The 44588-nt window shown below is 59.1% G+C and carries 33 protein-coding genes; 14 read left to right on the top strand and 19 right to left on the bottom strand.

Translation table 11 applies throughout. The annotated features are described in order from the left end of the window. The 6 genes from ACILSL_RS20400 to ACILSL_RS20375 form a co-directional block, all read left to right on the top strand. Positions 1-279: transcription termination/antitermination protein NusG (locus ACILSL_RS20400; RefSeq protein ID WP_395733909.1), on the top strand; the 279-nt coding region annotated here is incomplete at its 5' end. A gap of 274 nt (positions 280-553) precedes the next feature. Then, entirely contained in the window at positions 554-835 is a 282-nt protein-coding gene (locus ACILSL_RS20395) for a glycine zipper domain-containing protein (RefSeq protein WP_395733908.1), read from the top strand. An 882-nt stretch (positions 836-1717) separates the two neighbouring features. Further along, positions 1718-4966: a COR domain-containing protein gene (locus ACILSL_RS20390; RefSeq protein WP_395733907.1), complete on the top strand. Its 3249-nt coding sequence runs from the start codon at positions 1718-1720 to the stop codon at positions 4964-4966. An 89-nt stretch (positions 4967-5055) separates the two neighbouring features. Then, positions 5056-5388, top strand: coding sequence for a transposase family protein (locus ACILSL_RS20385; RefSeq protein WP_395733906.1), 333 nt, complete (start codon positions 5056-5058; stop codon positions 5386-5388). Then, complete coding sequence (locus tag ACILSL_RS20380) at positions 5286-6266, top strand: ISL3 family transposase (protein WP_395733905.1); 981 nt, start codon at positions 5286-5288, stop codon at positions 6264-6266. Before ACILSL_RS20385 ends, ACILSL_RS20380 begins: the two co-directional genes overlap by 103 nt. Before the next feature lie 90 nt (positions 6267-6356). Then, the gene (locus tag ACILSL_RS20375; RefSeq protein ID WP_395733904.1) at positions 6357-7766 is read left to right on the top strand and encodes a neutral/alkaline non-lysosomal ceramidase N-terminal domain-containing protein; all 1410 of its coding nucleotides are present in this window, start codon (positions 6357-6359) and stop codon (positions 7764-7766) included. Here ACILSL_RS20375 and ACILSL_RS20370 read toward each other — a convergent pair. Genes ACILSL_RS20370 through ACILSL_RS20360 form a run of 3 tightly spaced genes read right to left on the bottom strand, consistent with a single transcriptional unit; the run spans position 7759 to position 10249 of the window. Beyond that, the gene (locus tag ACILSL_RS20370) at positions 7759-8340 is read right to left on the bottom strand and encodes a methyltransferase domain-containing protein (protein WP_395733903.1); all 582 of its coding nucleotides are present in this window, start codon (positions 8338-8340) and stop codon (positions 7759-7761) included. The two genes, ACILSL_RS20375 and ACILSL_RS20370, sit on opposite strands and share 8 nt — an antisense overlap. Further along, positions 8340-8855 carry a hypothetical protein gene (locus tag ACILSL_RS20365; protein WP_395733902.1) on the bottom strand — a complete coding sequence of 172 codons (516 nt, stop codon included), beginning with the start codon at positions 8853-8855 and terminating at the stop codon, positions 8340-8342. The genes ACILSL_RS20370 and ACILSL_RS20365 overlap by 1 nt, the downstream gene beginning before the upstream one ends. Then, complete coding sequence (locus tag ACILSL_RS20360; protein WP_395733901.1) at positions 8852-10249, bottom strand: DUF1501 domain-containing protein; 1398 nt, start codon at positions 10247-10249, stop codon at positions 8852-8854. Before ACILSL_RS20360 ends, ACILSL_RS20365 begins: the two co-directional genes overlap by 4 nt. Before the next feature lie 87 nt (positions 10250-10336). Between ACILSL_RS20360 and ACILSL_RS20355 the strand changes: the two genes are divergently transcribed. The 3 genes from ACILSL_RS20355 (at position 10337) to ACILSL_RS20345 (ending at position 12688) form a co-directional block, all read left to right on the top strand. Further along, positions 10337-10825, top strand: coding sequence for a DUF1802 family protein (locus ACILSL_RS20355; RefSeq protein WP_395733900.1), 489 nt, complete (start codon positions 10337-10339; stop codon positions 10823-10825). Positions 10826-10930: 105 nt separating this feature from the next. Then, the gene (gene alr / locus ACILSL_RS20350; RefSeq protein WP_395733899.1) at positions 10931-12040 is read left to right on the top strand and encodes an alanine racemase; all 1110 of its coding nucleotides are present in this window, start codon (positions 10931-10933) and stop codon (positions 12038-12040) included. A 69-nt stretch (positions 12041-12109) separates the two neighbouring features. Next, positions 12110-12688, top strand: a complete 579-nt coding sequence (locus ACILSL_RS20345; RefSeq protein ID WP_395733898.1) for a PolC-type DNA polymerase III — start codon at positions 12110-12112, stop codon at positions 12686-12688. A 109-nt stretch (positions 12689-12797) separates the two neighbouring features. Here ACILSL_RS20345 and sufD read toward each other — a convergent pair whose 3' ends face one another. The 4 genes from sufD to ACILSL_RS20325 are packed head-to-tail and all read right to left on the bottom strand — an operon-like array spanning position 12798 to position 16879. Next, entirely contained in the window at positions 12798-14156 is a 1359-nt protein-coding gene (gene sufD, locus ACILSL_RS20340) for a Fe-S cluster assembly protein SufD (protein WP_395733897.1), read from the bottom strand. Between the two features lie 38 nt (positions 14157-14194). Further along, positions 14195-15613 carry a Fe-S cluster assembly protein SufB gene (gene sufB, locus ACILSL_RS20335; protein WP_395733896.1) on the bottom strand — a complete coding sequence of 473 codons (1419 nt, stop codon included), beginning with the start codon at positions 15611-15613 and terminating at the stop codon, positions 14195-14197. A 29-nt stretch (positions 15614-15642) separates the two neighbouring features. Next, positions 15643-16401 (bottom strand): Fe-S cluster assembly ATPase SufC, encoded by a 759-nt coding sequence (gene sufC, locus ACILSL_RS20330; protein ID WP_395733895.1) that lies wholly within the window; start codon positions 16399-16401, stop codon positions 15643-15645. A 22-nt stretch (positions 16402-16423) separates the two neighbouring features. Then, complete coding sequence (locus ACILSL_RS20325) at positions 16424-16879, bottom strand: Fur family transcriptional regulator (protein ID WP_395733894.1); 456 nt, start codon at positions 16877-16879, stop codon at positions 16424-16426. Between the two features lie 133 nt (positions 16880-17012). On the opposite strand from ACILSL_RS20325, the gene ACILSL_RS20320 reads away from it, so the two are divergent. Together ACILSL_RS20320 and ACILSL_RS20315 are read left to right on the top strand one after the other, a co-directional pair. Continuing rightward, a complete protein-coding gene (locus ACILSL_RS20320) occupies positions 17013-17489 on the top strand; it encodes a cupin domain-containing protein (RefSeq protein WP_395733893.1) in 477 nt (158 codons plus the stop codon). Between the two features lie 58 nt (positions 17490-17547). Next, complete coding sequence (locus tag ACILSL_RS20315; RefSeq protein ID WP_395733892.1) at positions 17548-17976, top strand: hypothetical protein; 429 nt, start codon at positions 17548-17550, stop codon at positions 17974-17976. Position 17977: 1 nt separating this feature from the next. On the opposite strand, the gene ACILSL_RS20310 is transcribed toward ACILSL_RS20315, so the two are convergent. After that, positions 17978-18712, bottom strand: a complete 735-nt coding sequence (locus ACILSL_RS20310) for a DUF1003 domain-containing protein (protein WP_395733891.1) — start codon at positions 18710-18712, stop codon at positions 17978-17980. Here ACILSL_RS20310 and hrpA point away from each other — a divergent pair. Continuing rightward, a complete protein-coding gene (gene hrpA, locus ACILSL_RS20305) occupies positions 18694-22503 on the top strand; it encodes an ATP-dependent RNA helicase HrpA (protein WP_395733890.1) in 3810 nt (1269 codons plus the stop codon). The genes ACILSL_RS20310 and hrpA overlap by 19 nt on opposite strands. A gap of 3 nt (positions 22504-22506) precedes the next feature. Here hrpA and ACILSL_RS20300 read toward each other — a convergent pair whose 3' ends face one another. After that, on the bottom strand, positions 22507-22809 hold the full coding sequence (locus ACILSL_RS20300; protein ID WP_395733889.1) for a hypothetical protein: 303 nt from the start codon (positions 22807-22809) through the stop codon (positions 22507-22509). A 126-nt stretch (positions 22810-22935) separates the two neighbouring features. Continuing rightward, positions 22936-25758 (bottom strand): AAA family ATPase, encoded by a 2823-nt coding sequence (locus ACILSL_RS20295; protein WP_395733888.1) that lies wholly within the window; start codon positions 25756-25758, stop codon positions 22936-22938. Between the two features lie 156 nt (positions 25759-25914). On the opposite strand from ACILSL_RS20295, the gene ACILSL_RS20290 reads away from it, so the two are divergent. Further along, the gene (locus ACILSL_RS20290; protein ID WP_395733887.1) at positions 25915-26232 is read left to right on the top strand and encodes a hypothetical protein; all 318 of its coding nucleotides are present in this window, start codon (positions 25915-25917) and stop codon (positions 26230-26232) included. An 18-nt stretch (positions 26233-26250) separates the two neighbouring features. Here the strand turns inward: ACILSL_RS20290 and ACILSL_RS20285 are convergent, their stop codons facing one another. The 5 genes from ACILSL_RS20285 to ACILSL_RS20265 all read right to left on the bottom strand — a co-directional run bounded on the left by ACILSL_RS20285 (position 26251) and on the right by ACILSL_RS20265 (position 35654). After that, a complete protein-coding gene (locus tag ACILSL_RS20285) occupies positions 26251-27396 on the bottom strand; it encodes an exonuclease SbcCD subunit D C-terminal domain-containing protein (protein WP_395733886.1) in 1146 nt (381 codons plus the stop codon). 94 nt (positions 27397-27490) lie between these two features. Further along, positions 27491-28084: a hypothetical protein gene (locus tag ACILSL_RS20280; protein WP_395733885.1), complete on the bottom strand. Its 594-nt coding sequence runs from the start codon at positions 28082-28084 to the stop codon at positions 27491-27493. Continuing rightward, a complete protein-coding gene (locus ACILSL_RS20275; protein WP_395733884.1) occupies positions 28081-34128 on the bottom strand; it encodes a tetratricopeptide repeat protein in 6048 nt (2015 codons plus the stop codon). The genes ACILSL_RS20280 and ACILSL_RS20275 overlap by 4 nt, the downstream gene beginning before the upstream one ends. Positions 34129-34310: 182 nt before the next feature. Beyond that, the gene (locus ACILSL_RS20270) at positions 34311-35006 is read right to left on the bottom strand and encodes a rhamnogalacturonan acetylesterase (protein WP_395733883.1); all 696 of its coding nucleotides are present in this window, start codon (positions 35004-35006) and stop codon (positions 34311-34313) included. A 9-nt stretch (positions 35007-35015) separates the two neighbouring features. Next, positions 35016-35654, bottom strand: coding sequence for a tRNA (guanine(46)-N(7))-methyltransferase TrmB (locus ACILSL_RS20265; RefSeq protein WP_395733882.1), 639 nt, complete (start codon positions 35652-35654; stop codon positions 35016-35018). A gap of 191 nt (positions 35655-35845) precedes the next feature. Here ACILSL_RS20265 and ACILSL_RS20260 point away from each other — a divergent pair, with 191 nt between their 5' ends. Beyond that, the gene (locus ACILSL_RS20260; protein WP_395733881.1) at positions 35846-36370 is read left to right on the top strand and encodes a cytochrome C; all 525 of its coding nucleotides are present in this window, start codon (positions 35846-35848) and stop codon (positions 36368-36370) included. 1048 nt (positions 36371-37418) lie between these two features. On the opposite strand, the gene ACILSL_RS20255 is transcribed toward ACILSL_RS20260, so the two are convergent. From ACILSL_RS20255 to ACILSL_RS20240, 4 genes are read right to left on the bottom strand one after another with little or no spacing between them, the layout of a single operon-like run. Continuing rightward, positions 37419-38498, bottom strand: a complete 1080-nt coding sequence (locus ACILSL_RS20255) for a putative phage abortive infection protein (protein WP_395733880.1) — start codon at positions 38496-38498, stop codon at positions 37419-37421. 20 nt (positions 38499-38518) lie between these two features. Further along, the gene (locus tag ACILSL_RS20250) at positions 38519-39997 is read right to left on the bottom strand and encodes an N-6 DNA methylase (protein ID WP_395733879.1); all 1479 of its coding nucleotides are present in this window, start codon (positions 39995-39997) and stop codon (positions 38519-38521) included. After that, positions 39994-41541: a restriction endonuclease subunit S gene (locus ACILSL_RS20245; protein WP_395733878.1), complete on the bottom strand. Its 1548-nt coding sequence runs from the start codon at positions 41539-41541 to the stop codon at positions 39994-39996. The genes ACILSL_RS20250 and ACILSL_RS20245 overlap by 4 nt, the downstream gene beginning before the upstream one ends. Beyond that, on the bottom strand, positions 41538-44327 hold the full coding sequence (locus ACILSL_RS20240; RefSeq protein ID WP_395733877.1) for a DEAD/DEAH box helicase family protein: 2790 nt from the start codon (positions 44325-44327) through the stop codon (positions 41538-41540). The genes ACILSL_RS20245 and ACILSL_RS20240 overlap by 4 nt, the downstream gene beginning before the upstream one ends. Positions 44328-44588 lie beyond the last annotated feature (261 nt).

Raw genomic sequence — 44588 nt, 5'->3', positions numbered from 1 at the left:
AACCTGACGTCGGTGCCGGATGAGTCCATCGCGGTGTTGAAGGCGGAGATGAAGGATGTGGAGATCTGCGAGGTGGAGGTGGGGGTGAAGGTGGGGGATACGGTGGAGCTGACGGAGGGGCCGATGCGCGGGATGAAGGGGATCGTGAATGCGATGCTGACGGGCGTGGAGCGGGTGAGGATTCTGCTGGAGTTTCTGGGAAGAGAAAATGCGGTGGAGGTGTCGCTGTCGAAGATTCTGACGGAGCATAAGCCGAGGGATGTGGTGGCGGCGCGGTGATGGAGTTTGCTGTGGTTGGCGGTGGTTTGGTCGGAGTTGCGAGGAAGGATATGGCTGGGTGACTGTGGCGATTTGGGATGAGGCGGAGTGGTGGGATCGAGGACGAGTTCGAGTAGGAGGACGAGGACGAACTGGGGAGGGAACGTCGGGGATCATCAGGGTCGCGCCCTTCGGGGGTATCATCGTTGGCGGGCATACGACCACGGTCCAAGCGGGGTGCGATTTTTGGATGAGCAGCGCTTTGGCGTTGCTGAACCCTCAAACCCTACACCTTATGAAAACATTCATTCTTAACGCGATGGCTGTGGTTTCTCTGGCTTCCTGCGCGACGGGGCCGAGTGCTCAAACCGGTGCTGTGATCGGTGGCCTGGGCGGCGCGGCTGCCGGTGGCATCATTGGCAGTCAGAGCGGCCGTGGCCTGGAAGGCGCGGCGATTGGCGCGGGCCTTGGTGCCCTGGCGGGCAACGCGATCGGCAACTCGCAGGATCAGCGGCGGTATTCCAACAGCGGCTATGGGCCGTACTACGGCCGTCCGGGCTACTATCGTGGCTACTGATTCTGAGTCGTTGCGTTCGACCTGAATCGAGGCTGACTAGGGGCGCTGATGCCGGCGTCCCTTTTCAGCCTGCATTCTAGAGTGGCGAGAGAAATCCTGACGTTGGGACGTTCGTTTTTGCCGCAGAGGGGCTGAGAGGCGGAGGGGGCAGAGATTTGAACCGCTCACCACACGCGCACCTAGGGCACTGATTAAGGCGTCCGGGAAAAGAGCGCTGCAGGCTTGGCGCGTGCTGTCAGGAATCGACTCCTGACGCTTTTCCTGCTGGCTTTTTTCCGCTGCTTGGGAAGTTGATAGGGGGAGGTTTACAGTCGTTGACGATTGTTGACGGTGGTTTGGTCGGACTGTTGAAGCGGAGGGGAATGCACCGCAAAGATCTGGAGAACGCAGAGATTCCAGATTTGAGTGCCTACGGAGCCGAGCGGAGCGAGACAGACGAACGCGGTGAGCCCGAAGGGGAGCGTAGCGAATCAACGCGCAGAATACACGGAAGACGGTCCAGAAAAGGAGGCAGGCGGAGAGATTGGGAAGACGTAAAGATGAGTTTGGGAAGCAGGCGGCCGCGAGGTTGCTTGGTTCGAGGGGGCCTGCGGAGTCAGCGGCGCAAGCGGTGGGAAAAGGTGCGGCGGGGTGCAGCCGATGCCGGGCAGTCGCGGGGTGTGCTGGGTGAAAATGACGCACTGGGTCGCCTAGGGGGGAGATCGTTGAAGAGCATTGTCTATCAGAGGCTTGCCATTGGAGTATGCTAATTTTTGCCTGACATCTTCTATCCTGCCATCCTCTGCCAAATTTATTGCGCCCACACCGTATCTATGCAAGGCATGAACCCTAAGATTCAAGCCGGGCCCTTAAGCCTGTGATCACCTCCACACGCGATTAGTCATGCAGAGCCAAGAGCCGACCTTACAAGCCCCTTCGGACCACGAACTAGTTCTATACGAAGCGGAGTCGCGTATTAACGAATACCAGCGCTCTGACAACACATCTTTGGACTTATCATCAATTGGCCTCACCAGTCTTCCGGAATCGTTAAGGCAATTGACTGGCCTGAAAACGCTCAATCTTCACAACAACAAACTTTCCACACTGCCTGAGTGGTTAGGACGGTTGACCGAACTACAAGCGTTGCTACTCGCCGGGAATTACTTAACAACGCTGCCGGAGACATTGAGCCAATTAGTAGGACTGAAGTCGCTCGACCTTAACAAAAATCAACTCAACGCGCTGCCCGAATGGCTTGCGCAATTGACTGGGCTACAAACTTTGATGCTTGGACGTAATAAGCTAACAACGCTGCCGGAGGCATTGAGTCAGTTAACGGGGCTAAAGTCACTTGATCTCAACAACAATCAACTCACCATCTTGCCTGATTGGCTGGGTCAGATGACCGGCCTCCAACTACTGATGCTCGGCGGCAATCAGTTAACAACGCTACCGGAGACGCTGAGTCAATTAGTAGGACTGAAGTCGCTCGACATCAATAAGAACCAGCTCACCGTGTTGCCTAAATGGCTGAGTCATTTGACAGGACTGAAGGCTCTTCACCTTAACAACAACCAACTCACCACACTGCCTGAGTGGATTGGCCAATTAACATCATTGGATACACTCAGGCTCAATGGCAATCAGATATCCACCCTGCCTGTGAGTCTGAGTTTTCTTCCGAAACTTAGTAAGCTTGAAGTGGGAAGTGGAATGCTCCGCGCTGACCTTGCCGCAATCTGGAAACGTGGCGGGTGGAAGGCCCTCTGTAGCCAGCTCCAACAGCTTGAAGTCGGAGAAGATGTGCTCACTGGGAAACTAATGCTGGTTGGCAACGGTAAAGTCGGCAAGAGCTGTCTCCTTGATGCTCTGCGTGGAGTCACTCCCAGACACGAGCGCGACACCACCCATGGCATGGTCCGGGAACAACTGCATTTGAGTTTATATGGATCACTGATAGAGGATGATGCAAGGCGACAACTGCCGGGCGCACGACTGGACGTCATTGATTTTCAGTGCTGGGATATGGGCGGACAGGAGGCCTACTGGACAACACATCAGATGTTTTTCACCCCGGAGGCGCTTTATGTGATGGCTTATCATGGCCGTGAGGGTATCGCACGCGGGCAAGTGCGTGAATGGCTGACACTCATACGTAACCGAGCCACAAGCCGGGCGCGCGTGCTTCTTGTCGCTACTCACTGCCGACAGGTGGACTCAGTAACAGAACCGGACTTAAGCAGTTTGGATGAGGACATGCGTGCGATGATCGTCGGCTATGTAGCTGTAGATAGCTTTGAACCCCATGGCATCGAAGAACTTCGACGTCAATTGGCTATTCAAGCTCTGGGGAACAATTACTTCAAACGGCGGATGCTGGGCGGGTGGACGATCTTTCAGATTGCGCTGGCTAGGACGATGATGCCGTTCGTAAGCCTTGAGGAAGTGGTCAAAGTGAGCCAGCAAAACGGCCTGAGCCGGGAGGTGGTCTTGCGACTTTTACAGCTCGCTCATGATGTGGGCGTTGTGCTATGGCACCACCAAAGCGACGAACCTGCACGTTACGTGGTCCTGCATCCTGACTGGCTGAGTCAGGCCGTAGCCTTTGTACTAAAGTTCGAGCCTGCGAAACAGTCCAACGGCATCATCTCGCACCACGACTTGTCGCAGTTGTGGGCAACTCCGCCTTATCCTGACAGCCAGGGTTACCCTGCGGATGTCCATTCCATGCTCGTGGCGCTGATGGAGGATACTGAGATCAGCTACCGTCTGCCTGTGCGCCGTGGTGTCACCAGCCAAGGGGAGACATCCCTCATTGCACAACTCGTGGCCCGAACTCCGCCAACCGTATGGAGAACGCGCTGGGAAGCGCCAATGGAAGGTGCACACACTGAAATGGTACGACTTTTCAGCTTCTTGCCGCCGCAGGGCCGCAAACTTCAGCGTCTGGTTGGCTTGGCCTACAGACTCATCGTCCGTCTGCATGAGTATTCGTTGGGGCACGAGGATTATACACAGGCCGTTCACTGGCAGCACGGCCTACTCTTAACCAATGATTATGGTGATCTGGCCCGCATTGAGTTCCGGGATGACGATGAGTTGGAGATCAGGGTTCGTGGCTTGATTCCCATGAGCTTTATGGACCGGCTTAGGGATACGCTGCATGAAGTGGTCAGTGACTTCTGGAAGGGTGTGAGCATCCGTGAACTGGCGCTGTGTGGAGAACACTGCCCCAGTGGAATCAGGGCCGGAGCTTTTGATGTGGAGTTATGCAAGGAAGACCTGCGTGAGGGCATAAGCCACACGCGCTGCTCAGTGGAAAACTGTCGGAAGAAAGTGCCTCTGCAAAGCCTGCTGATACCCCCTCCGATGCCAATGATGGTGAATGAACTCCGCGATCTCATGGAGGCTCGCTTTGATTCTTCCGACACGCAAGCTGCCACGATCAGCAAAAAGATTGATGCGCTGGGCGATCAGATGGCCGCATTCAAACAGTTGGTTCGGGATGACATTCGCGCCGTCCTGGCAAATATGACAGACGACGCACACGATGGGCCACGTCTGTTCAGCGTGAAATTCATGGAACCAGGTTTCTTGAACAAGCCAGGGTGGGCAGCCACGAAACTCAAAGTGACCCTATGGTGTGAGCACAGCCATTGGCCCATACCGTTCCACGATGATAATGTGACTGAGAAGGGGATGTATGAACTCGATGTGCCGAAGCAGTGGCTTGTCAAAGCTGGCAAGTGGCTGAAAATCAGCGGGAGGCTCGTGCTCTGGATCAAAACTCTCGGACTTGCCGGAGATCTCCCTGGTGTGTCCAAAGAGCTGGAAAGATCAGTGATGGATGAGGCGGATACAGCGCAGAAACTGGCTGACAAACTCAAGGCCGATGAGGAAGCCTTTAATGTCGAGGAGGCGATCGCAATATCTGGGTTGAGGCCTGAACCGGCATCGCTAGCGGAGCGCGCCTACGGAGAAGTGTTGGATAAGGATGACGAGTTTGCCCGCTGGCTGCGGGCGCAGATCAGAGCGAAGGACTCCCACTTCGCCGACATGAGGAAGGTGACGGACATCACAGGTAAGGTGCTGTGGGTGCATCCGAAGTTTCTGGAACACTACCAGAAACCTCTGCCGCGGATGTCTTAAGTCTACCCGGTGAAGCCATAGTCATGCAGAAATGGTGGTTCATCCGGGAAGTTGGTGCATACGAGGCGGGATGATGGCAGAGGGGAGCAATGAGCCAGAGTTTGCTATATCACGCCTTTGGCGTGCGCGAAGGCTACGAGTATCGCAGCACGAAGTATGTGGAGGGCCGGGTGGAGTTCCATCTGGCCGTCAAAGATGAGGACATCGAGTGCCCGCACTGCCAGGGGCGGGAGTATTGGAGGCGTGGCAAAAGACAGCGGCGGATCAACACCCTGCCAATCGGCCCCAAAGCGGTGGTGCTGGTGGTGGAGGTGCCCAAATGCGAGTGTCGTGCCTGTGGCAGAAGCTTCGAGCACTCCCCCCCTTTGCCCCCGCCTACAGCCACCACAGCCGCGCCCTGGCTCGATTCGTCTGCGAGCTGAGCCGCTGCATGAGCCTGCAGGACGTGGCGCGCTTCACCCACCTGGGCTGGGACACGGTCAAAAGCATCGTGAAGGCCGATCTGGCGCGGCGCTTTGAGAGCGTGCCGCTGCATGGGGTCAGCCGCATTGGCGTGGACGAAAACTACCTCGGCAAGAAGGCCAAATACGTCACGCTGGTGGTCGATCTGGAAAGCGGGCGCGTGCTATGGGTGGGCAAAGGGCGCGGCAAGGAGGCATTGGAGGGCTTCTGGGAGCGGCTGCGGCGCAGCGGCGCGCACATCGAGGCAGTGGCCTGTGACATGAGCGGCGCGTATTGGAGCGCCATCAACGAGCACCTGCCCGAGGCCGCGCTGGTGTTTGACCACTTCCACATCATCAAGCTGGCCAACGAGAAGATCGACGAGATCCGTCGTGGCTTGCAGCGCACGCTGGAACTCGGCGGGCAGAAGTTCATCAAAGGCACGCGCTACCTGCTGCTCTATGGCAAGGAAAACCTGCCGCCGGACAAGCGCCCTAAGCTGGAGGAGGCCCTCGCTTACAACGAGCCGCTCTCCAAAGCCTACTATCTCAAAGAGGACCTGCGCCAGTTGTGGCACCAGCCTGGAAAGGAGGCGGCGCAGAAGTATCTGCAAGACTGGATACTCAAAGCCTACGCCACAGCCATTGGACCGCTCAAAAAGCTCGCCAACACACTGCTCACCCATGCACGTCAGATCCTCAGCTACTTTGACCAGCCCATCAGCTCCGGGATCATGGAGGGCATCAACAACAAAATCGGACGGCTCACCCGCATGGCCTACGGCTACCGCGACGTGGACTTCCTCCAACTGCGCATCTACTCACTGCATGAGTCAAAAGACATACTCACTGGCACCTGAGCACCGCACCAACTTCCCGGATGAACCATTTTTTGCTACATTTGGGATTAGTCTTGTAAGCATTCGTCGCATTTGTCCATAATCGAACAAATGCGACGAATCATCCTCCCGGTATTCTTGCTCCTTCAGGCGTCCTTGCTGGCGCAAACTTCATCGTCGTGGAAGGCGGGTGCGGCGGATGTCGACATTACGCCTGATTATCCGGTGCGCCTCAGCGGTTACGGCAGCCGGACCGCGGAGACTGCCAAGGTTGCGCAACGGCTCCATGCCAACGCTCTCACCTTGCAGTGGCAGGACGACAAGCCTGCGGTCATTGTCAGCGTCGATAACTGCGGGGTCCCTGCATCTGTCCGTGCCGAAGTGCTCAAACGGCTTGCCACCGGCGGCAGGACGATTGCAGACGAGCGCTTCTCCCTGCATTCCACCCACACGCATTGTGCGCCGATGCTCAAAGGGGTGCTGCCCTTTCTTTTCGGCGAAGACCTGGCTGCGGATCAGGCGCAGCACATCGAGCGCTATACGGAGGATCTGACTGCAAACCTCGTAAGCATCATCGGGCAGGCATTGGACAAGATGGCGCCCGCCCGGCTCGAATGGAGTGTGGGCAGGGCCTATTTTGCCTTCAACCGCCGGTTGAAAACTGACGCTGGATTCCAAAATGCCCAGAATTTCAGCGGTCCGACCGACCGCGCCCTGCCAGTCCTTTGTGTCAGGTCTGCCGATGGAAAAAAGCTCATCGCCGTCCATGCCAGTTACGCCTGCCACTGCACGACGCTTGGCATTGACGAAATCCATGGCGATTGGGCGGGGCTGGCTCATGAGGAGCTCGAATTGCGCTTCCCGGACTCTGTCTGCCTCATCGCCATTGGCTGTGGTGCGGATCAGAACCCTTACCCACGGAAGGAAAACCGTTTCGCTGTGAATCACGGCGTCAGCATTGCCAAAGAAATCGTGCGTCTGATCAACAGCCCGATGCTGCCTCTGAACGGCCCTCTCAATTGTGCCCACCGGGAGGTGATGCTGCCATTCGACAAGCTGCCCACGGTGGAAGAATGGCGGGCCAAAGCCGCTGACCCCAACAAATGGACGGCCTATCACGCCAGGCAGCATCTCGCCAGGCTTGAACATGGCGAAAAAATACCCTCTGCGCTGCCTTATGATATTCAGGTCTGGAATTACGGCAATGACCTGCTCACCATCAATCTGCCTGGAGAGGTGGTTGTGGATTACAGCCTGCGCTTCAAAAACGAATACGACCCGGCCCGCACCTGGGTCAACAGCTACACCAACGACGTGCCCTGCTACATCCCCTCTCAGCGGGTCTGGGAGGAAGGCGGCTACGAAGCTGCCGGCGCCATGATTTACTATGGCCGTCCCACCCGTTTTAGCTCCGGCATTGAGAACATCATTGCAGGCACGGTGAAACAGCTCGTCCCGCAGGATTTCATCTCCCGGCGCATGCAAAACCCGGCGGGGCCTTTGTCCGGGAAGATCAAGTAGAAGCAAGCCGCTGCACGCGGAGACATTCGCGACCTTCGCGCCCCGGATAGGCCGCCATGGGCACATGACTTTCGACCACTTGAAAACGTGGAGCGAACAAGGCGGTGAGTTCTTCCGGCGAAATGCCGAATGGCGGTCCGGTTTCCCCTGGATCCATTTCAGGATTGATGAAGAACACCCCCACCAGCAGCCCGCCCGGCTTTAACAAAGAGGCCACCGCATTCAGATACTTCGTGCGCCATTCCGGAGGCAGCGCGCACAGGCAGGTGTGCTCCACGATGGCATCATACTGGCCGCGAAACTCAAACAGATCCGCGCACACAAACCGCTCCGCCAGCTCTGGGTAGCGTTCCTTGGCGCGTGCCACGGCCGCTGGCGCGATGTCGAGTCCATAGGCGTCGATTCCTCGCGCCACCAGATGCGCCACATCGTGGCCCACACCGCATCCGGGTACAAGCACCCGGCCTGAAAGCTGGTTGTTAGTCAGCCATTCCACCAGCGGTGGTGAGGGCAGACCTTTGTCCCATGGCGTAAAGTTCTCCTGATAGGCCTGATTCCAGTCGGTGATGTTCACTAAGGTTGCTTTTGTTTCTCGTGTTTGATCATGCCCTGCAGGGTGGTCTGTCCGGTGTCTCCCGTGAAGGTGACTTTGCTTTCGATGACGTCTTTGGCTTCACCAGCAAATGCTTCGGTGATGGTGATGCTGCTTTCCCCGCTGCCGGTGACGGCCTTGAGTTCAAGCGTGAGATTGACCTCCGACACATGGCCTTCAAAACGGATCGTCTGCGAGCCTTCCGCTCCTGAGAGGATGGCCTCGTAACTGTCCGCGCCTTCGTTGTAGGTGATCGTCCATTGAAACGGCTGCGTGTCGCCGTTGATCGTACGCGTCCCTTTGACCACGAAGGAGTTGTCGCCTTCCGCAGCGCCGGTCCACTCTTCTTTGATATCGAGTACGTTGTTCTCCCCCTTCAGCTCACCCGCCGCCTTCCACGTGCCGGTGTAATGTTTGAAGACAGGATTCATGCCCAGATCCTTGGCGGAAAGGCTGGTGGCAGCCAGCAGACAGAGCGTGGTGAGCAGTGTTTTCATGCGATGATTTCCTGGATGACTTTGCCGTAGCTAATGGGCACGGGGCGGTTGACCACATCGCGCACCTCCGTGTCCGGTTGAATACCCAGCAGATGATACATCGTGGCCGCCAGATCATCCGGCTTCACCGGTTTGTCTGCGGGATGCTCACCGTTTTTGTCAGACGCGCCATGCACGTAGCCGCGCTTCACGCCGCCGCCTGCCAGCAGCGCGGTGTAGCACTGCGGCCAGTGATCGCGGGAGACGTTCTTGTTGATCTTCGGCGTGCGCCCAAACTCGCCCACCCACACCACCAGCGTTTCATCCAGCAGACCGCGTTCATCGAGATCGGTCAAAAACGTCGGCAGCGTCTGCTCCGTGATCGGCAGGTGGTATTTTTCGATGATCGGAAACATGCGCGTGTCGTTAAATCCATGCGTGTCCCAGCCGCCTTCGGTGGTGCTCTGACCGCCGATGCCCTGGGAGAAATTCACGGTCACAAACTTCACGCCCGCCTCGACCAGCCGCCGGGCTAGCAGCAGGCTCTGCCCGTAGGGTGAGCGCCCGTAGCCATCCCGCACCTTGTCCGGCTCTTTAGTCAGATCAAAAGCCGCACGCAGCTTCTCGCTGTGCAGCATCGACAAAGCCTTGTCATAGTAGCTTTCGATGCCCCGTGCCTCAGCCGAGTAATCCAGCAGCCGCGTCTGGGAATCGACCAGCTTTTGCAGCTCTCGCCGCGCATTCAGCCGCTCAAAGCTCACCCCGCTGGGCAGGCTCAGCTCGGGCAGTGCAAAGCCCGGCGCACTCGGATCACGCAGCACAATGAACGGATCATGCTCCTTGCCGAGAAAGCTCGCCCGTTGTCCCGGCGTCAAAGAACCGTCGCTCACGATGTAGGGAAAGGTGGCGGCGGTCGGAATTTCACCCTTCAGCGGTGCGATCTTGTCCACCACGGACGAATAGGCCGGAAACAGATCCGGTGAATCCTTGAGCCGCTGGTCATCACTCGGCGGCGCATGGCCGCTCAGCGCGTAATAGCCCGCGCTGTTGTGATTTTTCATCGTGTGATGCACGGACCTCACCAGCGTCACCTTGTCCATCACCTTCGCCGTCTTCGGCAGCTTCTCAGAGACCCAGATGCCGTCGGCGCTGGATTTGATCGGCTTATGAAACCCGCGGATGCCCTCGGGTGCATCCGGCTTCATGTCAAAGGTCTCCAGATGGCTTGGCCCGCCCCACTGAAAGCAGAAGATCACCGACTTGGCGCGTGCCACCAGCTTGTCGATCCCCTGGTTCTCCGCGCCTTGCAGGAATCGCGGCATCGTGAGCCCAAACATCCCCAACCCACCTGCGGAGAGCAGTTGGCGGCGGCTGATGCGGGTGCAGGCACCGGTGGCATTGAAAGGGGAAGGCATCCTTGGAATCAAACGTGGCACAGCATGCCGCACTTTCTGCGCTCTGCCAGCACTTGCAGCCCCCGGAGCAGCGTTGTATCCGCTGGAATGCCCAACCTCACCACCCCCACCGGATTCAAAGAATGGTCCTTCGTCTGCGACGCCCTCGCGCAGGGCCGGCTCAGCATCATTTTGCGCAAAGGCGGCATCCACGAAGGTCGTGGCGGCTTTGAATGGAAGCACCGCGAGTTCTTCCTCTTCCCAACCTGGTTTCACAATCAGGCCGAAAAACTCAGCTGGGTGCCCGAAAACACCCAGCGCGACTTCCCTCCCGAAGAAGAACGCACCACCGTCGACATCGACGGCTGCGCCACATTGGAACAGGTCTGGAAAGTCACCGACTGGGACAAAGTGGCCGCGCTGGCTCCCCTGCACATCTGGAATGAGGACGTGGTGAAGGATCGCTTCATCTATGATGATGAAACCTGCCTGCACGTCGCTTTGGTCCGTGCCTACAAACTCCCGCAGAACTGGCACTTCCTCCCCTATGCGAAGAGCTACGGTGGCTGCCGCTCCAGGATCACCCTGCCTGAATAAGGGCTCCCCCTGGCCGCTGCGGCCACACCAGCACTGAGTGACGAAGCCTTTGCCAATGTGTCAGCGAAGTTGAAAGCGATCTTGGGCTAGCCGAGTGTGCTCCGCTTGAATCCAACCGACGCCATCCGCCCAGCCCACGTCGAGGTCAGCCTCGGTGCCATTGCGCAGAACTACGACGCCATCCGTGCGCATGTGGGCACCGCGTCCGTCATGCCCGTGGTCAAGGCGAACGCCTACGGCCACGGCATCGTCGAAGTGGCGCGGCACCTGATGCAGCATGGCGCGCCTTGTCTCGGCGTTGCTCTTCTTGAGGAGGCCATCGTGCTGCGGCAGGCCGGCATCACGCTGCCGATCCTCGTCTTTGGCGGTGTGGCCACGCGGCAGATCCCGCATTTCATCGCGCATGATTTGATCATGGCGGCTTCCTCCATCGACAAACTGCGGCAGATTGATGAAGCTGCCGCAGCGGTGAAAACCAAGGCGCGGGTGCATCTGAAAATCGACACCGGCATGGAGCGCATCGGCGTGCATTGGTACAACGCGGAAAAGCTTTTGGAGGCCAGCTTGAGCTTCACCAATGTGGAGGTCGCCGGCATCTACTCGCATTTTGCCAATTCAGACGCTGCAGACCTCGCCTCGGCCAAAGAGCAGCTCGCACGCTTTCTCGAAGTGTTGGAGTTTTATCCAAAGCGCGGACTGCAGCCGCCCCTGCGCCACATCGCCAACTCCGGCGGCATTTTGCAGCTTCCCGAAAGCCATCTCGATCTCGTCCGTCCGGGCATCATGCTCTACGGCGTGTATCCCTCGAAGGAGGTGCCGCAAACTGTCAAACTGCAGCCGGCGCTGAGCTGGAAGTCGCAGGTGGTGTATTTCAAAGTCGTGCAGCCCGGCAGCTCCATCAGCTACGGCGGCACCTGGCAGAGCGATCACCCGGTGCGCGTCGTCACCGTGCCCGTGGGCTATGGCGATGGTTATTTTCGGGCCCTGTCAAATCGTGGGCAGGTGGTCATTCGCGGCCAGCGTCACCCGATTGCCGGTCGTGTATGCATGGATCAGTTCATGGTGAACCTGGAGTGGGGCACCGCCTACAACGGCGATGTCGTGACTCTTCTGGGCGACGGCATATCCGCTCAGGATGTGGCGGATTGGGCAGGCACTATTCCGTATGAAGTGCTCACCAATATCAACTCCCGCGTCCCCCGGGTGTACGTTTAATGCCTTGCAATCAGCCTGCTATGGCCGCAACGAAGAGGTGGGATGCGACAGCGTGTTCCGCCCGCATTCATGAACCTCATCATCTTCGACCTCGAAACCACCGGCCTGTTACCTTCCCAGCATGAGATCATCCAGATCGCAGCCATGAAGGTGAAGAACGGCAGGTGGGACGAAGGCGAATATTTCGACAGCTATGTGCGGCCGGAAAATCGCATTCCGTCCTTCATCACCAAGCTGACCGGCATCACCCAGGCGCAGGTGGCGGATGCACCCCATCCCGTGGATGTGCTGATGGAGTTCTCCCGCTTCGTCGGTTATGATGCGACGCTCATCGCCCACAACGGCATTCGCTTTGACATGCGCTTCATCGCGGAAAACTGCAAGCGCCACGGCATTCCAGTGCGTGAAACGAGCGCCCTCGATTCCCGTGATTTCTCCCGCAAAATCTGGGGCGGCAAAGGCGGCCATGGACTAGACGCGGTGCTGGGTCGCGTTGGCGTGTCCAGCAAGGGCGTGAAGCGCCACGACGCCCGCGTGGACGTGCAACTGCTGGCACGCGCCGTGCAGTACATGTGGGAACGCCTTACCACCAGCGTGACCAACTGCCCGGTGGCCCTTTCAGCCGGAGTGATCCCGGCGCTGGATTGAGACGGCTCATTCTGCTTGGCCGAAAAATCGAAAAGAAGGAAAAAGAAAGAGCCGGATTTGATCCCGGCTCTTTTTGTTTTTTTAGTTCTTTCGGCCAGTCCTTCTGGACTCAGACGGCACGCTCCAGTTTTTCGTCGATGCGGGCGACGAGGGTGTCGAGGAGTTCGCCGTTGCCGAAGCGTTCGATGACACCGGCCAGGAAACCTTCGATGATGAGCTTACGGCTTTCGCTGTCGCTGATGCCACGGGCTTTGAGATAAAAGAGCTCTTCGTCGCTGATCGGTCCGCTCGTGGCCCCATGGCTGCATTTCACCTGGTCCGCGCTGATTTCGAGTCCGGGAAGGCTCGTCGCCTCGGCTTCGTTGCTGTTGAGCAGGTTGCGGCAGGTCTGGTACGCATCCGTGTAATGCGCGCCTTCATCCACGGTGATCAGTCCGCTGAAGATGCTGCGGGACTTCCCATACAGCGCGTTCTTGTACAGCAGGTCGCTGCTGGCATGCGGCGCCTTGTGGTTCTGCAGCGTGCGCTGATCCACCACCTGATCGCCGATGGGCAGGGATACGCTGAGCATGTCGCTGCGGGACCCTTCGCCGATGAGATCGCTCACGCTCTCACTGCGGCTGAAGCTGGCACCGAGCTGCACCTGGAAGCTCTTCACGGCGGAGTCACGTCCGGCCACGATGCTGGAAAGATGCAGCGCCTGCGCATCATCCGCCAGTTCCTGGCAGGCGGCGTAGGTGATCTTGCTGCCGCGACCACCAACGAGATCGGCGATGGCGATGCTGAGGCCGCCTTCGCCTTCGAGGCTGCGGTAATGATCGACCACGCTGACCTCGGCATTGTCACCGGTGACAATAAGCGTGTGCGGGAAGATGGCGGCATGATCACCGACCACCCAGTGGAAAATTTCGACCGGCTTCTCAATCGCCACGTTCTTGGGCACAATGACGACCACGCCAGCTTTCACATGCGCAAGGTGCAGCGCGGCAAACTTGGCGGAGCCCAGCGTCATCTCACGTTGCATGAAGTGCTCCTTCAGCACCTCGCTGTGATCCCGCAGGGCCTCTGCCAAGGTCACGCAAACCACACCGGCGGGCAGATTCGTGGTGTCTGAATCGACCAGAACGTCGTTCACGAACACAAAGCGTGCCGCACGTTCCTTGAGACCTTCTGTGGCCGCGAGAGCAGCAGCGGTGTTCGCAGCCGTGGGTGCGGCGGCAGGGCTGTGATCAGCGAGTTCAATTTTCTTCGAGCTGGAGTAGCGCCAGTTCTCGTCCTTGAGGCCCGGCATCGGCAGCGCCTGGAATTCAGCCCAGGCCGCTTCGGAGCGGGCCAGGAACCAGCCCGGTGCGGATTTTTCATCGCGCACAGGCACGGTGATTTCGAGGCCGGAAGGAGCGAGAGTTTCGGAGTCTTGAGACACTGGGGCGGGAGTGTGTTTGGGTGCTGGAGCGAGAGTGGCGGACATGGAGAATGACAAAGTTTGTTGGATGCCGAAGGGGCAGATCAGCCGACGCTTCCTTCCATTTCGAGGTCGATGAGGCGCTTGAGTTCCACGCTGTATTCCATCGGGAATTCCTTCACGAGGTCATTGATGAAACCGTTCACGGACAAGCTCATGGCTTCAGCTTCCGTGAGGCCGCGCTGCATGAGGTAGAAGATCTGATCCGCACTGACCTGGCTCACGCTGGCTTCATGCTGCGTGGAGTGCTGGTTACCCCGCACGCTGATCGCCGGGTAGGTGTCCGTGTGGCTGTTGCTGTTGATCAGCAGCGCATCGCACTCGGTGTTGTTCTTGCAGCCCTTGAGGTGTTTCGGGATGTGGACCAGGCCGCGGTAGGTGCTGCGTCCCTGGCCGATGGAGATGGACTTGGAAATGACGTTGCTCGTCGTGTCATCCGCCGCATGCACCATCTTGGCGCCGGTGTCCTGATGCTGGCCGCTGTTCGCCAGAGCGATGCTGATCACTTCACCACGGGCACGCTTGCCCTTCATGATCACGCCGGGGTACTTCATCGTCAGACGGCTGCCGATGTTGCAGTCGATCCAGCGTACTTCCGCGTCTTCATGCGCGATGCCGCGCTTGGTCACCAGATTGAACACATTGCTGCTCCAGTTCTGGACGGTCACATACTGGATCTTGGCACCCTTCATGGCCACCAGTTCCACCACCGCGCTGTGCAGCGTGGCGGTCTCAAACTTCGGCGCCGTGCAGCCTTCCATGTACATCACTTCCGCGCCTTCGTCGGCAATGATGAGCGTGCGCTCAAACTGGCCGAACTGCTCGCTGTTGATGCGGAAGTAGGCCTGCAGCGGGTGCTTCACCTTCACGCCCGGTGGCACGTAAATGAAGGAGCCACCGGAGAACACCGCGCTGTTCAGAGCGGAGAATTTGTTGTCGCCAGTAGGGATCACCTTGCCAAACCACTTCCTGAAAATCTCAGGATGTTTGTGCAGCCCTTCCGTGCTGTTCACGAAGATGACGCCTTGCTCCTCGACGGCAGCCTTGATGTTCGAATAAGCGGCTTCGGAGTCATACTGCGCCTCCACACCTGCCAGGAACTTGCGCTCCTGCTCAGGGATGCCGAGGCGATCAAACGTCTTCTTCACGTCTTCCGGCACATCGTCCCAGGAGCGCTTCGGCTTCTGACCGTCGCTCAGGTAGTAGCGGAACTCATCGAACTTGATGTTCTCCAGGTCCTTCGTGGCCCAATGCGTCGGCATCGGCTTGTCCTGGAAAACCTTGAGCGCCTTGTGACGGAACTCACGAATCCAGTCAGGATCGTTCTTCACATCAGCGATGAAATCGACGGTCTTCTCCGTGATGCCAAAGCCGGAGTCGTACTTGTTGCGTTCGGGGAAGGTGAAATCGCCGACGCTGTCGACCTTGATGTCGGAGATGTCGTTGTCTGGGGCGGTGACCATAAGTTTAAAGTTGGCGGGTTTCTGTTCGCTTAAGCTGCCGTAGCCAGTGACTCATCCGTCACCCAGTCATAGCCACGTTCTTCAAGTTCGAGGGAAAGCTCCTTGCCGCCCGTCTTCACAATGCGGCCGTCTTTGAGGACGTGGACGATGTCGGGCTGGATGTAGTTCAGCAGGCGCTGGTAATGGGTGATCACCAGGAAGCCGCGGTTCTCGCTGCGCATGGCGTTCACGCCACGGGACACAATTTTGAGCGCATCAATGTCCAGGCCCGAATCCGTCTCATCGAGGATGGCGTACTTGGGCTCCAACATCATGAGCTGGAGGATCTCATTGCGCTTCTTCTCGCCACCGGAGAAGCCTTCATTGACACTGCGGCTGGTGAAGCTGCGGTCCATCTCAAGCTGGTCCATGCGTGCGTAGAGCTGTTTGTAGAACCTCACGGCGTCGATGTCCTCACCCTTCGGCAGGCGGGCCTTCAGGGCGGCGCGGAGGAAGTTGGCGTTGCTGACGCCGGGGATTTCGTGCGGGTACTGGAAGGCCAGGAAGAGGCCGGCACGGCTGCGGGCATCCACCGCCATGTCGAGGATGTTTTCACCATCCAGCAGGACTTCACCGCTGGTGACTTCGTAGTCTTCGTGGCCGCAGAGGACCTTGCTCAGGGTGCTCTTGCCAGAGCCGTTCGGGCCCATGATGGCATGGACTTCACCGGGGTTGATCGTGAGGTTCAGGCCTTTGAGGATTTCGCGGCCGGGGATCTGGGCGTGGAGGGCTTTAATTTCGAGGGACATGTGGGGGAAAATGGGTGGGTGGTTATGACTTGGCCGAGCACGCGGTGCAGGTGCCGTGGATGGCCAGATCCGTGCGGGCGATCTTGGTGCCGGCGGGAAGGTTCCAGAACTTGGCGGGGTCGAAGTCGGTGGTGGGATGCGCATCGATCACCTTGCCGCAGGTCTCGCAGTGAAAATGGACGTGCTCGTGCAGGTTCGCGCAGTAGCGGGACTGGCCGCGCTCCAGGTGAACGAGCTTGATGAGTCCGGCAGTGGTCAGGTGTTCGAGGCAGTTGTAAACGGTGGCCAGGGACATGCCGGGGCTGCGGCTTTTCACCCGGTCCAGAATGTCGTAGGCCGTGGGGTGGTCCGTCGAGGATGCGAGGACTTCGAACACCTCACGCCGGTGCGGCGTCAGGCGCACGTCCGAACCCAGCACGGCAAGGCGGCAGTCCAGACCGGTAGGTTTGGCAGGAGTGCGTGAAGGGGAGGGGGGCATGACGAGTTTAGAATTAGAATGATTCTAACTGTATTGGAAACGCCCGTTTGGCAAGCAGGGATGCCGGTTTTGCCGAAAATTCTTTGCTCCAAGGCACGCCAAAGCGCCCGTCGCGTGCTACAACCAGCCCCATATGACCCGCACCCAAGCCGAAGACCTCCCCTGGACCCAGCAAAACTCCCCTCAAGGCAAGTATGGCCTCGCCCGGCGGTCGCTCTCGATCGCCGCAGGCGGGCAGAAGGACATCGGCACCTGGGCGGGTGGCCACCCCTTTGACTGCGAAATCCAACGCCTCGCACCTGGGAAGATCAATTTTCCATTCCATGAGCACACCGCGCAGTGGGAAGCCTACTACATCCTCAGTGGCAGCGGCCAGGTACGTACGCCGAAGGGCAAGGAAGCCATCAAGGCAGGGGACTACCTCGTCTTCCCACCCGGAGAGGCCCATCAGCTGATCAACAACGGCTCCGAAGACCTCACCTTTTTCGTCATTGCCGACCAGCCCCAGGCGGACGTGATCCACTACCCGGACTCTGGCAAATGGATGACCAAGCCGCACCGGAAAGCCTTCGAGATGCAGGAAGTCGAGTACTTCAAAGGCGAGGAGTAGGCCAATCCCGGTGCAAGCATTGTGGTTTGAAGATCAGGAAATGCTGGCATGCTGAGTCATGAAACGACTTCTGCTCTCAGCCTGCCTCGTTCTGCTTGCCTCCTGCACTCAGCCTGTCTGGGAAGACAAGCCTGCGGTCGTAGGCTCTGATTCTCGAAAATGGGGGCCGGCGCTCACCGTCCTCGAACATCAGTGCGTGCACTGCCACGGCGACAACCGGCTCTCGACCATGCCGCCGATCAACGACACGCATGCGCTTTCAAAGCTCATCGGCTCACACTGGATTGTTCCGGGAAAACCCGAGGCCAGCCGCTTCTTCCAGGTCGTCACGTTTCCTGACGAAATCCCCAGAGCCATGCCGCCCAGCGGCCATGCCGTCTCCAGGAAGGACATGAAAATTCTGCGCGATTGGATCAAAGCGGGGGCCAAACTGCCTGTGCAAAACGTGAAGCTCATTCCAGTGGGGCCGCTGCCACGCTCGATCTGAATCACACGTGCGGCTTGCCGCGCCCGTGCGCCAGTTCGCGCAGCAGGTCGAGCTGGATCTGCTGCACCTCCATCAGCTTGGTGGCGTGCTGATGCAGCAGGTAGTCCATCTTTTCGTGCAGATGGCGGATCTCGAGTTCGGCCTTCAGATTGATTTTGTAGTCACCTTCCGCGTGCTGCCGGTCGCGTGCCTCCTGCCGGTTCTGGCTCATCATGATCACCGGTGCCTGAAGCGAGGCCAGGAACGACAGCATGAGGTTCAGCAGGATGAACGGATAGGGGTCAAACGGCTGCTTCAGCAGCACCCCGGCATTGATCACGATCCACAGTCCTAGAAACAGACAGAACGAAATGATGAACGTCCAGCTCCCGCCGAAATCCGCGATCTTGTCCGCCAGCCGCTGGCCAAAGGTGAGTTGCTGCACCTCCTCCCTCTCCGAGAGGGGGCGCTCGCTCAGCACTTCGTGTTTGTGCAGGCTTTCCACCACCTCTTCATCCAGGCGGGTCAGGTCGCCCACCTGGGTCTCCAGCAAATCACGCATGTATTCCAGCCGTGCGGCGTTCACGGTATCCAGGCTCACCCGGGAGTCCTCGGCCAGTTCTGGATGACGGACGCGCAGGGTATGCGCAATGTTGGGGCGCAATTCCCGCAGAACGAAGAGCTTGGTGATCGGCTGTGACTTGCCGGTGACGGCGCAAACTCCTTGCTGGGCGGTTTTTGGACGGGTGGACTCCATGGCGGACAATACATCTGCGCAGCATTCGTCATTCGGAATTCGTCATCTGCCATTTTCCGCCTACTCTCCTCGCCCGTTTTTACTCCATGCCGCACATCAGTTATCCTCCAGACCTGCCCATCACGGCCCGCCATGCCGAGATCGTCGCGGCCATTCGTCAAAATCAGGTGGTGATCCTGGCGGGCGAAACCGGCTCTGGAAAGACCACGCAGCTGCCCAAGATGTGCCTCGAAGCCCTGCACGATGTGCGCGGGCAGATCGGCTGCACGCAGCCCCGCCGGGTCGCCGCCATGAGCGTGTCCAAACGCGTGGCCGAAGAGCTGAATGTGCCGTGGGGCAGGGAAGTCGGCTGTAAGATGCGCTTCAGCGACGACACCAGCCGCGACACCCGCATCAAGTTCATGACGGACGGCATCCTGCTGGCTGAGATCCAGAGCGATCCCATGCTGCGGAACTATTCCGTGCTCATTCTCGATGAAGCGCACGAGCGCTCCCTGAACATTGACTTCCTTCTCGGCTATCTCGTGGGCCTGCTGAAAAAGCGGCCCGACCTCAAGCTGCTCGTCACCTCCGCCACCATCGACACCGAGGCCTTCTCCGCTGCGTTTGGTGGCGCGCCCATCATCGAAGTCTCCGGCCGCATGTTTCCCGTGGACATCCGTTACGCACCGCTTGAGGGAGGCGAAGACGATTTTGGGTTCATCGACGGTGCCGTCGCCGCCGTCGAAAACGCCCTCATCGAAACCGACGACGGTGACGTCCTCGTCTTCATGCCCACGGAGCGCGACATCCGCGATACGCGCGATCTTCTCGATGGCCGCCTCGGCTCTGGCTTCGAAGTGCTCGCCTTGTTTGGCCGCATGGCCTCTGCGGAACAGCAGCGCATCTTCCAGCCGGGTCGCAAACGTCGCGTCGTCATCGCGACGAACGTCGCCGAAACCTCCATCACCATTCCCCGCATTCGTTACGTGGTGGACACCGGCCTCGCCCGCATCAGCCGCTACAATCCCCGCACCCGCACCAAGCGCCTGCCCGTCGAGGCCGTTTCGCAAAGCAGCGCCAATCAGCGCGCCGGACGTGCTGGCCGTGTGCAGGACGGCATCTGCATCCGCCTCTACTCGCAGGAAGATTTCGAGAAGCGGGATCGCTTCACCATGCCGGAGATTCAGCGTGCAAATCTCGCTGAGGTCATCCTGCGCATGAAGGCTTTCAAGCTTGGCGAGATCGAAGACTTTCCTTTCATCAATCCGCCCGTCAGTGCCTCCATCCGCGCGGGATACGATTTGCTGCACGAACTCGGCTCCCTCAGTGAAACGCACGAACTCACACCACTCGGCCGCGAACTCGCCCGCCTGCCGTTGGATCCCACGCTGGGCCGCATGCTGCTGCAGGCGCGCATTGAAAAAGCATTGCCCGAACTCCTCATCATCGCCGCCGGTCTCAGCATTCCCGATCCGCGTGAACGCCCCGAAGAAAAACGCGAACTCGCCAACGCCGCTCACAAAGCCTTCGCCGCACCTGAGTCTGATTTCATCACGCTTCTCAAGATCTGGAACGCCACCCCCGAAGCCTCGGGTGGCTCACGAAATGCGCTGAGAAGATTCTGCAAATCAAACTTCCTCTCCTTCACCCGTATGCAGGAATGGCGCGATGTCTGGAAGCAGCTTTGCGATTCCTTCAGCGACGATCTTCGCCAGCCGACACCACCCGCGACTGACGATGCCATCCATCGCAGCATCCTCGCCGCACAGCTTGGCCACGTCGCGATGAAGGAGGAGCGCAATCTCTACAAGGCGGCGGGCAATCGCGAAGTCTCCGTCTTTCCCGGTGCCAATCTCTACGAACGCCGCGAGAAAAACGGCAAGGGCAAGCCCGGCCAGGACAAAGGCCGCCAGCCGCCGTGGATCGTTGCCGGTGAGATCGTGCACACCTCGCAGCTCTTTGCGCGCACACTCGCCAAGGTTGACCCAAACTGGATCGCCGAACTCGGCGCGCATCTCTGCCAGTTCAAATACAGCGAGCCCCATTGGAATCTCAAAGCCGGGCGCGTCCTTGTCACGCAGCGCGTGCTTCTTCACGGTCTGGAGGTGAGGCGCCAGCACATCGATTTCCTCAAGGTCGATGCCGTCGCCGCCACGCAGATGTTCATCCGCGCCGCGCTCATCGACAGCCAGGAGGTGCCCATCACCCTGCGCTTCTACGCGCACAACAACAAGCTGCGTCAGAAGATCGAGACGATGCTCACCCGGGTGCGCAGCAATCGCGTCTACGCCATCGAAGAGCGTCTGTTCAATTTCTATGACGCGCGCATTAAAAACGTCTCGTCGATCCACGACCTCAACCGCTTCGTCAAAGAGCACATCGACGAGCAGCCAAACTTCCTCTGCGCCACCGAGCAGGAGCTCACCGCCGGCGAAGAGTTTGAGGCCGACCTGCAGATGTTCCCAGATCAGGTCGCCCTCGGCAACACCGCGCTGCCTCTAACCTACAACTACCAGCCCGGCGAAGAAACCGACGGCGTCACCGTGCGCGTGCCCGCGCAGCTCGCCGGTCATCTCACAAGCGGCCAGATTCAGTGGATGGTCCCCGGCATCCGCGAGGAACTCGCCAACGTCATGCTGCGCGCCCTGCCGAAAGTCATTCGCCGCCAGTTGATGCCCATCGATCCCAAGGCCCGCGAGATCGCCGCCAACTTCGATCCCGGTCGCGACGATTTCCTCGCAGCTCTCGCCGATTTCATCACGCGCCACTACCGCATTCAGGTGCGCGCCGAGGACTGGCCGCCGCAAAGCCTGCCCGCCCATTTGCAGCCACGCGTCGAGGTGCTTGATCCGAAAAAGAACACCGTCATCGCCTCCAGCCGCGATCTCGACACCATCCGCGGCAGCATGCAGAAGCAAGACCTGCGCTCCGATGCCTGGGACAAACTGCTGCCTCGTGTCGAACGCTTCGCCCTCAAGACATGGTCCTTCGGCGACCTGCCTGAAACCATCGTGGTCGAAGAACTCAACGGCACACCTGTCCTCGGTTACCTCGGCCTCGTTCTGCGCGATGGCGAGATCGACGTTCGCCTCTTCCGCACTTCCGCCGAAGCCTCACGCCCCACACCCGCAGCCGTTCGTCAGCTTGCGGAGAACACCTTGAGCAAAGACCTCGCCTGGCTTCCCAAAGAACTCCGCAGCATCGGCGGAGCCGCCGCCAAGCCACAGCAGCCCGCCAGCTTCCAGGCCGCCCTCACGCAGCTCAATGCTCCCGCCTCAGCACCCGCATCCAATCTTGCCCAGCAGGCCCACGAGCACATCCTCGCCTACATGCTGCGCCTGCAGCCCACCTTCCCCCTCACTCAGGAGCGCTTCTTCAAGCTCTGCGAAAACGTCCGCCGCGACCTCCCCGCCGTCACCCATCGCGTGAAGACGCTCTTCACCCAGATTCACGACCTGCGCGCCAAACTCCTCGCTTTGCCCAAACGCTACCCCGGCCTCGAACAAGATCTCGCCCGCCTCATTCCCGCCGATCTCCTCGCCACCACACCGCACGAGCAGCTTCAGCACCTCCCGCGTTATCTCAAAGCCATCCAGATCCGCAACGAACGCTGCCTCGCCAATCCCGCCAAGGACATTGAGAAATACAACCTCATCGCCGACTTCGACGGCTGGCAGTCCCATGTCCCCAAATCCCAGCACGAAACCTTCCGCTGGATGATGGAGGAGTACCGCGTCCAAGTCTTCGCCCAGGAACTCGGCACCGCCCAGCCCGTCAGCGCCAAACGCCTGCAGTCCATGTGGGTGTAGTTTTCAGCCTCCCCGCTTCTTCGCCTCCTTGCATCGGCGGTCATAAGTCCTGACCTCCCCCGCATCAGAAACAGTAAAGTTGCCACCCGACACACTGCGAACCGTGACACCAATACCACTCAGGCTGCCCAGTCGTTCACATTCCTGGTCATAAGTCCGGATCCACCCGCCTTCCACCGTGACAAAGAAGTCGGAGGTATATCCTGCCAGTTCCACCCGGCTGTTTGGCATGCGACCCACGCACTGACTGTTCTCGTCATACACCCAGATTTGGGATTCTTTGTTTTCGATGTTTGAAATGGCCATGGAATGCGTTCAAGCAAGCATGGCCAGACCGCCCAGAGAAGCGGAAACTTGTGTAACCGTAGATGCAAAAGACATGGCTGTTTTGGGAAAGCCGTCTTCTAGAGGCAATGATCCGCTGTCACAGGCTCACGCCACCACCTCGATCCTGCTCGTCCCGCCCGCACCGCGCACCACCCGCACCTGCGTCGTTAGCCGCTCCTTCAGCAGCTCCACATGCGAGATCAAACCGATCGTCTTCCCACGCGATCTCAGATTCTCCAGCGCACTCAGCGCCACCTCCAGCGTCTCGGTGTCCAAGGTTCCAAAGCCTTCGTCAATGAAGAGCGAATCAATCGGATGATGCCGGCTTGCCAGCTCGCTCAGGCCCAGCGCAAGCGCCAGGCTTGCCAGGAAGCTTTCGCCACCCGACAGGCTCTCCATCGGCCGGTCCACATTCGCCTGATACAGATCCACGATCCGCAAATCGAGTTCATCACCCTCCGCAGCCATGAGCCGGTAGCGCTCCGCCAGCACCTTCAAATGCTCGTTTGCCAGGCCAATGAGCTGCCGCAGTGTCAGTGACTGCGCGAAGCGCGAAAACTTCGCGCCATCCGCCGATCCGATCAGCTCCTTCAGCCGTCCCCAGCGCAGCGCCTCGGCCTCCGCCGCCTGCAGTTCAGCACCGCCAGATGCGCGCCGTTTTCTCGCCTCATCATCATTGCGGATCTGCTGCTCCAGCGAGCCGAGTTCCGTGCGCTTGGTCGCAAACGCATCGTTCAATCGCTTCGCGCTCACCTCCAGTTCACTCAAGGCCTTCGCATCCAGCACACTTTGCCCAGCAAACGGCTCCCGACGTGCTTCCAGTTGCTCCAGCTTTGCCATCGTCGCCGCGCTCTGCGTTTGCAGCGCGTTCAGCTTGGTCTCCGCTTCACGCCAGATTTTCTCCGCTGCCGTGACGCCGCTTTCATGCTGCTGACGGTCTTCATGCAGCGTCCTGCCACCGAGCAGTTCATTCAACTGCGCCTTCAACGCATCCGCCTTGCCCCGCAGTGTTACGCCTTCGGCCTTCAATTCATCGAGGCGCTTCGTCTTCGCCGCCTGCTCCTGCTGCGCAAGCTGGATGTCACCTTCGATCTTCTGCCGTTCACCACGCTTCTGCACCGCCTCGTCACGTTTCTTCACAAACATCACGGCACGCTGCTCCAGCACGCCGATTTCACGCTCAGCCTCCTGCGGCGAGGACGGGCCGTTCGGTGACGCATCCACGAGACTGCTCTGAATCACACCGCGCTTGTGCTTCTCTTCAGCGCTCCATTGTTCCAGCACTCCATCCGTCGGCGCCTCCAACTCACCCACACGCTTCCGGATCTCCGCGATGCGCTTGTTCTCCGCCACCACCTCCGCCTCGTTTTTCGCCAGCTCACGCTCCAGCATCGACAGCTCACGGTTCGCTTTCTCATGCTGCTGTTCGAGGCCCTTGAGCAGCTTTCGCGCAGACTGAAGCTGGGATTCAAAATTCGTTTCCGCCTGCGCAAATGGATGCTCCAGCGCCCCGCAGAGCGGACAGGCCTCGCCCGGTTTCAAATCCTGTCGGTGCTCGTCAAAGCCCGCCACCTGCTCGGCATGCCTTGTCAGTTCCCGCTGTGCTTCAAGAGCCTTCGTGAGCTGCCCCATCTCCGCACGATTCTTCTCTGCCTTCGCGGCACCCTCAGTGCCTTGTTTCACCAGAGCCACCGCAGCCGCTTCCGCTTTGGCCAGGTTTTGCTGCAGCGCCAGCGCCTCCGCATGCCGCTTCCGGCCTTCGGCAAGTTTTTCAAAAACGCCACGCCATTCGCGCACGGCCGCACGCAGTTTCGGCAGTGCCTCGCCGAGTTCTGCATCTCCCGCGTTTTGCTTGAGCCACGCTTCGAGGGCCTGCGTGGCATCGGTATGCAGAGCCAGTGCTTTTTCGGCGGCTTCGCGTCGCGCAGCCGCTTCCTTTTGCTCCTTCGCCCATGTTTGATACATCGCGCGGCTCTCACTGAGCTGCTTTTCCAGCTGCTCGCTCTGCGCCGCCATGCCCGCCGCCTGCTCCCACACAGGCTCGCGTTTCGCGCGCAGCTGCTTCGCCTCTTCAGCAGCGGTCCTCGTTTTGGACACCTCGGCACTCACTCCCTTCTGCGATTGCTGCAGCGCCTGATGCGATGCCGTGAGCTTCGCTATTTCAGCCACAATGACCGCATGCTCGCGCTGCTCATGCAGATGCTGTGCCGCAGCCAGGCTCTCGGCTTGGAGTCCTGCGGCAGTGGTTTGAGCCTCCGCGAGGCCTCCTTCGAGCGTCGCCCGGCCTGCATCATCCAGCACCGTCACCGCACCAAGACGCTCCTTCAGCGTGCGGGCCGCCTCATCCTTCGCCTTGTGCGTTTCAAAGGCCAGCACCGACAGATCGCTGTAAATCTCGGTGCCCGTGATCTTCTCCAGCAGTTCCGCCCGCTCGTTCGGTTTCGCTTTCAGGAATGCCGCAAACTGCCCCTGCGCCAGCAGCACGGAGCGTAAAAAGCGATGCACATCCAGGCCGGTCTTTTCCTCGATGATGCGGTCCATCTCAGCCGCTTTCTCCGCCAGGATCTCTCCCGTGGTCGCATTGGCCAGTCTCCGCTCCACCGGCTGCAGTTTTCCGTCCGCCTTGCCGCGTGCACGCCGCAGCCGCCAGATGGCACGCAGCTTTTCACCGCCCGTTTCAAAATCCACTTCGGCCAGACATTCCGCCGTGTGCCGGCTCATCATTTCATCCGCCCGGTCATTGCCATACCGCGCCGCGCGGCCATACAGCGCCAGCGTCATCGCATCCAGCATAGTCGATTTCCCAGCCCCTGTCGGCCCCGTGATCAAAAACACTCCCGCTGCATTCAGTGGCACCGCATCAAACCGCACCTCATGCGTGCCACTGAGTGAGTTGAGATTTTGAAGTCTTACGGCGAGGAGGCGCATGGGTGGCCAAAGATTAGGCAGCAGGATGTGTATTGGAAACAGACAGATTGCGAGGCTTTGCTTTTCTCGTATTCGTCCGCATCAGAACTTTATAGCTGCTCCAGCAAGGTTTTGAATGTGCAGATGAATGACGATCCCACGCCAGACGACTCACCCATGAACCTCGCGTTCAATCGTCCCGACTGGCCTTGGTGGGTTGTGATGGGGAAGGCTTTTGTCACGCTCTTCATTGTTGGCACCTGGGGAATGATTTTGATGTGGATGCTGCTGATAGGGGCTTGGTTCAGCCCACTGGTTCTTGGAGCTCTGTTCAGCGCTTTCATGGTGATGAAAGCTGTCCAATGGGCCATGCAGCAAGAGTCGTCTGCCACAGCTTTTAATTTGGAGGTTAAACTTCCGTTTTGTCTGCTGACTTTTTTCTGCGTCGCCTATGAGCTTTGGAAGCAGTTCCGGCGGAAACACATAAGCAGCTAAAATTTTGCCTTGAGTCTGTTAGTGCAGGGCTTTTGCCTCCCTCAACGCTAGGAGCTCATCAAACACCGCGCTCTGCTCCTCGCCCTCAATCTGCTTTTCCTTCAGCAGTTCGCGGAAAACCTCACGCGGCTGGAGTTCGCTGAGGGCAGGTCCTGTATGCTCCCAGGTGGCGGCCACACTCTGGGGCAGGTCCGCGAGGACTTTCAAGACATCAAATCGACCACCAGCGGCCTCACGGATCTGACGGTCCAGATCGGCTTCGGGAGCATCCAGTTTCACCGTGACCTCAGCCCAGCTTGTGGCAGGCACCTTTTCCAAATCAGCCGCCAGTGTGGCCCGGCTGACGCTGACGCGGGTCAGCAGCCGGGTGACAGGAATCGCAAGCGTCTCGATTTTCATCCCATCGGTATCCAGCACGACGACCGATTTTTGATCCGCAGCCTCAGAGAAACTGAGCGCCACGGGTGAGCCGCTGTAGCGCACATGTTCAAGTCCCGCGACCCTCTGCGGCTTATGCAGGTGCCCCAGCGCCGTGTAGCCAAAACCCTCAAACACATCCGCGCCCACGGCCCCCAGATTCCCGATGTGAATGTCCCGCTCGCTGTCGCTGGTGGTCGCGCCCAGCACCGTGAGATGCCCCATGGCGATGACCGGGCGCTTGCCCGCCAGGGCACGGCAGGCACCGAGCTGCGCGGCATAGTGGTCACGAATGGCGGCACGCACGTGGCTCTGCACATCCGTCATGGCTTCACCCACGGCGGCCTGCCGCAGATCGCGTTCACGCAGGAAAGGCACGGCCGCGACCACGGCCTCGCCGAGATCCACGATGTTCTCACCCGCATGCCCAAAGACATGTACCTCAAAGCGCTTCAGCAGCTCACGCGGTGCATTCAGATGAGAGGCAGAATCATGATTCCCACCTGTGATCACCGCCTTCACCGTGCGCAGGTCCGCCAGGCGCTTCAAAAAATCAAAATACAGGCCCACCGCATCCTGCGGCGGGTTCGCTGCATCAAACACATCTCCGCTCAGCAGCAGTGTGTCGATCTTCTCGGCGCGCAATGTCTCGATCAGCCAGTCAAGAAAGGCGGCATGCTCCGGCAGGCGGTCACGCTCGACGAGTCGTGCGCCGAGATGCCAGTCTGCGGTGTGGAGAATGCGCATGCAGTTGCATAGAAAGGGCGCCTGCTCCTGCAAGCGCCGTCATCAGCGAAGAACGCGCGGCGCGTCCAGCATGCTGAAACGCCCACAGCAGGGCTCAGTTCCTGTTCATGAGTTTACGCACTTCCTCTTCGGAGTACGCGCTCTTTTTACCTTCGCCCCGGTCATTGTAGTTTTCGATGATCTTCGGCGCCTTGCCCGTGCTTTTGGAGCGCGTCAGGGCGGAGCCGGTTTTGAATTCATTATCCGCGCCGCTGAAAAGGCTGTCGCCTTCCCGGGCCTTCTGTTTGCCAAAGCGGGACTCATCGGCCTTAAAGGTGTTGTTCTTGTCGAGAGCCTGTTTGTCCCCCAGTGCGTAGGTCATGTCAAAATTGGCCTTGGATTTGCCGTACAGGCTCTGACTGGTCTTGAACTCCTTCTGCCCGGAAAACGAATTGTTTCCGCCGAAATTTTTAGAGTGATGCGTCTGCTTTTGAAAATACGAACCTGCGCTGCCATTGGAGAGCTTGGGATCAGTCATGTATTTTTCATACTGGCTGCGCTTGGTCATATCCACTCCCGAAGTGGTGCGCTGCAGCAGCTTTTGCTCTGATGGATCCACCTTTTTCTTTTTCGTAGTGGTCTTGCTGGTGCACTGGCACAGGACAACACCTGCGCTGAGGCAGATCAGAAGTCGCAGGGTTGCATTCATGGTTGAGGCGTGGTTTTGGCGGTCGTCTGCCGGGTGAGGAACAGGATCTCCTGCTGCACACCTCCTGGCAGGCGGAACTTTGTCAGCTCCGTTTCGATGTTCCTTAGTCTGCCCCAGCTTTGATAGAGTTCAAAGATCAGTTTTGCCGACTCGGCGGGCATGGTCCAGTTCATGCGCATCAAAAAAATCTCCGCCGCTTCAAATTCCTTCTGACGAATCAGGAAGCGTGCCTGCGCGGCAAACAGATCCGGTTGCAGCGCGGCGGTGTCTTCCAGTCTTTGCAGAGCCGCCCCCAGCAGTTCATGTGCGAGTTCTGCATGGCCGGTGTCCTCAAAGGCCTGCGCCCACTGGATGGTCTGCGCGCCACCGGGGAAGGTCAGCCGCAGCGTCTCACTAAAAAGTTCTTTCACCGCCGTTTCATCATGCAGGGCATGAGCCACGCGCACGGCCAGCGGCAGCTTGCGTCCCTGCTCGCGGAAGGTCGGAATGCCGGCGACGATTTCGCAGGCGTCCCAGGCCCAGGCCGCACGGCCCGCCTTGAGCATTTCTTCAGCGGCCATCTCGATGCAGACCCGGTCTTTTTCCTCCACCTTCTGCCAGGCGCTGATGAAATCCTCGTGGGCCTCCTGGGGCAATCCCGCCGTGAAGGCGCTCAACGCCAGCGCGGCCAGCGGCCGGTCCGTGCCCGCCCGCGCCTCGGTGCGCAGCATCGCGGCCCAGCCTGCGGCTTGTTTCCCTGCGGCCAGCCCTTTGAGCCAGGCGTGCATGTCTTTGAGCGTCTCCTGATCCCGGGTCGTCGTGCGAAACAGCGCGGCGATCTGCGCACGTCCGCGTTCGGGCGCCCAGTCTGCCGCCGCCGTCAGCACCTTGAGCTGCTCCAGCCGCAGCGTGAAGCGTTCGTGGTCGCCCTTGATCGTACGGTCTGCCTGCGTGAGCAGGTTCAGCGCCTCGGCTGCCCGGTCATGGGTGCGCAGCCCCGTAGCCAGCGCCACCACGCAGGGCAGGGATTTGCGTTCGACACACAGCGTCATCAGATCCCGCACATCATCCCAGGCACCCGCAGCGGTGGCGATCTGGCAGCGCAGCTTCAGCAGGTCCTGCGCTACAGGGTCCAGTGGCTCGGCTAGAGGCACCTCACGCAGCACCTTCAGTGCGGCCTGGGGTTGCGCGAGTCGCTGCAGGATCTGACCGCGATGCAGGCTGGCCTCGATGTCGAGGTCCGTGCCAGCCTGATCATTCGCCACATAGCAGGCGTGAAGACGATCCCATGCCGAGAGCGCCGACTGGTCGTTTTGCATGCGTTCCTGCAGCAGGCCGAGTTCACGCAGATAGGAAACCTCATGCGGGCGGCGGCGTTCCAGCACCTGGGTAAACTGTTCGCGGAAGCCCTGACGACGCAGCTCATCCACATTGAAACTGCGTGCCAGGAACAGCGCATGCTTCTCGCGCAGGGTGTCATCACCCGGTTGCGGTGGCTTGAGCGGTGGTTCCGCCAGCAGCAGCTTGAGTGAGAAGCTCAGCCCCGGCTCGATCTCCATCGAAGTTTCACACACGCGCAGCAGCCATAGCGCATAGTCCGGATTCGACGGCGCACGGTCTGGCAGCATGCTGTAAATGTCGATGGCCTCACGCACAAAGCCTGCGCTCTCCAAGCGGCTGCCAAGGTTGCCGAGTGTATCCACCGAGTGCTCCGTGCGAAGATCAACCGCCGCCAGATGCTCGCGGATCAGGCGCCGCCGTGTGGGGTGGTCCACGCTGCGCAGCCCGCCCAGCAGGTCATTGATGCGCCATTCGCCAAATTCCGAATCCGAGCGTGGGCCCAGCATCGTGGCTCCGTAGTGCTTGGCCAGGGCGGCGTTTGCTCCCTTCACCACACCGCCAATGCCCTGCTGCACCAGCAGCGCCTCGATCTCCCGCGTTTCCTCCCACAGGCTGCGCAGATGCGGGGGCTCTTCATAACGGGACGATCCTTGGGGGAGCAGGCTGCCTTTGGAATCCGTCATATCGCGCTGCGCGACAAACGGCCCGGACAAAAACCGGCCCAGTGTTTCGCCACCTGTTTGATCCGCACCTGACAAGCCCGCCACTGCCGCTTTGCGAATGGCCGTCAGCGCCGAAGGCTGGGTCCGTTGCAGCCTGCGCCAGGCACCCTGCAGCGCCTCCCCGCGTTGCTGCTCAGAGCTGGTCATGCGGCTCAGTGAGGACAGGCTCAGCAAAAAGGGATCGTAGGTGGTGCGGTAGTTTTCTGCGGACACCGGCCCGCGCACCGCCACATCGAGGTACTTTCGCGCCAGTTCCCAGCGTTCCGCGCTTTCAGCGATGCGTGCGAGGAACAGCGAGTAGTCCATTTCCATCTCGGGTGAATTGATCGGCAGGCTGGCGCCGAGCGCCAGCGCCTCCTCATACCGTTGCTTGTCCTGCAGCTTGCGGGTCAGTTCCACGATGGCCGAGTTGCGCAGCACCCGGCAGGCGCCCAGTTGGGCGAGGCTGCTGGGACGGAAGCGGAAACTGTTCACATCCACCAGCATCGAGGTGCAGGCCTGCAGCAGGCTGGCTCGTGCTTTCAGCATTTCAGGCGACCAGCCTTTCTCGCTCGCCCAGCGCACGGCCTCATCCATTCCGTGGCTGTGCAGCATCAGCCAGAGCATCGCAAACTGCGCCTCCAGCGTGGTGGTGTCCGGCAGCACCTTCTTCAGCACCACGCGAAATTCCTTGCCTGCACCCGCATAAAACAGCGCCCAGAGTTTCTCCACTTCGTTCACTTGTTCACCGCTGCTCCATTGCTGGATCCACTGACTCAGTGCCTCTCCACCATGGGCGGCACGCAGTTTCGCCAGTTCTTCAATCGCCCGCAGTCGCACCAGAGCCGCGTCCTCAGGCAGTTCGGCAAACTCCGCCCTTGGCTGGCCAAGGAAGGCCCGCAGCGTGTCCAGATCCTTGCGCTCCAGACCCGGGGCGAGATCCAGCAACGAGACAATATCTCCTGTCGTCACGCCTCCGCCAGTGCGACGCGTATCCGTCAAGGGTAGCGGCGCGCGAAAACCCGTGGTTGGATAATTGAGGGCCTTCACCGGCGTGGCCAGCACCGCCTGCAGCTGTTTCTCCGCTTCCATTTCATCAGCAAACCGCAGGCACTTCAGGGCCAGGCGCAACCGTGCGCGGCCATCCCATGAGCGCACCTGGGTCATCTGCTCATAGACCCTGCGTTCCGCCTCATCCTGCCCCGAGCTTTGATAGTACTTTGCCAGCTCCTCCAGCGCTGTCGCATCCTGCGCAAACCGGCTCTCCAGGCGCCGCCGCACGCGGTCCGCCTCGGTGATTTGAAACGTCTGTTCCAGCAGTTCCACCAGCCGCCGCGACTCGGCCGCGATCTCCTTGGGGGGAGCCACTGCTGCGATCTGTTTCTGGAAATAAATCGCCGACTTCAGGTCTGCCACCTTCAGCGCTGCATCGCGCAGTTGATCCAGCGAAAACGGCGTGTCCGGCGCAGTGTAATACGCCTGCTTCATGCTCGCGAACGCCTTCACATGATCGCCACCTCGCTCGTACACCTGAGCCAGGGCTTCATGGTAAAACCCGTCAAACGGATGCCGCTGCACCCTCTCCAGGAGTGCGTGCTCCAGCAGCTTCAGCCGGTCGCGCATCACAGTCGGTGCCAGTTCGCCGCCGCTCGCGTCAGAAAACGTCAGCCGGTCGATGCAGCGTCTCAGCACTTCGCGGCGCCGCTTCACATCCGTCTCACGTTCCAGAATCTGCGCCTGCACCTCCACGTGGTCCGTGATGCGATGCTGCCGCAGCAGAATGTCCGCATAGTTCTCCAGCAGCGGGATGGCCGCCGGACCTTCGATCCTCTTCACCGCCTGCTTCCACAGCGCCAGCGCATCATCCGCACGGCGTTGTAGGAAATAAATCTGCGACAGCGCCGAGAGCAGCTGCCCTGAGTCTGGAAACTCGCGATACATACGCTCCAGCAGTTTTGCCGCAGCCACACCCGGTGGCGGCAGGGGATTGTTGCTCTTCCATCCGGGGCTGCTCGTCTCCGAGTCCACCCGCCGCTCCGACTCCATCAGCAGTTCCGCCAGCCGCAGCGTGTAGCGCACGCGTCCAGCGGCATCCAGATCAGAGAGCCGCCGCAGCTGCCGCTCCATCAGCGCATAGTTTTCATCCTCCTGCGCCAGATCCAGTTTCAGCTGCTCCACCACCAGTGAAGCCGGCTGTTTTTTCTCCGTTACCGCATCAAATTCCAAAGCATTCAGCAATTGATACGCATCTTCGAACTGGCTCGTCCGCACCGCCCACCAGCAACCGCGAAACCTCGTGGCATGCGCGTCTTTGGATTTGGGATCAACCTTCCTTGCGCTGGAAATGACTGTTTGCGCGAACTCAAGCACCCGCTCCGGCAGCTTTTCACGTTTGGTGCCTTCCGTGTCATCGCTTGCGAAGCCCGTGCCGGTAAATGCATCGGGCAGCTTGAACTCACCGTTCGTCACCGGCTTGACCGCCGCCTTCGTGTCTCCCATCAGGATCGAGAGCATGCGCTCATCCACATCCACGCGCTCCTCGTCCGTCGTGCTGGCATGCCAGGCTTTTTCGATCCATTCCGCCGCCTCGTCATTCTCGCCCTGCTCAGCGAGCAGTTCCGCCAGATGCAGCCAGGCACCACGGCTTGCACCAGATTTCGAAACCGCTTCACGTGCCAGGATGATCGCGCTGTCGAGGTTGTTGCTTGCCGCTAGAAAGGTCGAGGCATCACTCAGCCGTTTCTGCCGTTCCTCCGGAGTGGTAGCGCTTTCGGTAAATCCGTGCAGGAGTTTGTCCTCAGCCACCACATCACGGCGTGCACGGAAAAATCCCGCCAGATCAAAGACCGCTTCTGCTTTCTGTGGATCGCGCTCCACGCGGGAGCGCAGGATTTTTTCAATGACTCCGTCGAGCGCGCGTGTTTGCGCAAAACTCAAAACCTGCTTTTCCACGTCGGTGGAGCTTTGCATTTCGAGCAGCTTCAGCAGGCGCTGTTTTGCACTGTTTGCATCACCGTTGCGCAAATCTGCCTCACAGCGCAGCAGCACAATGGCGGGCAGGTCGGTGCCGTCGTTTTTGATGCGCTCATCGAGCAGCTTGGCAGCCTCTGAGGCACCTTCGTGATCCAGCAGGGTTCTTACGAGCTGCCAGCGGTAGTCTTCAACCTGTGGAACGGCCTGGACCAAGGCGCGCAGCCAGCGCACCTGCTCATCGGGTTCGACGGTCAGTTCAAAGAAACGTGCGGCGTCCAGCAGGGGTTGTTCTGAAGGGGGGGAGGCTTTGGCGGCTTCCACCAAGGTCTTGCGGAGATCCTCCAATGTTCCAAAACGTTCATGCAGCCGCACTCGCCTGCGGAAAAAATCAAAATAACGACCGTCCCGGAAATGCAGCAGGGCCAGCCCGTCGGTGAGGGCCTTGTCGGCTTTTGCAAACTGATCGGCGTGTTCGTAGATGCGGGCCAGATCATAGAGGGCGTCGAGCTTGCGCTGGGGGTCTTTTTGATCGGCCAGCTTGGAGAAGAAATTCGCGGCACGTTCTGGAAAACCTGCCTGCAGAAGCAGCTGGGCCACCTGGCGTGCGAGGTCAATGTCCTGCGGCTTCAGCTTGGCTGCGCGCTCATATGCGTCAGCTGCCTCTGCATTTCTTCCACTTGCCATGGCAAGTCCCCCCAGTTCAATCCACATCTGGGGGCCCTGGGGATCATTGGCCGGGGTGAGTTCGGCGGCGGTTTTGATCAGGGCGAACGCGGTGGCGGGGTCGGAGAGTTCGCGGGCGACTTCGGCTCGTGATTTGAGAAGGATGAGGTTCTTTGGCGCAGCCTTGAGCAAATCGTCGTAAAGTTGTGCAGCGCGTTTCAGGTCGCCGCTGCGGCGGATGAGGTGGGCTTCGACGATTTTGACGGCTTCAAACTTGGATTTCCCGGCCTGCTGGGAGACGTTTTCGACGAGGAGCTGGGTTGCGTCGTGTTTCTCATAAAGGGACCAAAGGAGGTCCAGGACGCGTCCGTATTCCGGTTGTTGCACCAGAAGTGACAAGTATTCATTGGCCAGCTTTGTTTCGCGCTCGGCCCAGGGTTTTGAGGTGGTTTGTGCGTTGATTTGCAACGCCAATGCCAGTGCAAGCGCCCCCACAGAGCGCCTGAATCGCAACAACTGGCCCGGCATAGACTTCACTTCCCGATCATAAACGTCTTTGGTGGCAACGCCTACTTCAAAAGTTTGGCGAGATCGGGGGCCACTTTGTGGAGTTCTTCGGCGATGATGGCGGCGATGACTTGGGCTCCGTGGTCGTTGAGATGGGTGCGATCGGTGGTTTTGGCGTCGTTGTTTTTGGGGACAATCGAGGGATTGAATGTGTCGGATTCCGCAATTCCGAGCTTGTTGTGCAGCTCGACGCTGCGCGTGAAGAGGTCGACGAGGGGGACCTGCTGTTGGGTGGCGACTTTGGTGGCGGCGTCGGCCCAGGGTTTGAGTTCGCCGCGGATTTTGTCCTTGTCGAAAACGCGGCGGGTGAGGGAGGTGACGAGGATGGGTTTGGCGCCGATGGCGCGGGCTTCTTCGATGAAGCGGGTGAGGTTTTGCGGGAAGGTGGTGGCGGGGTCGGTTTCGCGTTTGGGGCCTTTGCCGGGCATGTCGTTGTGGCCGAACTGGATGAGGATGTAGGCGGGTTTGGAGTCGAGGACTTTTTTCCAGTTGCCGGTGTCGCGGAAGCTTTTGGAGCTCTGGCCGCCGGCGGCGAAGTTGAGGCACTCGGCGTCGGGGCGGAGGAGTTTGGCGAAGGCGGCGCCCCATCCGGCTTTGTCGGTGACGGTGGAGTCTCCGGCGAGGGCGATGCGGGTGCGGGGTTCTTCAGCGTGGGTGATGCTGAGAGTGAGGGCGAGGAGGAGGCTGCGGCGGAGCATGGCCGGTTTTTAACGTCCGATTTTCTGCCATCTCGCACGGTGAATGGTGCGGCCCATGTGGAGCCAGTCGGTTTCGAAGTCGGTGGTGGGGTAGAAGAAGGCGTCGGCGGGCCAGTCGAGGCGTTTGAACTGGTGCTGGCGGGTGGCGAAGCTGGCGAGGGCGTCTTCGAAGTAGGGCTGGTCGTCGGTCTTGAGGAGGAATTCGCCGCCGTCGTCGCTGAGGATGCGATGGAGGCCGTCGAGGAATTCGCTTTGGTTGACGAGGCGGCGGGCGGTGTGGCCTTTCTTGGGCCAGGGGTCGGGGCAGAGGAGGTGGAGGCGGGTGACGCCGGAGGTGGGGAGGAGCCAGCCGACGGTGTAGGCGCTTTCGAGGCGCATGATGCGGGCGTTGGGGAGCTGCTGGGTGTCGATCTTGCGGCCGGTTTTGATGACGCGGCCGAGCATGCGCTCGACGCCGAGGAAGTCGCGCTCGGGGTGGTGGGCGGCCATGCCGGTGAGGAAGGTGCCATCGCCACAGCCGAGATCGACTTCGAGGGGGCGGGAGGGATCGGGGAAGATTTCGGCGCGGGTGAGTTCGCGGAAGTGATCTGGGGGCGTGAAGAGGGCGGGCACGGGGGATGGTGTGCCGATGAATGGGGGGGCTGGCAAGTGGGGAATTGCGCAGGTGGGAGCCAAACTTTGGATGGCCTACGGAAGGCGCGGAAAGGACGGAAAGGATGCCTATTCTACCGCAGGGGATGTTTTGCGGCTGCTCATGCGTGCGCCTTCTTTCAAAATGGCGGGGCTTGAGGGGCGGAGTGGGCTGGCTATGTTGAAAGGGAACCCTGTTCCAACCCCCTATGCCGATTTACGAGTTCTACTGCCCTGACAACAACAAGCTGTATTCCTTCCTGGCGCGTTCGCTGGCGTATCGGGACAAGGTGCCGGTGTGCCCGGATGGGGAGGGGTTGAGAATGGAGAAGCGGGTGTCGGCGTTTGCGGTGATCGGGAAGGCGAAGGAGGAGTCGGGGGATGATCCGTTTGCGGGGGTGGATGATGCGAAGATGGAGAGCTTCATGGCGGACATGGAGCGGGAGATGGGGAGCATGAACGAGGAGAATCCGGATCCGCGTCAGCTTGGGCATTTCATGCGGAAGATGACGGACATGATGGGCGACAAGACGCCGCCGGAACTGCGGGAGATGGTGCGTCGGCTTGAGGCGGGGGAAGATCCGGAGAAACTGGAGGAGCAGTTTGGGGGGATGGACGAAGGGGACGCGGGGGATGCGCTGTTTTCACAGATGCTGACGCGGGCGAAGGCTGTGCGGAAACAGCCGGTGCGGGACCCGAAGCTGTATGAGATGCGGGATTTTGTGAAGGAGTGAGAGGCGACATTGGTGGGATCCTGTCAGGCTCCTGCATGCTGACTCCATTCCCGGGAAGGCGATGTGGGGATTTTCGGTTTGCCGCAGAGGGGCAAAGGAGCAGAGGTTGCAGAGATTGAAGAGGATTGGGAGTGGCCGGAAGAAGACGCAAAACCGATCCTTCAAAAAACGGAGCCGGGTTTTTAACCGCTGATGGGACGCTGAGATGACGCTGATTCAGAATCCGGAATTTCTGACCACGGATTACTCGGATTGACACGGATGGCGGAGGCTGAAGCTGAGGGGCTCAGTGCTTTGATCTGTGCTGCTTGTGCCCTGCGGGGTTCCTTCTTGGCTGTGAAGCTGGGACTGGAGGAAGAAGCGGATTTTAACCGCTGATTAGACGCTCATTCAGAATCCGGAATTTCTGACCACGGATTACTCGGATTGACACGGATGGCGGAGGCTGAAGCTGAGGGGCTCAGTGCTTTGATCTGTGCTGCTTGTGCTCTGCGGGGTTCCTTCCTGGCTGTTAAGCTGGTGCTGGAGGAAGAGGAGGATTTTGAACGGCTGAGGAGGCGCTGATTCGGGATTGGAATCTGGGCGGTGATGGCCGTTGGCGGTGACGGATGGGTTGTGGCGTTGCGGATGCGCTGAGAATGGCAGGGGAATGAGTTGGCAGAGGAATGACTGAGGCTGGCCCCATTGACTCGATGGTGCTGGAGGAAAAGGGGGATTTTAACCGCTGATTAGACGCTGATATGACGCTAATTCAGAAGTGGAATCCGGGCGGTGATGGCCGTAGGCGGTGAAGGATGGGTTGTGGCCTTGCGGATGCGCTGAGAATGGCAGGGGAATGAGCTGGCAGAGGAATGACTGAGGTGGGAAATTGGGAGGGTGGTGGTTTGTCAAGAATTTGCACACTGACCCCATTTTTCCGGGTTTTTAACCGCTGATGGGACGCTGACATGAACGCTAATGAAGAAGCCGGAGTTTCTGATTGTCCTGCCAGCGTTTGATTAGGTGGGGGCAAAAATCATCGCGGGTAGGAGTTAATCAGCGTAGGCCTTCATTGGGCTGATGACACCTTGTCTCGGTTCGGATCAGAGACCTTTGAAGCTCTTTCGTATTCAAAACAGATTTTAGGAAACTCCATCTTGAGATTCAGTTCGGAACTGGGATCAAAGAAATCTTCCGGAATGTTTTTGATCAGCGCATACCTGATAAGCAATCCCTTTTTTCCGAACCAGCCTCCTTCATCAATCCAAGCAGACCCGATGGCAGCGAGAGAGTTAAGACAGAGCAGAGCCTGCTCATGATTTGACATCTGAGAACTCACAATGCCAGCGTAATCCTGAGCTTTAACATCATTTTCATGTGTTTCGACATATTTCATCATCTGCCAAAGATGCCTGTAGTAGTGTGCAATTCGCGATTGGTGGCCGTCGAATGGGCAGTAATGGATTCTGGCACGCTCATAGCCGGCCATCTGCATCGTCCAGAAGTAACTGAGTTCAGATTCAGATTTGCTCAAAGAATAGGCCTCTTGGATCGTGGTCATTTTTTGGACCACGAGTGAGATCAAATTCTGTGGATGGTTTTTGCCAACAGATTTCTCAAGGATACGCGATGAGTTTGGCCCTACTCCGTAATAGAAAGCCATGTAAGCCAGGTCAATCATCTGGCGCTGGGTGTAATGAATATCGAGGCTAAAGCAGGCAGACCGTACAATGCTCAATGACATTCGAAATTCACGGACCAGAGATACGAAGGCCCGATGCCCCTTTTTGCCATCGATCTCGACGCCGGCTAGATTTTCTCGGTGAAATTTCAGAAGCTCGAAAAACCTTGATTCAAAAGCGGTTCTTTGATTCGTCTCCTTTTGATTCCAATAGGTCAACGTTACTATTACTACACTCAAACTGAAGATAAATGTACCAATGAACCCGCCTACAAAATCGCCAAACTGACCAGCCTTCGCGGGGTTGAGCACTGGAGGCAAGTTAGCTGGCTCAGTGGCCTGTTCTTTGACTGGGAGCCATCCCTCGATCTTCTCATACCAGCTCGCGGGGGCAAATATTGGCAATACTGGACTTGCCAACATCACAAAAAGAATGAATACGGTAAATAGTTTAAGTAAAGACTTCATAAAGGGGTGAATTTTTCAGCTCAAATTCCTAACGCGGCCAGCACGGCTCTAAAATTGTTTAACCCTGCCTCGATGTTTTCGACGATCTCCTCGCCGAGGTCTTTTGGGTCGGGGAGGTTGTCGAGGTCGGCGAGGCTTTGGTCTTTGAGCCAGAAGAGGTCGAGGCTGGTTTTGTCGCGGGCGGTGAGATCGGCGTAGCTGTATTTGCGCCAGCGGCCATCGGGGTTTTTGTCGGGGTGCCAGGTTTCTTTGCGCTTGTGGCGGTTCTCCGGGTTGTAGCAGGAGATGAAGTCGGCGAGATCTTCGGCGCGCATGGGTTTGCGCTTCTGGGTGTGGTGGATGTTGGTGCGGTAGTCGTAGTACCAGACTTCCTTGGTCCACGGTGTTTTGGCGGCGGGCTTGTTGTCGAAAAAGAGCACGTTGGCCTTCACCCCGTTGGCGTAGAAGATGCCGGTGGGCAGGCGGAGGATGGTGTGGAGGTCGGTGTTCTCCAGCAGCTTTTTGCGTACGGTTTCACCCACGCCACCTTCGAAGAGCACGTTGTCAGGCAGCACCACGGCGGCTTGGCCGGTGGTCTTCAGCATGGTGCGGATGTGCTGGAGGAAGTTGAGCTGCTTGTTGCTGCTGGTGGCCCAGAAGTCCTGACGGTTGTACACCAGATCGTCCTTCTCCTCCTCCCCCTCATCGTTGGTGAAGGTCATGCTGCTCTTCTTGCCAAAAGGGGGATTGGCCAGCACGTAGTCGTAGCGCTTCCCGCTGTCGGCGATGAGCGCATCCGTGGAGGACACGCAGCTTTCGCCATCGATCTCGCCGATGTTGTGCAGCAGCAGGTTCATGAGGCAGAGGCGGCGGGTGTTGGCCACGATCTCATGGCCAAAGAAGGTCTCCTTCTTCAGGAAGGCCTTCTGCGCCTTGTTCAGCGCCGGGTTTTTGATGAGGTAATCGTAGGCAGCCAGGAAGAAGCCGCCGGTGCCGCAGGCCGGGTCCGCGATGGAGCGCTCCGGCAGCGGGCGCAGGCATTCCACCATTACCTGGATGAGCGCGCGCGGGGTGAAGTACTGGCCCGCGCCGCTCTTGGTGTCTTCCGCGTTCTTTTCCAGCAGGCCTTCGTAGATGTCTCCTTTCACATCCGCGCCCAGCGTCACCCACTCGGTTTGGTCCACCATCTCCACCACGCGGGCGAGCTTGGCCGGGTCTTGGATCTTGTTTTGGCTCTTGGTAAAGACCTGGCCCAGGATGCCCCGCTCGTTCGCCAGTTCCCGCAGCACAGTCATGTAGTGCGTTTCTAAATCCGCGCCTTTGAGCTTTTTGATTGTGGGCCATGCGTACTTCTCCGGCACACCGATCTTCCGGTTGTGCGGCGGGCGGCTGTACTCGTCTGCCATCTTCAGGAAGATCAGGTAGGTCAGTTGCTCCAGGTAGTCGCCGTAGCCCACACCGTCGTCGCGCAGGGTGGTGCAGAAGCCCCAGACTTTGGAAATGATCGAATCAGTGCTCATGCTTTCTTGGAACGGGTCTTGGGAGTTTTAGATTTGCCTGCTTGCGCTTCACGCTCCGCATGGATGCGCGCCAGCAGTGCCGCCGCAGGCTCATCCGCCCCATCCTGCGGTACCAACTCCCCGGCAAAGGCTTTATTCAGAATCGATTGACGCAGAGCCTCCGCGCGCTGGAGGTTTTGGTCGATGTCGGCCTCGAGGGCGTCAATCTCCGAGAACTGAGCATCAACTTGGTTCATCAATTCTTGTTGTTCCGCAGGCGAGCACACTGGGATCAACAGTTCTTTAAGTTGTGTGGTGTTGATTCGCGGCCTTCCGACACCGTGAACGGCGTCTTCGAGCTGCTTGAAAGTCGAGCGCGTTGAGAGAACGATTGTTGCGTATCGGTTCATCAAGACTGTGCCCTGGCAACGGACACAGAAGCAGTCCGCTTTGTTGACCGCTTTGTCGATGGTGGGTGGAACCATGGCAACGCGTGTGCGTTCGGTGATAAAGGATGAAAAAACAATATCCCCGGGAACCACCGTGTGCTCAACGAGGGTCCTATATTTGGCTTCAGTGATGAAGGATTCCTTCTCTTCAATGAATTTCATTACTCCAATGTTTTCCAGGCGCACCACGCGAATTCCTGAACCGACATAATCGCTGGTTTTCAGGTGAGAGCCGAATGGACCGTCAAAGACATCTGTGTTGCATGAGCCAAGCCGCATCCAGTGCCATCCAGCAGGCAGGCCAGGCAGCTTATCCAGTTCCTGTTGCGTTGGCAGTTGTGCAACAAGTGGCACTCTGGGTTTGGAAGGCTTGTCAGCCTTTTTGCTATCGGCTTCCCAAATCTTCAAAGCCTTCTCCCATGTCTTGAGTTGCTGCTGATAGCGCTCTTCACGTTCTGCACGAATACGCTCCAGCAGCTCCTCAGCCGATTCCAGTTCATCCGCATGTTGCGCCCGCCACTCAGCCGTGAGGCGGCCTTCGAAGGCGTGCTTGAGCAACGCCTGTCGGTACACCGCCAACTGCGCCCGGGCCTTCTTCAAATTCGCCACCCCTTCGTCCAGTTCTGAAAACAGCTCTTCGATCTTCGCCACGATGCGCTTTTGTTCGGCGAGGGAGGGTGACGGAAGGACAGATGCCTCGAACATCTTTTTCGTAATGTGGGCCAAGCCTGCTCCTCCATGCGCTATGCGAACATATTCTTGGAGGTTTTGGTTGATCGCCAACTGGAGAAACTTTTTGTCGAACTGATCAGAGGAAAATGTGATCCGGAAAATGTGCTGGTTTAACCAAGCATTCCCACCACGCCAAAGGTGAGCGCCAAATGATGTGCCAGGAGTGCCTGACCAGGCAAAAAGCAAATCGCCATTCTGCACCAGAAACTTTTCCGGGAGGTCCCCTTCGTAATGGTTGAAGTGTGCTTCTGGATTATTCAGATTTTGAATTCGAATGATCGGCATTCCAGCCTTTGTCCATTCATTAGGTTTGAATGCACGACCGTTAATCAAGCCAAGCGATTCACCAATGGTGATGGTATTCCAGTGCGGCGGATACCTCATGCCACCAGCACCTCATTCAATTCCTCAATAATGCCATCCATCCGCTCCCCAAACAGCTGATACATTTTCCCCAGGCCGCCCTGGGCGTCAAAGGGGGCCATGTCGAGGTCATCGCGTTCAAAGTGGAAGGAGGTCAGCATGTGGTCGCGGATCATATTGAGCCAGGCCACCTGTGCCTCGGTAAATTTGGGGCCGGGTTCATTGTGTTTGGCCATGATCCAGGTCTGGAAGTTCTTGCGCACCACGTCGTCAAAAGCGGTCAGCTTCGCGTCCAGCCCGCAGGCGTGGCGGATCAGGGAGATGAGGGCGGTCAGTTCATTGAGCGGCTGCTTCGCCTTCGACTCATCCAGATGCTGGTAGGCCTGGTACACGCGCAGCGGGGCGAGACGTGGTGCGTCTGAGCGAAGGGTGGCCATGACCTGCCCGAGCATGGCAAAGGTGATCTCCCGACGGCGGTAGGGCTGATCGTAGAAAATGGTGAGGGCGGCGAGTTCGTCTTTGTGGGCCTGCAGCCACTGGGAAAACTCCTGCGTGAGGGCCTCGGCCTTCGCCTGCGCATCCTGCGTCCACGCAGCATTGAGGAGGGTGTCCTGGTGGTCGTGATTGATCTTCTGCTCCTTGTCCCGACGGATGGTGTCGATGAGCTCGATGAGCTCCCCGTTGAAGACATTGGCGGCGGCTTTGACAAGCTGCGCCTGAGCCTTGTCACGATTGGCGTCTCCGGGATTGGTGCCAGCGGGCTGACCGGCAAGCTCCAAGGCCTTGGCCTCTACATTGTCTCCATCAATGGCGGCGATGAGGCTGCTGATGATGGTGCTGAGGGAGACGCCGCCGGATTTTTCCGCGATGCGCTCGTGCTCGTGCTTATCAAGCTGCTTATTGAGCCGTGCGAGACGTCCGGCGAGGGAGCTGACGGTGTCCGTATCGCTCGCGCCCATGAGCACGCCCATGGCGAGGTCCTTGAGCGGAACGCCGGTCTTGGTGATGAGCGGGGTGCTAGCGGTCTTGAGAGACTTGGTGACGCCGATGGCATCCACAATGACGTAGTGGGTCTTGGCAGAGACGGCGGAGGGCGTGACCTTGCGCAGATCATCCATGTCCAGCGTGCGGGTGCCGCGGCCTTTCATCTGCTCAAAGTAGTTCCGGCTTTTCACGTCCCGCATGAAGAGCAGGCACTCCAGCGGCTTCACATCCGTGCCGGTGGCGATCATGTCCACGGTGACCGCGATGCGGGGGTGGTAGTCGTTGCGGAACTGGGCGAGCACGGACTTGGGATCTTCCTCCGCCTTGTAAGTGATCTTTTTGCAGAAGGCGTTCGATTCGCCAAACTCATCGCGGATGATCTGGATGATGTCATCGGCATGGGAGTCCGTCTTGGCAAACACCAACGTCTTCGGCACCTCCGTGCGGCCGGGAAAGATCTCCGGGAGCTTGTCGCGGAAGGTGCGGACGATGAGGCGTATCTGGTCTGGCACGACCACCTTGTCATCGAGCTGCTTGGCGGTGTAAGCGGCGTCTTCATCCTGCTGCTCCCAGCGGCGCTTGCGCGTCACGCGCTCGCGGTGCTCCACGGGCTGCTTGGCCACCAGACGCGTGCCGGTGGCGGTGACTTCTGTCTCGATGAGGTAGGTTTCATTTCCCACGTTCACGCCGTCTGCTACGGCCTTTTCGTGGCTGTAGTCGCTGACGACGTTGTTTTTGAAGAAGCCGAAGGTGCGGCTGTCTGGTGTGGCGGTGAGGCCGATGAGGAAGGCATCGAAGTAATCCAGCACCTGCTGCCACAGATTGTAGATGCTGCGGTGGCATTCGTCGATGATGACGAAATCGAAGAACTCTGGAGGCACCTTGGCCTCATACACGACGGGCATGGGCTTCTTTGGCTTCGTAAGCTGCTCGGCAGGACTCAGCTCTTCCACGGCATCGTCCAGATCCTCTCCTTTCAAAATCGAATAGAGGCGCTGGATGGTGCAGATGCACACCTGAGCGTCCTTTGGCACAAAGGAGGACTTCAGCCGCTGGACGGTGTAGAGTTCGGTGAAGCGGCGATTGTCATCGCTGGGGGTGAAAGCCATGAACTCCTGCTCTGCCTGCTCGCCGAGGTTCTTGGTGTCCACCAGGAAGAGGATGCGCTTTGCCTTGCCGAACTTTAGCAGGCGATAGACTTCTGTGATGGCGGTGAAGGTCTTGCCGGAGCCGGTGGCCATCTGGATGAGGGCGCGGGGCCGGGCGGCTTGCAGGGAGACTTCGAGATTGGTGACGGCGACCTCCTGGCAGCCGCGCAGGCCGAGGGCTGCGGCGGGGAGTTTGCCGGGATTGAGCAGGGGCATGGCTGCCAGCCGGGCGCGCAGGGAAGCGCCGTCTTCCAGCCATGAGAGGAGCGTCTCGGGGCGGTGAAAGCTGAAGACTTCACGGGAGCGGGGCTTGGGATCTGCGCCGTCTGTGAAACGGGTGATCAAGCCCGTGCTCTCATAGAGAAAGCGCAGTGGGTGGCTGTTGCTGACCCACTTCAACTTTGCATGCGCGTATTCGGAGGTCTGGTCTTCGACGGTGGTGATGTTTTGGCCGAGGTCTTCTTTCTTGGCCTCGATGACGCCGCAGGCCTGCTGATTGACGAAGAGCACGTAGTCGGCGGGGCCGGTGTCTGTGGGGTACTCGCGCACGGCGATGCCGGGGCCTGCAGCAAAGTGGATTTTTTTCTTGTCCTGAACCACCCAGCCGGAGGCCTCGAGCATGGCATCGATGCGATCACGCGCGAGCTGCTCGGGGTTTTGATTGGGGGGCGGCATCTGCTGGGGAAAATTTCTAGTGAAGAGTAGCTAACAAAGCGGAGGGCGCTAGGGATGGCAAGGGGAACGCCGACGAAAGGATGAAGGCGGAACGAGAGGCTGCTGGGCGGATGGGAAAAGGACCGAAAGGACGGAAGGGACGGAAAGGACGGCTGCGAGACGAGCTGGGAGCGGGTGAGCTGCGCAGAAGCCGAGCAAAGGTACGCGGATTGTCGCGGCGGTTTGTGTCACCGCTGCGCGGTTTTACGAAGTTGGGGAGGG

Origin of the sequence: Prosthecobacter sp., from assembly GCF_044222345.1 — a bacterium.
Classification (GTDB): domain Bacteria; phylum Verrucomicrobiota; class Verrucomicrobiia; order Verrucomicrobiales; family Verrucomicrobiaceae; genus Prosthecobacter.
The sequence above is the reverse complement of the archived record's forward strand: the minus strand, read 5'-3'. Positions and strand labels throughout refer to the sequence as shown.

Excerpts from the sequence above, each read along its gene's own strand:
- ACILSL_RS20395 (WP_395733908.1), top strand. The coding sequence starts at position 554 with ATGAAAACATTCATTCTTAACGCGATGGCTGTGGTTTCTCTGGCTTCC.
- ACILSL_RS20390 (WP_395733907.1), top strand. The coding sequence starts at position 1,718 with ATGCAGAGCCAAGAGCCGACCTTACAAGCCCCTTCGGACCACGAACTA.
- ACILSL_RS20385 (WP_395733906.1), top strand. The coding sequence starts at position 5,056 with ATGAGCCAGAGTTTGCTATATCACGCCTTTGGCGTGCGCGAAGGCTAC.
- ACILSL_RS20380 (WP_395733905.1), top strand. The coding sequence starts at position 5,286 with ATGCGAGTGTCGTGCCTGTGGCAGAAGCTTCGAGCACTCCCCCCCTTT.
- ACILSL_RS20375 (WP_395733904.1), top strand. The coding sequence starts at position 6,357 with ATGCGACGAATCATCCTCCCGGTATTCTTGCTCCTTCAGGCGTCCTTG.
- ACILSL_RS20365 (WP_395733902.1), bottom strand. The coding sequence starts at position 8,855 with ATGAAAACACTGCTCACCACGCTCTGTCTGCTGGCTGCCACCAGCCTT.
- ACILSL_RS20360 (WP_395733901.1), bottom strand. The coding sequence starts at position 10,249 with ATGCCTTCCCCTTTCAATGCCACCGGTGCCTGCACCCGCATCAGCCGC.
- ACILSL_RS20355 (WP_395733900.1), top strand. The coding sequence starts at position 10,337 with ATGCCCAACCTCACCACCCCCACCGGATTCAAAGAATGGTCCTTCGTC.
- ACILSL_RS20345 (WP_395733898.1), top strand. The coding sequence starts at position 12,110 with ATGAACCTCATCATCTTCGACCTCGAAACCACCGGCCTGTTACCTTCC.
- sufD (WP_395733897.1), bottom strand. The coding sequence starts at position 14,156 with ATGTCCGCCACTCTCGCTCCAGCACCCAAACACACTCCCGCCCCAGTG.
- sufB (WP_395733896.1), bottom strand. The coding sequence starts at position 15,613 with ATGGTCACCGCCCCAGACAACGACATCTCCGACATCAAGGTCGACAGC.
- sufC (WP_395733895.1), bottom strand. The coding sequence starts at position 16,401 with ATGTCCCTCGAAATTAAAGCCCTCCACGCCCAGATCCCCGGCCGCGAA.
- ACILSL_RS20325 (WP_395733894.1), bottom strand. The coding sequence starts at position 16,879 with ATGCCCCCCTCCCCTTCACGCACTCCTGCCAAACCTACCGGTCTGGAC.
- ACILSL_RS20320 (WP_395733893.1), top strand. The coding sequence starts at position 17,013 with ATGACCCGCACCCAAGCCGAAGACCTCCCCTGGACCCAGCAAAACTCC.
- ACILSL_RS20315 (WP_395733892.1), top strand. The coding sequence starts at position 17,548 with ATGAAACGACTTCTGCTCTCAGCCTGCCTCGTTCTGCTTGCCTCCTGC.
- ACILSL_RS20310 (WP_395733891.1), bottom strand. The coding sequence starts at position 18,712 with ATGGAGTCCACCCGTCCAAAAACCGCCCAGCAAGGAGTTTGCGCCGTC.
- ACILSL_RS20300 (WP_395733889.1), bottom strand. The coding sequence starts at position 22,809 with ATGGCCATTTCAAACATCGAAAACAAAGAATCCCAAATCTGGGTGTAT.
- ACILSL_RS20295 (WP_395733888.1), bottom strand. The coding sequence starts at position 25,758 with ATGCGCCTCCTCGCCGTAAGACTTCAAAATCTCAACTCACTCAGTGGC.
- ACILSL_RS20290 (WP_395733887.1), top strand. The coding sequence starts at position 25,915 with ATGAACCTCGCGTTCAATCGTCCCGACTGGCCTTGGTGGGTTGTGATG.
- ACILSL_RS20285 (WP_395733886.1), bottom strand. The coding sequence starts at position 27,396 with ATGCGCATTCTCCACACCGCAGACTGGCATCTCGGCGCACGACTCGTC.
- ACILSL_RS20280 (WP_395733885.1), bottom strand. The coding sequence starts at position 28,084 with ATGAATGCAACCCTGCGACTTCTGATCTGCCTCAGCGCAGGTGTTGTC.
- ACILSL_RS20270 (WP_395733883.1), bottom strand. The coding sequence starts at position 35,006 with ATGCTCCGCCGCAGCCTCCTCCTCGCCCTCACTCTCAGCATCACCCAC.
- ACILSL_RS20260 (WP_395733881.1), top strand. The coding sequence starts at position 35,846 with ATGCCGATTTACGAGTTCTACTGCCCTGACAACAACAAGCTGTATTCC.
- ACILSL_RS20255 (WP_395733880.1), bottom strand. The coding sequence starts at position 38,498 with ATGAAGTCTTTACTTAAACTATTTACCGTATTCATTCTTTTTGTGATG.
- ACILSL_RS20250 (WP_395733879.1), bottom strand. The coding sequence starts at position 39,997 with ATGAGCACTGATTCGATCATTTCCAAAGTCTGGGGCTTCTGCACCACC.
- ACILSL_RS20245 (WP_395733878.1), bottom strand. The coding sequence starts at position 41,541 with ATGAGGTATCCGCCGCACTGGAATACCATCACCATTGGTGAATCGCTT.
- ACILSL_RS20240 (WP_395733877.1), bottom strand. The coding sequence starts at position 44,327 with ATGCCGCCCCCCAATCAAAACCCCGAGCAGCTCGCGCGTGATCGCATC.